The 57,671-nt window shown below is 46.3% G+C and carries 50 protein-coding genes and 1 pseudogene (1 of these 51 running past the window's edge); 20 read left to right on the top strand and 31 right to left on the bottom strand.

What is annotated here, in order from left to right; all coding sequences use genetic code 11:
• Positions 1–2,093, bottom strand: partial view of a GH92 family glycosyl hydrolase gene (locus ACO0K1_RS10855; protein ID WP_423025548.1) — the 5' portion only. It extends 154 nt beyond the left edge of the window; 2,093 of the gene's 2,247 nt are visible here — the first part of the coding sequence; the start codon lies at positions 2,091–2,093; the stop codon falls past the left edge of the window.
• A 408-nt stretch (positions 2,094–2,501) separates the two neighbouring features.
• On the opposite strand from ACO0K1_RS10855, the gene ACO0K1_RS10850 reads away from it, so the two are divergent.
• Positions 2,502–3,836: an alpha-amylase family glycosyl hydrolase gene (locus ACO0K1_RS10850; protein WP_423025546.1), complete on the top strand. Its 1,335-nt coding sequence runs from the start codon at positions 2,502–2,504 to the stop codon at positions 3,834–3,836.
• A 44-nt stretch (positions 3,837–3,880) separates the two neighbouring features.
• The gene (locus tag ACO0K1_RS10845; RefSeq protein WP_423025544.1) at positions 3,881–4,354 is read left to right on the top strand and encodes a hypothetical protein; all 474 of its coding nucleotides are present in this window, start codon (positions 3,881–3,883) and stop codon (positions 4,352–4,354) included.
• Positions 4,355–4,520: 166 nt separating this feature from the next.
• Here ACO0K1_RS10845 and ACO0K1_RS10840 read toward each other — a convergent pair whose 3' ends face one another.
• Both ACO0K1_RS10840 and ACO0K1_RS10835 read right to left on the bottom strand, forming a co-directional pair.
• The gene (locus ACO0K1_RS10840) at positions 4,521–6,053 is read right to left on the bottom strand and encodes a tryptophan halogenase family protein (RefSeq protein ID WP_423025542.1); all 1,533 of its coding nucleotides are present in this window, start codon (positions 6,051–6,053) and stop codon (positions 4,521–4,523) included.
• A 118-nt stretch (positions 6,054–6,171) separates the two neighbouring features.
• Complete coding sequence (locus ACO0K1_RS10835) at positions 6,172–9,012, bottom strand: TonB-dependent receptor (RefSeq protein WP_423025540.1); 2,841 nt, start codon at positions 9,010–9,012, stop codon at positions 6,172–6,174.
• A gap of 882 nt (positions 9,013–9,894) precedes the next feature.
• On the opposite strand from ACO0K1_RS10835, the gene ACO0K1_RS10830 reads away from it, so the two are divergent.
• The 4 genes from ACO0K1_RS10830 (at position 9,895) to ACO0K1_RS10815 (ending at position 13,114) form a co-directional block, all read left to right on the top strand.
• Positions 9,895–11,739, top strand: a complete 1,845-nt coding sequence (locus ACO0K1_RS10830) for a glycoside hydrolase family 13 protein (RefSeq protein WP_423025538.1) — start codon at positions 9,895–9,897, stop codon at positions 11,737–11,739.
• A gap of 158 nt (positions 11,740–11,897) precedes the next feature.
• Positions 11,898–12,269, top strand: coding sequence for a hypothetical protein (locus tag ACO0K1_RS10825; protein ID WP_423025536.1), 372 nt, complete (start codon positions 11,898–11,900; stop codon positions 12,267–12,269).
• Between the two features lie 344 nt (positions 12,270–12,613).
• On the top strand, positions 12,614–12,808 hold the full coding sequence (locus ACO0K1_RS10820) for a hypothetical protein (RefSeq protein ID WP_423025534.1): 195 nt from the start codon (positions 12,614–12,616) through the stop codon (positions 12,806–12,808).
• A gap of 108 nt (positions 12,809–12,916) precedes the next feature.
• Positions 12,917–13,114: a hypothetical protein gene (locus ACO0K1_RS10815; RefSeq protein WP_423025532.1), complete on the top strand. Its 198-nt coding sequence runs from the start codon at positions 12,917–12,919 to the stop codon at positions 13,112–13,114.
• Positions 13,115–13,171: 57 nt separating this feature from the next.
• Here the strand turns inward: ACO0K1_RS10815 and lnt are convergent, their stop codons facing one another.
• From lnt to ACO0K1_RS10780, 7 genes are all read right to left on the bottom strand, one after another.
• Positions 13,172–14,788: an apolipoprotein N-acyltransferase gene (lnt, locus tag ACO0K1_RS10810; RefSeq protein WP_423025530.1), complete on the bottom strand. Its 1,617-nt coding sequence runs from the start codon at positions 14,786–14,788 to the stop codon at positions 13,172–13,174.
• Positions 14,775–15,659: an HlyC/CorC family transporter gene (locus tag ACO0K1_RS10805; RefSeq protein WP_423025528.1), complete on the bottom strand. Its 885-nt coding sequence runs from the start codon at positions 15,657–15,659 to the stop codon at positions 14,775–14,777. The genes lnt and ACO0K1_RS10805 overlap by 14 nt, the downstream gene beginning before the upstream one ends.
• A gap of 154 nt (positions 15,660–15,813) precedes the next feature.
• On the bottom strand, positions 15,814–16,692 hold the full coding sequence (locus ACO0K1_RS10800; protein WP_423025526.1) for an ion channel: 879 nt from the start codon (positions 16,690–16,692) through the stop codon (positions 15,814–15,816).
• A 15-nt stretch (positions 16,693–16,707) separates the two neighbouring features.
• Positions 16,708–17,172, bottom strand: coding sequence for an rRNA maturation RNase YbeY (gene ybeY / locus ACO0K1_RS10795; RefSeq protein ID WP_423025524.1), 465 nt, complete (start codon positions 17,170–17,172; stop codon positions 16,708–16,710).
• The gene (locus ACO0K1_RS10790) at positions 17,156–18,274 is read right to left on the bottom strand and encodes a PhoH family protein (RefSeq protein ID WP_423025522.1); all 1,119 of its coding nucleotides are present in this window, start codon (positions 18,272–18,274) and stop codon (positions 17,156–17,158) included. The genes ybeY and ACO0K1_RS10790 overlap by 17 nt, the downstream gene beginning before the upstream one ends.
• The gene (miaB, locus tag ACO0K1_RS10785) at positions 18,274–19,614 is read right to left on the bottom strand and encodes a tRNA (N6-isopentenyl adenosine(37)-C2)-methylthiotransferase MiaB (protein WP_423025584.1); all 1,341 of its coding nucleotides are present in this window, start codon (positions 19,612–19,614) and stop codon (positions 18,274–18,276) included. The genes ACO0K1_RS10790 and miaB overlap by 1 nt, the downstream gene beginning before the upstream one ends.
• Before the next feature lie 154 nt (positions 19,615–19,768).
• On the bottom strand, positions 19,769–20,146 hold the full coding sequence (locus ACO0K1_RS10780; protein WP_423025520.1) for a hypothetical protein: 378 nt from the start codon (positions 20,144–20,146) through the stop codon (positions 19,769–19,771).
• Positions 20,147–20,328: 182 nt separating this feature from the next.
• Here ACO0K1_RS10780 and ACO0K1_RS10775 point away from each other — a divergent pair, with 182 nt between their 5' ends.
• Together ACO0K1_RS10775 and ACO0K1_RS10770 are read left to right on the top strand one after the other, a co-directional pair.
• A complete protein-coding gene (locus tag ACO0K1_RS10775; RefSeq protein WP_423025583.1) occupies positions 20,329–20,838 on the top strand; it encodes a flavin reductase family protein in 510 nt (169 codons plus the stop codon).
• Positions 20,839–20,844: 6 nt separating this feature from the next.
• Complete coding sequence (locus tag ACO0K1_RS10770; protein ID WP_423025518.1) at positions 20,845–21,099, top strand: SemiSWEET transporter; 255 nt, start codon at positions 20,845–20,847, stop codon at positions 21,097–21,099.
• A 591-nt stretch (positions 21,100–21,690) separates the two neighbouring features.
• Here ACO0K1_RS10770 and ACO0K1_RS10765 read toward each other — a convergent pair.
• From ACO0K1_RS10765 to ACO0K1_RS10725, 9 genes are all read right to left on the bottom strand, one after another.
• Positions 21,691–22,734 (bottom strand): L-threonylcarbamoyladenylate synthase, encoded by a 1,044-nt coding sequence (locus ACO0K1_RS10765; protein WP_423025516.1) that lies wholly within the window; start codon positions 22,732–22,734, stop codon positions 21,691–21,693.
• Positions 22,734–23,954: a 5-(carboxyamino)imidazole ribonucleotide synthase gene (locus ACO0K1_RS10760; protein WP_423025514.1), complete on the bottom strand. Its 1,221-nt coding sequence runs from the start codon at positions 23,952–23,954 to the stop codon at positions 22,734–22,736. Before ACO0K1_RS10760 ends, ACO0K1_RS10765 begins: the two co-directional genes overlap by 1 nt.
• A gap of 202 nt (positions 23,955–24,156) precedes the next feature.
• Positions 24,157–24,654: a 5-(carboxyamino)imidazole ribonucleotide mutase gene (gene purE, locus ACO0K1_RS10755; protein WP_423025512.1), complete on the bottom strand. Its 498-nt coding sequence runs from the start codon at positions 24,652–24,654 to the stop codon at positions 24,157–24,159.
• Positions 24,651–25,553 (bottom strand): phosphoribosylaminoimidazolesuccinocarboxamide synthase, encoded by a 903-nt coding sequence (locus ACO0K1_RS10750; RefSeq protein WP_423025510.1) that lies wholly within the window; start codon positions 25,551–25,553, stop codon positions 24,651–24,653. The genes purE and ACO0K1_RS10750 overlap by 4 nt, the downstream gene beginning before the upstream one ends.
• Positions 25,554–25,722: 169 nt before the next feature.
• Positions 25,723–26,787, bottom strand: a complete 1,065-nt coding sequence (gene fba, locus ACO0K1_RS10745) for a class II fructose-bisphosphate aldolase (RefSeq protein ID WP_423025508.1) — start codon at positions 26,785–26,787, stop codon at positions 25,723–25,725.
• A gap of 182 nt (positions 26,788–26,969) precedes the next feature.
• A complete protein-coding gene (gene pyk / locus ACO0K1_RS10740; protein ID WP_423025506.1) occupies positions 26,970–28,409 on the bottom strand; it encodes a pyruvate kinase in 1,440 nt (479 codons plus the stop codon).
• A gap of 133 nt (positions 28,410–28,542) precedes the next feature.
• Positions 28,543–29,736, bottom strand: a complete 1,194-nt coding sequence (locus ACO0K1_RS10735) for a phosphoglycerate kinase (protein ID WP_423025582.1) — start codon at positions 29,734–29,736, stop codon at positions 28,543–28,545.
• A gap of 443 nt (positions 29,737–30,179) precedes the next feature.
• Positions 30,180–30,509, bottom strand: a complete 330-nt coding sequence (locus tag ACO0K1_RS10730) for an AzlD domain-containing protein (protein WP_423025504.1) — start codon at positions 30,507–30,509, stop codon at positions 30,180–30,182.
• Positions 30,502–31,227: an AzlC family ABC transporter permease gene (locus tag ACO0K1_RS10725; RefSeq protein WP_423025580.1), complete on the bottom strand. Its 726-nt coding sequence runs from the start codon at positions 31,225–31,227 to the stop codon at positions 30,502–30,504. The genes ACO0K1_RS10730 and ACO0K1_RS10725 overlap by 8 nt, the downstream gene beginning before the upstream one ends.
• 333 nt (positions 31,228–31,560) lie before the next feature.
• Between ACO0K1_RS10725 and ACO0K1_RS10720 the strand changes: the two genes are divergently transcribed.
• From ACO0K1_RS10720 to ACO0K1_RS10705, 4 genes are all read left to right on the top strand, one after another.
• Positions 31,561–31,770 carry a zinc-finger domain-containing protein gene (locus tag ACO0K1_RS10720; RefSeq protein WP_423025502.1) on the top strand — a complete coding sequence of 70 codons (210 nt, stop codon included), beginning with the start codon at positions 31,561–31,563 and terminating at the stop codon, positions 31,768–31,770.
• Between the two features lie 34 nt (positions 31,771–31,804).
• Positions 31,805–32,236: a YybH family protein gene (locus ACO0K1_RS10715; protein WP_423025500.1), complete on the top strand. Its 432-nt coding sequence runs from the start codon at positions 31,805–31,807 to the stop codon at positions 32,234–32,236.
• 71 nt (positions 32,237–32,307) lie between these two features.
• Positions 32,308–33,291, top strand: coding sequence for a YheT family hydrolase (locus tag ACO0K1_RS10710; protein WP_423025498.1), 984 nt, complete (start codon positions 32,308–32,310; stop codon positions 33,289–33,291).
• A gap of 12 nt (positions 33,292–33,303) precedes the next feature.
• On the top strand, positions 33,304–33,903 hold the full coding sequence (locus ACO0K1_RS10705; protein ID WP_423025496.1) for a DUF2946 family protein: 600 nt from the start codon (positions 33,304–33,306) through the stop codon (positions 33,901–33,903).
• A 32-nt stretch (positions 33,904–33,935) separates the two neighbouring features.
• Here ACO0K1_RS10705 and ACO0K1_RS10700 read toward each other — a convergent pair whose 3' ends face one another.
• Positions 33,936–35,474: a M48 family metalloprotease gene (locus tag ACO0K1_RS10700; RefSeq protein WP_423025494.1), complete on the bottom strand. Its 1,539-nt coding sequence runs from the start codon at positions 35,472–35,474 to the stop codon at positions 33,936–33,938.
• Between the two features lie 361 nt (positions 35,475–35,835).
• Between ACO0K1_RS10700 and moaC the strand changes: the two genes are divergently transcribed.
• Complete coding sequence (gene moaC, locus ACO0K1_RS10695) at positions 35,836–36,351, top strand: cyclic pyranopterin monophosphate synthase MoaC (protein ID WP_423025492.1); 516 nt, start codon at positions 35,836–35,838, stop codon at positions 36,349–36,351.
• Between the two features lie 65 nt (positions 36,352–36,416).
• Here the strand turns inward: moaC and ACO0K1_RS10690 are convergent, their stop codons facing one another.
• On the bottom strand, positions 36,417–38,165 hold the full coding sequence (locus ACO0K1_RS10690; protein WP_423025490.1) for a Wzy polymerase domain-containing protein: 1,749 nt from the start codon (positions 38,163–38,165) through the stop codon (positions 36,417–36,419).
• Positions 38,166–38,348: 183 nt separating this feature from the next.
• Positions 38,349–39,119: a TfpX/TfpZ family type IV pilin accessory protein gene (gene tfpZ / locus ACO0K1_RS10685; RefSeq protein ID WP_423025488.1), complete on the bottom strand. Its 771-nt coding sequence runs from the start codon at positions 39,117–39,119 to the stop codon at positions 38,349–38,351.
• Positions 39,120–40,160: 1,041 nt separating this feature from the next.
• Here tfpZ and ACO0K1_RS10680 point away from each other — a divergent pair.
• Both ACO0K1_RS10680 and ACO0K1_RS10675 read left to right on the top strand, forming a co-directional pair.
• Entirely contained in the window at positions 40,161–40,592 is a 432-nt protein-coding gene (locus tag ACO0K1_RS10680; RefSeq protein WP_423025486.1) for a pilin, read from the top strand.
• A 210-nt stretch (positions 40,593–40,802) separates the two neighbouring features.
• The gene (locus tag ACO0K1_RS10675) at positions 40,803–44,534 is read left to right on the top strand and encodes a fused MFS/spermidine synthase (protein ID WP_423025484.1); all 3,732 of its coding nucleotides are present in this window, start codon (positions 40,803–40,805) and stop codon (positions 44,532–44,534) included.
• 199 nt (positions 44,535–44,733) lie between these two features.
• Here ACO0K1_RS10675 and ACO0K1_RS10670 read toward each other — a convergent pair whose 3' ends face one another.
• Positions 44,734–45,336 (bottom strand): FHA domain-containing protein, encoded by a 603-nt coding sequence (locus ACO0K1_RS10670; RefSeq protein ID WP_423025482.1) that lies wholly within the window; start codon positions 45,334–45,336, stop codon positions 44,734–44,736.
• Positions 45,337–45,366: 30 nt separating this feature from the next.
• Positions 45,367–46,173 carry a Stp1/IreP family PP2C-type Ser/Thr phosphatase gene (locus ACO0K1_RS10665; RefSeq protein WP_423025480.1) on the bottom strand — a complete coding sequence of 269 codons (807 nt, stop codon included), beginning with the start codon at positions 46,171–46,173 and terminating at the stop codon, positions 45,367–45,369.
• A gap of 21 nt (positions 46,174–46,194) precedes the next feature.
• Here ACO0K1_RS10665 and ACO0K1_RS10660 point away from each other — a divergent pair, with 21 nt between their 5' ends.
• Positions 46,195–46,371 carry a hypothetical protein gene (locus tag ACO0K1_RS10660; RefSeq protein ID WP_423025478.1) on the top strand — a complete coding sequence of 59 codons (177 nt, stop codon included), beginning with the start codon at positions 46,195–46,197 and terminating at the stop codon, positions 46,369–46,371.
• Between the two features lie 267 nt (positions 46,372–46,638).
• Here the strand turns inward: ACO0K1_RS10660 and sucD are convergent, their stop codons facing one another.
• From sucD to recA, 5 genes are all read right to left on the bottom strand, one after another.
• On the bottom strand, positions 46,639–47,520 hold the full coding sequence (gene sucD, locus ACO0K1_RS10655; RefSeq protein WP_423025476.1) for a succinate--CoA ligase subunit alpha: 882 nt from the start codon (positions 47,518–47,520) through the stop codon (positions 46,639–46,641).
• A gap of 18 nt (positions 47,521–47,538) precedes the next feature.
• Entirely contained in the window at positions 47,539–48,723 is a 1,185-nt protein-coding gene (gene sucC, locus ACO0K1_RS10650) for an ADP-forming succinate--CoA ligase subunit beta (RefSeq protein ID WP_423001364.1), read from the bottom strand.
• Between the two features lie 31 nt (positions 48,724–48,754).
• Positions 48,755–49,351 (bottom strand): DUF2889 domain-containing protein, encoded by a 597-nt coding sequence (locus tag ACO0K1_RS10645; protein ID WP_423025474.1) that lies wholly within the window; start codon positions 49,349–49,351, stop codon positions 48,755–48,757.
• A 643-nt stretch (positions 49,352–49,994) separates the two neighbouring features.
• The gene (gene recX, locus ACO0K1_RS10640; protein ID WP_423025472.1) at positions 49,995–50,450 is read right to left on the bottom strand and encodes a recombination regulator RecX; all 456 of its coding nucleotides are present in this window, start codon (positions 50,448–50,450) and stop codon (positions 49,995–49,997) included.
• A 222-nt stretch (positions 50,451–50,672) separates the two neighbouring features.
• Positions 50,673–51,719 (bottom strand): recombinase RecA, encoded by a 1,047-nt coding sequence (gene recA, locus ACO0K1_RS10635; protein ID WP_423025470.1) that lies wholly within the window; start codon positions 51,717–51,719, stop codon positions 50,673–50,675.
• A 281-nt stretch (positions 51,720–52,000) separates the two neighbouring features.
• Here recA and ACO0K1_RS10630 point away from each other — a divergent pair.
• The 4 genes and pseudogenes from ACO0K1_RS10630 to ACO0K1_RS10615 all read left to right on the top strand — a co-directional run.
• Positions 52,001–52,555 (top strand): annotated as a pseudogene (locus tag ACO0K1_RS10630) (IS6 family transposase); the annotation flags it as partial.
• Between the two features lie 52 nt (positions 52,556–52,607).
• Positions 52,608–53,123, top strand: a complete 516-nt coding sequence (locus ACO0K1_RS10625) for a hypothetical protein (RefSeq protein ID WP_423025468.1) — start codon at positions 52,608–52,610, stop codon at positions 53,121–53,123.
• Between the two features lie 149 nt (positions 53,124–53,272).
• The gene (locus ACO0K1_RS10620; protein ID WP_423025466.1) at positions 53,273–53,971 is read left to right on the top strand and encodes an IS6 family transposase; all 699 of its coding nucleotides are present in this window, start codon (positions 53,273–53,275) and stop codon (positions 53,969–53,971) included.
• Between the two features lie 441 nt (positions 53,972–54,412).
• A complete protein-coding gene (locus ACO0K1_RS10615; RefSeq protein WP_423025464.1) occupies positions 54,413–55,189 on the top strand; it encodes a hypothetical protein in 777 nt (258 codons plus the stop codon).
• Between the two features lie 29 nt (positions 55,190–55,218).
• On the opposite strand, the gene ACO0K1_RS10610 is transcribed toward ACO0K1_RS10615, so the two are convergent.
• The gene (locus tag ACO0K1_RS10610; protein ID WP_423025462.1) at positions 55,219–56,385 is read right to left on the bottom strand and encodes a HoxN/HupN/NixA family nickel/cobalt transporter; all 1,167 of its coding nucleotides are present in this window, start codon (positions 56,383–56,385) and stop codon (positions 55,219–55,221) included.
• A 151-nt stretch (positions 56,386–56,536) separates the two neighbouring features.
• Positions 56,537–56,806 carry a hypothetical protein gene (locus ACO0K1_RS10605; RefSeq protein ID WP_423025460.1) on the bottom strand — a complete coding sequence of 90 codons (270 nt, stop codon included), beginning with the start codon at positions 56,804–56,806 and terminating at the stop codon, positions 56,537–56,539.
• Between the last annotated feature and the right edge of the window lie 865 nt (positions 56,807–57,671).

The raw sequence follows: 57,671 nt of genomic DNA, 5'->3' as shown, positions 1-57,671 counted from the left end.
CGTTCACCATGTGCCAGATGCAGTACAGCATCGCGTACTTGCGGCGCCCCCAGTACAAAGTTCCCACTTGCCGGCACGACTGGATAAAACCCTAACGTAGAAAAGACGTACCACGCGCTCATTTGACCCGCATCGTCGTTGCCAATAATGCCATTTGGCTTATCGCTATAAAAACTCGTGATAATTTGCTGTATCCTGGCGTGACCTTGCCACGGACGATCTGTCCATGCATACAAATAAGGAACATGATGTCCGGGTTCATTGCCATGCGCATCTTGGCCTATCATCCCTTCCTGTCCAAGGTACTTATCCGTGTCTACACTACCGATCGTAAAAAAACGATCTAACCACCGCCCGGCACCCGCGGCACCACCCAATAAAGTCACTAAACCTTCTGGATCATAGAGGCCGGCGGCGACAGAGTATTGCCACGCATTGGCTTCGGTATAATCCCCCGGATTATTGAGTGGCGACGTCGCCTTCAGCGGATCAAAGGGAGTACGCCAGCGGCCAGCGCTATCGCGACCACGCATCATCTGGGTTTCCGGATCAAACAAGGCGCGATAGCCTTGCGCACGGCGGATAAAGTTCTGTGCGACATCCGTTTTACCGAGCATGGTCGCTACTCTGGCAACCGCATCATCGCCCCAGGCGTATTCCAAGGTTTTAGAAACGGCTTCGCTCGGGACAAGATCGAACGGTAAATACCCATGTTGCAGATACGTGGTCCAGTCACGCTGCGCCCATTCTGGCGCATTTGGTCTTGGTTCGGTCGATGTCGCTACCATCGCGGCGAGCGCCTGTTGTTGGTCAAACCCATCGAATCCAGCCTGTATGGCGTGCGCAATAAACGGCAATGCCGGATTACCAATCATGCACCAGGTTTCTCTGCCCCAGACCGTCCAGATCGGCAAATATCCGACCGCCTTTTGATGCGTCAGCAGCGTATTCACCAGACCATCAATGCGCTCTGGCACTACCAGTCCTAATAAGGGGTAAGTGGCACGCACCGTATCCCATAACGACAGGGTCGAATAATAGTGTCCTTGAGCCGCATCAATCACTTCGCCATTTGCCCCGCGAACGCGACCGTCGACATCCGCAATATCACTAGGATGAAGCAGTGTGTGATAGAGCGCTGTATAAAAAATCTTTTGTTGATGAATCGGTGCCTGAATCTCTATCCGGCGCAATAAGTCATTCCAGACCCTTGTCGCATCGCTTCGCACATCGTCAAATTTTTTGTCATTCAATGCATCCAAATTACGTTGTGCGCCATCTGCATCAATCGTCGAAAAAGCAATCCGCGCCTGTAACTCATGCTTTTGATGAAGGTCAAATTCCAGCACGTAACGTGGTGCATTATCTCCGGCGCGTGGCGGCAAAGTGATAACGGAAGAAATCGGTTGATCGAAGCGCACGACAAAGCCTTGTTCACGCGTCGACCAGTTGGTCAATTGCCGGTCGCCACGTATTTCACCACGCGCAGCATTAACATTGACATGACTTGATGTAACGGGGGATCGATCGCCAAAACGCAAAATATGCTGAAAATCAACCAACACCTGAACCCGTCCAGACTGCGAAAAGGTATAGCGTTGCAAGGCTACACGTTGCGATGCCGTCAGATCAACCCGAACACCAAGGTCACTAAGACGCACAGAGTAAAAACCAGGACGGGCGAACTCGCTACGTTTATCGTAGGTACTTGAAAAATCTTTTGTCTGACTGCTCCAGAGTGGTCCAGAAGCGGGTTGCAACAATACATCACCTAATTCCGGAATACCGGCACCACTAATATGCGTATTAGAAAAGCCGATGATTTTAGGTGCCTTGTACTGGTAACCAGACGTGTAATCCCAGCCACTGGCAGCATTATCCGGGCTCGGCGCAACCATGCCAAACGGCACAGATGCACCCGGGAAAGTATGTCCTGTGCCTTGCGTCCCGATCAAAGGATCAACCAAATCGGCGGGTGAAATTTGATGATGTGCCGCATACGTCGGCTCAAGTGTTGACATCATCCATAAACCGAACAACAAATCGAGCAACAAAGCGCATCGATATGAACTTCGGATGTTACTTATTTGCATCACGTCTCCTAGGATGTCAGGATTAACTTTTTTCTATTTCCGTTTTACATCGGACTATTTTTTCACAACTAAGTATATTGAGAATACGCACTGACGCAAACGGAGCAAAGGAAACAGAGTATGAAAACAATCGGGACGGGTAATTTATTTCATATTCGTCTGATCACCTTCATATTTTGCTACCAAACAAATTTGGCAAGCGGCACCCACCATTCAAAATCACAAAACAATAAAAATAAAACACATCAAAATGTAGTTTTAATACACAGAATTAATTACCCTATTTTGACGAATATGGCACAATAGAGCAATTAATTCAGTCATAAAATGATTCTTTAATCCATTTTTTATAATAGTTATGAATTATTACTACATAAATTGTCACATCCTTATTCGACTGGAGTGTCCATGAAAAAAACATTGTTAGCTCTTTTGTGTGCATTTATTACAAGTGCTGCATCAGCGCAAAGCGTGAGTACCGTAGTGCATCCTGAGTGGAGTAAAAATGCGGCGATTTATGAAGCGAATATCCGCCAGTATTCACCGGAAGGTTCGTTCAAAAAATTCGAAGAATACTTGCCAGAATTAAAAAAAATGGGTGTTGGCGTGATCTGGATTATGCCGATTAATCCGATTGGCAAAGTGAACCGCAAGGGCACACTTGGCAGCTATTATGCTGTTGCGGATTACACCGCAGTGAATCCAGAATTTGGTACCCCGGAAGACTTTCACCACCTCGTGAATGCAATTCATGCGCAAGGCATGAAAGTGATTATCGACTGGGTTGCCAACCACACCGCGTGGGATCATCCTTGGGCTAAAACTCACCCTGAATATTACATCCATGATGCAAAAGGTAACTTCGTCCCTCCCGTACCGGACTGGGCTGACGTCATCAAATTGGACTACGGCAATGCGCAATTGCGCAGCGAAATGATCAACGCACTCAAATATTGGATAAGCAATTACGACCTTGACGGTTTTCGCTGCGATGTGGCGGCGATGGTGCCAACTGATTTCTGGAATGACGCTCGTACACAACTAGACCAGATCAAACCGGTGTTCATGCTGGCAGAGGCAACCGAACGCGACTTACAGGAACATGCATTTGATATGACCTACGGCTGGCAATTCAAGGATGTCTGGGGCGATATTGCCAAAGGGAAGAAAAATGCCGCTGATCTGGTTGCCTACTTGCATGGTGAAGAAGCCGGCTATAACCCCAATTCCTACCGCATGCTACACACGTCCAACCATGATCTGAACTCATGGGAAGGCACAGAGTTCGACCGACTCGGCGACGCGGTCGAAACCTTCCTGGTGTTATCGAACACCCTCAAAGGGATGCCTTTACTCTATCAAGGCCAGGAAGCAGGAAACACCAAGGCGCTAGATTTTTTTGAACGCGATCCAATTATCTGGAAAGATCATCCATACCGAGCCCTGTACACAAAGCTGTTCCATTTAAAACAAACCAACCATGCTTTATGGAATGGACTTGCCGGTGGCCAGCCGCAGTTGATTAAGACGGCCGACGACGACCATATTTTTGCATTTTCACGCAGCAAAGATAACGATCAGATCATTGGCATCTTTAATCTATCCGATAAAGCGCGCAAATTCAGCTCAAATGATCCTATACTGCAAGGTAGTTTTACCGATCCGCTAACTGGCCAATCCGGCCAATCAGCCAGTGCGCCAATTGAGCTCAAAGCGTGGGAATACCGGTTATTAGTAAAATAAAAAAACATAACAAAGTACGCTAAGAAATTTTTAAGGAAAATCAAATGAAAAAACATATCGCCCTATTTTCAGGCCTCACCCTGACCATCTTACTATCTGGTTGCGCTACCGATTCACGCAACACAGGCATGCTCACTTTTGAAAGTAAGCCGGAGGGCGCCACTATTTACGAAGGCACTACCGTATTGGGCGTAGCGCCAGTCACGCATACGTATATCTTCCCGGAAAACACGACTACCTTAGAAACACCGGTGGTAACAGCTGTCTGGCCAAGCGGCGCAAAGTCGACGTATTGGACTTACCTGCCAGCACATGCTGACCTAGCTGCTACCATCAATCGTCCTGCTAATGCACCTGGTCTGGAAAAAGATCTGGAGAATGCCAAGGCAGTAATTGAAGCTACCGCCAAAAATGCGCAACGTAAAAAAGAAAGCGACGCCCATGATCTGGCACGCGGTTCAGCACGCTGTGCTACTGAAACTCGTACTGGCGCGACTAGCACCGTCGATTGCTTTTAATAAACGGATGCTTGCCATCTAAAGCCATCGCGTTTTTTGGTTTTTTGGTTTTTTTAATTTTTTAGTTTTATTTTTTGTTCTGATTTTTTTGTTCTGGTTTTTTCAACCGTTTTCTCCCTTTGTATCTCCCTTGTCATCAACTCCCATTGACAAGGGAGATAGCGTTTTACGCAGGGGGATTCGCCGGACAGTAGCCCGCAATGAAGGCAGCATGGGTCGGCATTGCATTGACACATTTTCGAATCAATTCTTCCACGTCGCTTAAATATTGCTGCGTTTCTTGCTCACTGATCAGGTCAACCAAAGGGTTATATGATTGCGGTCGCATACGCTGACCATACATCACTTGCAACCAACTTGGTTTGGCAAATAGCTCATTACCTTCACGGTAAGTTCTGCCATTACTGAGAAATAAATCCATTTTTTGTTGCAATGATTCCGGTATTTCCATCTGACGGCAATAGTCCCAGAACGGCGAATCTGAACGCTCAGTCGCTTTATAGTGAAGAATAATAAAATCACGTGCCCACTGATATTCATTACTCATTACTTCGTTGTAATGCTGCTGATCCGCAGCATCAAAACCGGCTGATGGAAAGTGACTGATCAGATGAATGATTGACTGTTGAATCAGGTGAATACTGGTTGATTCCAAAGGCTCGATAAAACCACACGACAAGCCAACTGCGACGCAATTCTTGTTCCAGGCTTTTTTGCGACGACCTGTTTGGAACTTAACTGGACGCGGCTCAGCCAGAGCCTGACCATCCAAATTATTCAGCAATATAGACGTTGCCTCATCCGTGCTCATATATTTACTGCAAAAAACATGACCGTTACCGATGCGGTGTTGCAATGGAATTCGCCATTGCCATCCAGCAGCATGGGCAGTTGAACGGGTGTATGGCGTCAATTCGGGCGCCGATGCACAGGGGACGGCAATCGCTGTATCACACGGCAACCAGTGCGACCAATCTTCATAGCCAGTGTGCAGCGCTTCTTCGATCAACAAAGCACGGAAACCCGAACAATCGATAAATAAATCGCCTTCGATTTCTTGCCCGTTTTCCAAAACTATCGCATTAATATGACCGTCTTGCGGACGTACTCCAACATGTTTAATCTTACCTTCCACTCTCACCACACCCAGCGCTTCGCTAAATTGACGCAAAAATTTGGCGTACAGGCCAGCATCGAAATGATAAGCATGCGCAATCTGGCCCAGTGGTGAATTGGGCATATCGGTTTGTGCCGTAATAAATTTGTTCTGCAAACAAGCGGCAGTATTGATCGAAAAATGGTCGAGACCCGAGACCTTGCCGGCTTGATGATGCTTAAGCCAATACTGGTAAAAATCGACGGTGAAGGTCTCCTGTCCTATAGAGCCAAAACCATGAATATAGCGGTCACCTATTTGCCCCCAATTGACGAATTCTATCCCTAACTTAAACGTGCCTTGGGTTGCACGCATAAAATCAGACTCGTCGATCCCAAGAATATTATTAAAATGGCGAATCATCGGTATGGTTGCTTCACCAACGCCGATCGTTCCAATTTGATCCGATTCTACGAGGGTAATGCGGTATTTCCCCTTGAGGGTTTTCGCCAATGCCGCGGCGCTCATCCAACCGGCGGTACCGCCGCCGACAATCACGATGTTGTTACATTTGTTTGCTGCAGGTAATATTTGCTGTTCCATAACGGCTCATCGTTAAGTAAAAGTATCTGTATCTGTTCTGTATCGTACTCTATTGAAAAAACCCCTGCCACACATCGTTGACAGGGGTTTTGTAGATACAAGGCTTCTGATTACTAAATTACATTTTGTAATTCAGGCTCAGGAAGTAAGTTGCACCAGTTTGAGTTTTGGTATTCACTGAGCCATCACCATTGTTCAACTGATAGTATGGATGATTCAGGTTATTACCTTCAAAGCGCACTGACAAACCTTTCATTGCACCAGTCTGGATCTCGTAACCAACCTGAGCAGAGATCCAACGTTGAGGCTGGATGTACAACAGAGAAGGATAACCACCAACAGTTGCATTGCCTACGCTACCAACATATTTGGAACGCATGTTCTCAGCAACAAAGGCACTGAAACCATTCTTCTCGTAGTACACCATCAATTTATCATTGATTTTTGACAAACCTGGCAACGAAATGCTACCTGCATTAGGTGCCTGATCAGGGTTCAAACCGATGCTGTTTGGCAGTTGTACGCTACTGTTAGTATAAGAATAACTTGCAGTCACGCCGAAACCATCGAGGTATTTAGATACCATTTCCAACGGTAAAGAAGCAGTTAATTCAGTACCGTACAGATTGCCACCAGAACCATTTACAGTCGATGTGTAAATACCTTTATTGCCACCAGCAAGAGGCGTCTGGCCGAAAGCCGTTAAATAAGGTGTGTAATCAAATGAAGTGTTTGTATATGGCACGATATAAGTATCGAGCTTTTTATAGAACACAGCAGCGCTTACATAACCCTTTTTAGCAAAGTACTTTTCTAACGAGAGATCAAACGCATCAGCCAGGAAAGGCTTCAGGTAAGGATTACCAGAAGAACCTTCAAAACGTGGTACCACAGGTTGACCAGCAACTGTCGTTGGGTTGTTATTAACAGCAAATGAGAACGAACCACGCATATCCGTCATGTTTGGACGTGCAACTTGACGCGACAAGCCGAGACGCAATGCAACATCGTGGCCAAGATCACCATTCAAATTCACCGATGGCAAGAAATCAGTGTATGACGTTTCTTCCGTCGTCATACCGCCACCAACTGCAGGATTATTCAGTACTGGCGTTGAACCAACACTTGCCTGGAAGCCGGAACCAGATTGTGTTGTACGCACAACCTGCAGACCAACGTTACCACGTACAGGAATACTTGCAATCGCGGATTCAAGATTCAACTTTCCGTACAAGGTCGTTACTTTTTCTTCGACGCCCCATGTTTTAGAGAGAATGTCGTTATTATATTTACGTTGCAGCATCGTGCCAGGAACCAGATCTACGCCAGGATTAAATCCGAGCATATTGATACCTGTACCACCAACGTTACTCACAACGGCTGCGCCTGCTGGGAATGGAACACGTGCGTAACCATTATTTGCAGTGGAAATAATCAAACCTTCATCGGTAGTACGGTCTTTCGTACGATCAGTGTAGTTCAGGCCGAATTTAACATCCGTAAACATGCCTTCGCTGAAGTCTCTCTTCAAGTCAAAACGGATCGCTTTGACTTTATCCATAATCGTCGGGCCTTTTGCGTAACCAGCCTGAGAAACGGAACTGCATGAAGGATCCTTAGGCACCAATGGACTTGTAATACCACTCCATCCGCATTGGTTACGAATCGCAACTGTCGATGGGTCCGTCAAGCTAGCACCATACGCCAGTTGTGGCACGTTGCTACCCAGGCCACTCATGGTCAGTGTCTGAGGCGTTACCAGACCAGCATAATATTCATCATCACGCTGCACGCTTTGCGCAGAGTTGTAACTCAAATCTAAGACAGCAGTCCAATTATCGTTGATCTTCAGTGTATTTTTCCAGCCCAAAGATTTGATCGTGTCATTTTCCAAAAGACCTTCATTTCGGTCAATCAGGCTAACACCGTTCATCGTTGTGCTTGTGGCTACGCCACCTGCAATTGTGGTGTTCGTGAAATTACCGCTACCTGGAATTTGCAATTGACTGATCTTTGTGTAATCTTCAATTTTTGAGTAGAACACATCCAATTGGCTGTTGAAATTTTTGTTTGGTTTGTACTGCAAAATAGCAGCCACACCCGTGCGCTTGTCGCTCACAGTTTGGGTGTCAATATTGTAGCCATTACCACCTGGAACAGTCACATTAGCAACCGTGGCGCCTGTCGTGTCCTGAACATTGCCTTTGTAGTCACCCCAAGTACTATAGTCATTATGACCAGAATCACTACTCTGATGCACGATACCGAGCGCTACACCGATAGTACGGTCAGCAAACTGGTCGATATAAGTGAATGTTTCACGTTGACCAGTACCTTGCACTTGCAAGCTAACACCGTTTTTGGTTTTTTGTACACCAACGCTGACAGTACGTTTTGGGAACGCCAACGGATCAATTAATTTTTGGTCGATCGTACCAGACAAGCCCTGACCAACTACTTCTGCGTCGTTGGTTTTGTAAACAGTCGCACCACTGATCAATTCAGCTGGGTAGACACTCAGATCGACAGCGCGGCTGTCAGCGGTACTTGTTTGTTCACGACCGTTCAGCAAGTAACCCGCGAAATCTGGGCTCAAACCACGAATACTGATGGTTGTCGCGTTACCATTTTTATCACGCTGCGTGGTCAAACCTGGCAGACGTGCCAGCGATTCAGCGATGGTGGTGTCTGGCAATTTACCGATATCTTCCGAGGAAATCGCTTCAACAATGGAAGAATTATCTTTCTTCACAGAGATCGCGTCTTCAATACCTTTACGAATACCGACCACTTCAACCACATTCGTTGGCGCCAATGGTTTAGCGGTAGTATCGGCTTGTTGTGCGTACGCACTTTGTGTCGAAAGCGACAACATCACGATACATGCAGCTGCGATTGGCGTTACTTTAAATTGGTAACTCAATGCCGCATCGTCTCGTTTTTTTTCTTTTTTACTCATTACCCGTCTCCTTGGTTTTTTTTGCATAACTACAGCGTGGCAACATAACTTCAAATTTGACGTGGCAAACGCCCCCCAAAAGCAAATGCTGCATGTTTAGTTTGTACTAAACACAAATGCAAAGTCAATGTATTTGAGTTACATTTTGGTGTAAAACTACAAGTCTCCTCGGAGACCACTCACACAAGATGTTGCTTTTACCCGACACATCAACATTTTTTGTGTAGTCAGACTACACAAAAAACAAGCGCCAACTACAGACCTGGCAAGAATATCCTCGTACTCCTCAACGTCCACAGCAGGAATGGATCTCGCTTTATAGACAAAACATCATGAACAACATCACGACGATGACATTTTAGGCGACAAAAAATTTACTTCAAGAAAGTAATTTTTACGCCCACTGAAAACAAGGAAAGAAAGAAGAGGTAAGCAACCTACTCAGGTTTAACCCCAAACCATCCTATTAACCCACTCATCTACAACAAATGAACAAGTAGCAATATTTCAAAAAAATAGTTGTTAAATAACTGTAGTTTCGCTACATTTCATGACTAGTTCTTCTCCGAAAAGCACTTCAGCATGATGGTAAAGGGACGTATTAGCTGCACCGAAGAGGCATCCACAGCAGATCGGTCACCAAACCATCGTCCGCAGATTGACCCCGTGCAATGCGTAAAATAATCAGATCTTTTACATGCAAATTATTTACATTAAAACAATCTTGATCACCTGTAGAACTTCGCAAATTTGCCCCGACAAGACGAGGCGTCAGAGACAGTAAAAGAAAGATGGCTTGGCACTAGAAGGCTACTGTAGGATTTTGCGTAACTCCTACGCTGTCAGAACCTAAAATACGAATACACATCAAGGATTGAGCACATGTTGAAACGAATGATTGTGACGATGGCAACCCTGGCGGTAACGCAATTAGCAGCCGCAACAGACATTGAGCGGATTGAACCAGGAAACTGGTGGGTTGGCATGAAATCCGGGCATCTTCAGCTCATGGTGCATGGCACTGACATCGCCGACACAGTCCCTGAAATCGATTACCCAGAGGTACAAATTGAAACTGTGACGCGCGTCGCTAACCGAAATTATCTTTTCATTGACTTGCGTATTTCCCCTAACGCGCAAGCCGGCACCGTGATGCTGCACTTCCGCCACGGCAGCAAAGACTTACAGTACACCTATTCTTTATTGCAACGCAGTCCAGACTCCGCAACACGACGCGGCTTTGGCAACGAAGACGTGATACTAAATTTGATGCCAGATCGTTTTGCAAATGGTGACCCCACCAACGACAACCAACCAGGCTATTTTGATCAAGCGAACCGCAGTAGCAACGCAGCAGGTCGGCATGGCGGCGATATCAAGGGCATAAGCGATCATCTGGATTACATCTCCGGCCTCGGCTACACAATGATCTGGCCTACGCCACTCGTCGAGAACAACCAGAAGGCCTACTCTTACCACGGCTATGCCGCGACCGACACCTACAAAATTGATCCTCGCTATGGCAGCAATGAGGACTTCAAAAATATGGTAACTCTCGCCAGACAAAAGGGCATAGGCGTGATTCAGGATATTGTCTTAAATCACATTGGTTCCGAGCATTGGTGGATGAAAGATATGCCAATGAACGACTGGATCAGTTTTAATGGGCAATTTGTTCCAACCAAGCATGCCCATAGTGTCATCGGCGACCCCTATGCTTCCGAGGAAGATCGAAAGAATTTTACGCAAGGATGGTTTAGCGACAATATGCCAGATATGAATCAGAAAAATCCTCTGGTAGCTACGTATCAAATTCAGAACTCAATCTGGTGGGTCGAATATGCAGGTTTGTCCGGACTTCGGATTGATACCTACGGTTATTCAGACACAGCATTTTTGTCAGAATGGTCGCGGCGCCTGACAGAAGAATATCCGAATATGAATATGGTCGGCGAAGAATGGAGCCTGAATCCTGCCACGGTCGCTTACTGGCAAAAGGGAAAGATCCATAGCAACGGTTATGTTTCTTATTTGCCGAGTTTAATGGATTTTCCGCTACAAGATGCAATGCGTACCGCAATGGGCGAAGCCGAAAGCGATTTTACGGGACTGGTCAAACTGTACCAGGCACTTGGCAACGATAATCAATATCCAGATCCAGACAATCTGGTTTTATTTGAAGGAAATCATGATCTGAGCCGCCTGTATACCGTACTTCACAATGATGCGGAACTGGTCCGGCTTGCCATCACATATGTGGCCACAGCACCGCGTATTCCACAATTTTATTATGGTACTGAAGTACTCATGACGAGTGAGAAAGAGAGAAACGATGGGGAAACACGCAAGGATTTCCCGGGTGGCTGGCCACATGATGCAGTCAACGCTTTCACAGGAAAGGGATTGAACAAGGAGCAGATCGACACGCAAAACTACATGAGAAAATTACTGCAGTGGCGCAAAAATCAGCCCGTCATACATCACGGAAAAATGCTGCATTACCTACCTGAAAATGGAACCTATGCTTTTTTCAGATACGATCAAAAACACATCATCATGGTCGTTTTAAATAAAAATAAAACCGAAACTGTGCTAAAAACCAAGCGCTTCCATGAAATTTTAACAGGCCATCATTCAGCATTTGACGTCATGCGCAACAAAGATGTTGACATTACAGAGTCGCTTACCGTGCCCGCCAGATCGGCTTTAGTTCTGGAAATCAAATGACATTACTGAAGCAAAACCTGGAATAAATTTGACGGTTTGCACCCACCCTAAACATAGGGTTGATGTTGATGTTGATGTTGATGTTGATGTGGACATTGATGTAGACCCTACCCGCTTTAGACAAAGCAATTTGTGCCTCACGGAAAACGGATCAGAAAGTGTCGTTGTCTGAGCGCAGCGAGTTTCGACACTTTCCCGTTTTACGTGACGCGCAAATTGTGCCGACACGCAGTGACGGCACCCGCAGGGCACAGTCTCAGCGTCGCCTTTCTTTTGCTTACTTTACTTTGGCGAAACAAAGAAAAGTAAGTGGCCGCCGGGCCACACCCGGCCTGGTCGCTCGAAGTACAACACTAAAAATCAAAAAGAAACGAAGGCTTAAGGCTCAACCTGCATCCTCAGCGCTAAAGGTGGAGATAGATGTCGATGTCGATGTTGATGTTGAAGTGGACGTTGATGTAGCCCTTACCCGCTTTAGACAAAGCAATTTGTGCCTCACGGAAAACGGATCAGAAAGTGTCGTTGTCTGAGCGCAGCGAGTTTCGACACTTTCCCGTTTTACGTGACGCACAAATTGTGCCGACACGCAGTGACGGCACCCGCAGGGCAAAGTCTCAGCGTCGCCTTTCTTTTGCTTACTTTACTTTGGCGTAGCAAAGAAAAGTAAGTGGCCGCCGGGCCACTCCCGGCTTGGTCGCCCGAAGTACAACACTATAAATCAACAAGAAACGAAGACTTGAGCGGCAGCCTCCACGCTAAGCACTAAAGGTGGACGCAGAAGTAGACGTTGATGTTAATGTCGATGTAGATGTAGACCCTACCCGCTTTAGACAAAGCAATTTGTGCTTCACGGAAAACGGACCAGAAAGTGTCGTTGTCTGAGCGCAGCGAGTTTCGACACTTTCCCGTTTTACGTGACGCACAAATTGTGCCGACACGCAGTGACGGCACCCGCAGGGCAAAGTCTCAGCGTCGCCTTTCTTTTGCTTACTTTACTTTGGCGAAGCAAAGAAAAGTAAGTGGCCGCCGGGCCACTCCCGGCTTGGTCGCCCGAAGTACAACACTATAAATCAACAAGAAACGAAGGCTTAAGCGGTAGCCCCACGCTAAGCACTAAAGGTGGACGCAGAAGTAGACGTCGATGTTGACGTTGATGTTGACGTTGAAGTAGACGTTGATGCAGACCTTACCCGCTTTAGACAAAGCAATTTGTGCCTCACGGAAAACGGATCAGAAAGTGTCGTTGTCTGAGCGCAGCGAGTTTCGACACTTTCCCGTTTTACGTGACGCGCAAATTGTGCCGACACGCAGTGACGGCACCCGCAGGGCAAAGTCTCAGCGTCGCCTTTCTTTTGCTTACTTTACTTTGGCGTAGCAAAGAAAAGTAAGTGGCCGCCGGGCCACACCCGGCCTGGTCGCCCGAAGTACAACACTACAAATCAACAACAAACGAAGACTTTGCAACAGCACGCCGGGACATCCAGCAAGTCACCAGCAAGATAGCGAATACCAACAACAAAATGCCCCGATTACCCCAAAAAATATAGGGCGTCATGCCACTATAACCTTGCACCGTTGATTGCAAAGTTGCCTGCGTCAATACAGGCAATTGCGCCTTGATCTGGCCATGGGCATCAACCACGACTGTCGCCCCTGTATTCGTTGCACTCAACCATGGTCGCCCCGTTTCCAGGACGCGCATCGTCGCAAACTGTAAATGCTGCGGCATCGCGATGGAGTCACCGTACCAGGCGAGATTCGATGCATTCAACATAATCGTAGCGACGGGCCGCTTCGACGAAATCTGATCGGCAAGCTGGCTGGCAATTTCTTCGCCAAACAAACTTTCGTAGCAAATATCCGGCATCACAAACTGATCGCGAACGGCCATCGGTGGCTGCAAAATACCTGCCGTCGATAAATCGCCCAAGGGAATATTCATCATACGAACAAACCAACGGAATCCAAATGGAATGAATTCACCAAAAGGTACTAAATGGTGTTTATCGTAACGATAGGCACGATCAGCATAAAGCGGCGCAAAACCAAGAAGACTATTGGTATACCTGTCTGCACCATCCTGCACCACGATACCCAACAGGAGCGCGCTCTGGGTTTGCTGAGCGTACGCATTTAAGCGCGGTAAAAAATCCGCTGGCAACTGTGATGTCAGTATGGGAAAAGCCGTCTCTGGTGTCACAATCAAATCAGCTGGTGCTGCGGTCAACATATCTCGGTAAAGCTGCACTGACTCTTTCAGATGTTCCGGATCAAATTTCAAGTCCTGAGCCACATTCCCCTGCAGTAATCTCACGCTGAGTGGCTGGCCGACTGGACGCGTCCATTGCACGGTTTGTAGCAGCGCACCTAGTCCAAAAATAAAACTGCCTGCCAGTATATAAGCAAAGACGTGGAACTTTTTTAATCTGGAAATACACAACCATGCCAGCATTCCAGAAAGCAGTGCCGATATAAAGCTGATGCCATAAACGCCAAAAACAGGCGCGAACCCAGCTAATATGGAATGTGTGTAGGCATACCCTGAGATCGACCACGGAAAGCCAGTCACGACCCAACCACGCAACCACTCATTCAACATCCACAAGGCAGGGAAAATGAGAGTAAGCAAACTACTGTCAGACAAGCTCAAGCGACGTTGCAACCACAAGCCTAACCAGATAGAAAGCGCGGCGTACGCCGCCAATGCGCCACTCAGTAAGGCAAGCGCAGCAACTGCCAATGTGGCAGGTAAGTCACCGTAGCGGGTCATGGCCACTAGCAACCAACTAGTACAACAAAAAATCCAGGAAAAACTATAGGCCCAGGCAAACCAGGCCGCGCGCTTTGGATTTGCTTTTATTTGGGGCTGTATCACCAGCGAAAATAAGAGCGCTATACCGATGATCTGCACTGGCCAGTATCCAAATGGTGCGAATGAAAAAACGTTCAACGCACCAAGAATAAGCATCAGGCTAATGATCGGCCAATGAGATAGCCGCAACCAGAAGCCTGCTATGAGGCCAATCGGAAGGTCACTACGTTTGTTCATCAATGCTGGCCCATGGCCTTTGCTCTACTTGCAAAATCTGCACCTGACGCGCATCGGCGCGCAGGACTTCAAAATGCAAAGGACCAATATCAAATTCGTCACCTTTATGGGGTACCTGCCCCAAATGGCCAGAGACGAAATCGCCAATCGATTCGGTTTCTGCACCGGGCAAATTAACGCCAAGGACGTCATTGAATTGCTCCAGATCAGTCAATCCCTTCACACGCCAACGCTTACCGTTACCTTTATTTTCGAGGGCGAAAATATTGTCTTCTTCTTCGTCAAAATCGTACTCATCATCAATGTCACCAACGATTTGTTCTAACACGTCTTCGATGGTGATCAAGCCAGCAATGCCACCGTATTCATCGACTACCATAGCGATGTGATTACGGTTCGCACGGAAATCGCGCAACAGCACATTCAAGCGCTTGGATTCCGGAATATAGATCACCGGACGCAACATCTCTCTGACTTCAAAAGCTTCTTCAGCGTAATAGCGCAACAAATCTTTCGCCAACAAAATTCCAACGACCCTGTCCTGATCGCCATCAATCGCCGGAAAACGTGAATGCGCCGTCGCTAAAACTTGCGGCATCCATTCTTCAATGGGCGTAGAAATATCGACGACGTCCATTTGCGAACGTGGGATCATGATGTCACGCGCAGCTAAATCGGACACCTGGAACACGCCCTCGATCATTGCTAAAGCATCAGCATCGATCAGGTTACGCTCTTGGGCATCCGTCAAAACTTCTAAAAGTTCTGCACGATTTTCAGGTTCAGGAGAAATGAAGGCGGTCAGTCGTTCAAACAAAGACCTGTGGGGTTTAAGGTCAGTCGATCTGACCTTACTAGAGTGCTCTTGCATAGGAGGCATGGCGCCGTTGTTTCAATCCTACAGAATACAACAAATCAGGGACTTTCCCAAATTTTCGGAAATTGCGGCTGTTGCGTCTGCGTCAACAGCATGAAATATGTCATACGGTCGTCATATTCGCGCACAGCGGGCATTAAAACTAGCCCTACAGCAACTCTTCCGAATCATGAAACTTATTGTAGTGCAGATGCGGTACCGATCCCTGTTGGCTCATGATATCCACATAACGGTGATTCCAGCGAATTTTTTCCGAAGGGTAATGTTTTATGCCACGCTGATTTTGATTGGTCGTGTCATCAACCCCTTCAACGGTTACGATCAACGAGGTGTTACCAGCCATTTGCTCGGGTGTCAGTCCGTAGAGAGGGCTGGTTTCATCAATCACATGAATCAATGTCCATCCCAAAATAAATAAGGGATGATGGTCGCGCTCCAGTTTCAAATCATAGATCTTGCGGAACTGCCCCATGGTCGACGTCGTTTCCTGACGCATCACATGCAATTTAGCTGACGCCTCGCTAATCAAATTCAAACGTTCATTGGCCATCCTTACCATTAACAAACGGCGACCATCCGCCACGTGACTCACAGGGTGATCAGCAAATACGATACTTGAACGTGGTCGCGAAAAACGGGCGAATACCATTCCCGTTGTCACCGCAACACTGCCCATACCAACAAAAATTTCTATACTTGCGATGGTATGCGCATAGGCCGTCAAGGGATGCATATCACCATAACCAACGGTCGCCAGCGTTTCAACGCTAAAGAAATAGGCGCCCAAAAAATTATTTGGTTGCATATTTGCAATTGACCCCGGAAACAACATGTACAACGCGGCAAATATAAAATTGAAAAATATAAACGTAACGCCGATGGCTGCAAAGAACTGCGGCCAGGTAAAAGTCATGGCGTAATAATAAATATCTTGCCAAAAATGACTGTGGAGTCCGAGCGCAACAACCTCGCGATCGCCCATTGCAATCCGGCGCGCATGTTTGCGGTGTTTGGAGAATAGTTTCATCGCAGAATCAATCTCTTATTGATAAGGGTTTTCCAGACCTAATCCAGCTAAAATTTCTATTTCCAGTGCTTCCATTTCATCCGCTTCATCATCGGTCTCGTGATCATAACCTTGCGCATGCAAAACACCATGAACAATTAAATGCTGTGCATGTTCGACCACTGATTTTTTTTGTTCATCCGCTTCTCGTTGCACTACATCGGTACACAAAATAATGTCGGCCTGCGTCACCTCAGCATCTTCGTCGTCGGTATAAGCAAACGTCAGCACATTCGTTGCGTAATCTTTACCGCGATAATCACGATTTAATTCCTGTCCCTCGGCAGCGTCGACAAAACGTAGCGTCAATTCCGCAGGGAAATATAATGCCGCTCGCACGGTTTTCCGTATCAAAGGCCGTGGTAACAGTTCTTGCAAACGCGGATCAGCGTATTGCACGGATAAAGACAATTGCTGCTTGGGATTACTTTTTGCGACCATGATGAGATGAGCTAAGTGAAGTGGCATTTTTTAACAGACCAATCGCCGCGCTATTGGCGTGCGCATTGGCATTGGCGGATTCATAAGCATCTACGATCCGGCCGACCAATGGATGACGGACGACGTCGACGCTGGTGAATTGGGTGAATGCAATGCCCCTGACATCATGCAAGACCTGGCACGCATCAATCAGGCCACTTTTTTGTCCGCGCTGCAAATCAACCTGCGTTACGTCACCTGTAATCACCGCTTTGCTACCAAAACCAATCCGTGTCAGGAACATTTTCATTTGCTCTGGCGTGGTATTTTGCGCTTCATCCAAAATCACAAATGCATGATTCAAAGTGCGACCGCGCATATAGGCCAGCGGCGCGATTTCGATAACCTGTTTTTCAAACATTTTCTGCGTACGATCAAAGCCCAGCAAATCATACAATGCGTCGTACAGCGGGCGTAGATACGGGTCGACTTTTTGTGCCAGATCACCGGGCAAAAATCCTAATCGCTCGCCTGCCTCGACAGCTGGACGAGTCAGGATAATGCGCTTCACAGCATCTCGCTCCAGTGCATCGACAGCACAGGCGACCGCCAGGTAGGTTTTGCCCGTACCAGCAGGACCGATACCAAACGTAATATCGTGCTCAACAATCGCATTGAGATAATGGTTTTGATGCGGTGTACGACCACGTAAATCGCTACGACGTGTCTTGAGTACGGGGCTTTCCAGTGATGATATTTCAGGCGCTATTTCATCGGCCGTTATGGCCTCAGAAGCATTCTCCCTGGCATGCGGAATTCGTGCTGTGTCGAGCGTAGGATTTTTGAAACTATGTTTGGCTTTTTGTTCTACCAAGGCCAATTGCACTTCATCGATCGATACTGTTTTTTTGGCGAGTGGATAAAAATGCGCCAACAATTCTAAAGCTTGCTCTGCGTTATGTCCGCTGATGATAAATTTTTCACCGCGCCGAAATATCGTCACGTCGAGTGCAGCAGAAATTTGACGTAAATTCTCATCCAACGGTCCACACAAATTGGCCAGGCGCGTGTTGTCTGGCGGCTCAGGAATAAAGTAGGAAACGGGCACAGGAGTTTTAGCCATTATGCAATCACATTTTCGTCAACTAATTCGCCGCGCAATGAGTAGTTATAGGACTCTGTAATCACCGTATTCACCAACGTACCGATCAACTCTTTACCACCCGGGAAATTAACCACACGGTTATTTTCCGTACGACCTTGCAGTTCATCAGGGTTCTTCACCGATGGGCCGTCGACCAGAATGCGCTGGACGGTACCTATCATCGCGTTACTGTATTTCTTGGTATTCGCATCGATTACCGCTTGCAAGGTTTGCAAGCGTCGCAGCTTTAATTCGGCTGACGTATCGTCTTCCAGATTGGCGGCAGGCGTACCCGGACGCGGACTAAAAATAAAACTAAAGCTATTATCAAATCCAACGTCATCGATCAACTTCATCAACGCGTCAAAATCCTCGTCAGTCTCGCCTGGAAAACCGACAATAAAGTCAGAAGACACCGAGATATTTGGTCGCACTTTTTTCAAACGGCGCAACACTGATTTGTACTCAATGGCGGTATAACCACGCTTCATCGCTGACAAGATCCGGTCGGAGCCATGTTGGGCTGGTAAATACAAATGATTCACTAATTTTGGCACCTTGGCGTAGCAATCGATGAGCCGTTGGGTGAATTCTTTTGGATGACTCGTCACAAAACGAATGCGTTCGATTTGTGGAAATTCTGCGACGTATTCAATCAGCAACGCGAAGTCAGCAATTTCGCCATCTTCCATCAGACCGCGATAGGCATTGACGTTTTGTCCTAGCAAAGAAATCTCTTTAACACCCTGCGCGGCGAGTCCGGCAACTTCTGCCAGGACATCTTCAAAACGACGCGACACTTCTTCACCACGGGTATACGGTACGACGCAATAACTGCAATATTTGCTACAACCTTCCATGATAGAAACGTAAGCCGTTGCGCCATCAACTTTCGCAGGCGGCATGTGATCGAATTTTTCTATTTCCGGAAAGCTGATATCGACTTGCGAGCGACCAGAAACCCGGCGTGCATCAAGCAATTGCGGCAAACGATGCAGAGTTTGCGGTCCAAACACCACATCCACATACGGCGCACGTTTGATGATGGCATCACCTTCTTGCGAGGCAACGCAACCACCAACGCCAATCAACATATCAGGACGCTTACGCTTCAATTCACGCAAACGGCCAAGATCAGAAAATACTTTTTCAGAGGCTTTTTCGCGCACGCTGCAGGTATTGAGCAGAACAATATCTGCGTCTTCCGGCGTATCGGTTTTAATCAATCCTTCGGACGCGTTCAGAACGTCCGCCATTTTGTCTGAGTCGTACTCATTCATCTGGCAGCCAAAGGTTTTAATAAAGACTTTTTTTTGCATCATTTTTTCTAAAGTGACAGCACTGGGTGCCTTAACAACATTAATTACATTAATTACACTAATTACATTAATTACATTAATTACATTAATTACATTACCAACGTTAATAACCTTAAGAAGCCACAACTAACGACGATGGTGTTCAACTCGGATTTTAATTTGCCAGCGGTGGCATTACTTGCGAGGTCGAGTTTGGTGGCCCTTTTGCTTTTTCTGACTGCGTGAGTATCCAAACCTTATCAATGTCTTTAAACTGATTTTCTGTGTAATTCACCACAAAACTACTTCCCAATAAAGTTGCAGGTGTCACAATCAAATTCGTCACTGAATAAATGCGTGACGACGGCGATAAGCGTCGCTCATAGCCATTCATTTTAATGGTCGGATAAGTTGACATATCCAACACGCCTTGCTTGGTATTGGGTGGAAATTGCCGATCAGCAGTAACCTGGGCAAAAACTGCTCCTGCCCCCATGACCATGCACAGCGCCAGCAACAGGCCTAATCGACCAACAATTTTCGCTATGGACATTTTTTCCCTCTGCAATTCGCAGTATAAAAAAACCAAAGAAATCAATCACTTAAAGTCTGCAAACAGAAACCATCAAGGGCGCAAGTTTAACACAGACCGCTAGTGCGTTCATCAAACTCCGTGCTTACCCGACGAAACCTGGGAAATCTGGGATAATGATGAAAAAATTGGATGGAACATTGATGCATACCCGCTCTCCACGCGCCGAAAAGCGCGATTTTGACACCCGCCACTTCCGCAACGCCCTGTCGCAATTTGCGACCGGCGTAACGGTCATTACCACACGGCTGGCTGATGGCCAGTTTCTTGGTTTAACAGCAAGTTCGTTTAATTCGGTTTCATTGGAACCGCCGCTTGTGCTCTGGAGTCTGGGCAATGCCGCCAGCAGCATGCCAGTTTTTACAGGCAATTCGCATTATGTTGTCAATGTACTTTCCGCCGAGCAAGCCTGGTTGGCAGAGCAGTTTGCCAGTCGCAAGAAAGATCGTTTTGAAGGCGTAGAATATACACTTTCGCGCACCGGCCACCCCATCATTAAGGGTGCTTCTGCTTGGTTTGAATGCCATAACCGCAGCCGCTATCCCGAAGGCGATCATGTAATTTTTGTTGGTGAAGTCGAGCATTGTGAATTTACAGCGCAGCCACCTCTGGTCTATCATGGCGGGCAATTCCTTGCCACTACGACAAAATAATTTTTCATGCTCACTTCTGATTTGGTCGGCTATTGTGCCGCCAGCCTTACTACTGCTGCCTTCGTCCCTCAAGCCCTGATGACCTGGCGCGTAAAACGCGCCGAGGGTGTTTCGCTGAGTATGTACATCATTTTTATCGCTGGTATTCTGATGTGGATGACCTACGGCATCTTACTAGAAGCATGGCCGGTGATTATTGCCAATATAGTTACATTACTATTGGCCTCATTCATTCTGGCGATGAAGCTGATTTATAAGTAACTCGAAGTTTGGGATAAAGCCCTGAAGATCGACTGGCGGCGCCCGCCAGATTCAATTGCCGCGAGGTTGTTACCTGCCGTACATATTGGACAGTTAATTATATTTTCTGTTATCCAGGGTCATCCTGATGGCAGCCTAATTGCTTCGTTTTTGCATTATTTTTGCATCGCTTATGCGTCGTTTTAAATATACAAAACGATTGTTCTTCATGGAGCCAAGCCGAAGGGGTCAGGCAGCCACTTACTTTTCTTTGCTTCTCCTAAGCAAAGAAAAGTAAGCAAAAATAAGCAAAATAAAGATAAGGCTGAGACTTTGCCCTTCGGGTGACGTCACTTTGTGTCGGCACAATGTGAGCATGCAGTAAAACGGGAAAGGATCTCAAGTCGATAGGCTCAACTCGATACGTTCAGACAGAGACAATTTCTAATCCGTTTTCCGTAAAGCACCAATTGCTCAGAGTTGCTTTGTCTAAAGCGGTGAAAGTCAAAATCGATATTGACGTGGATACTCATACTCGATCGTAGAGCGGATGCAGCCGGCCAAATTCGGCGAAACGCGGAGGGCGCCCGTCTTACCTGTGTTCAAGGGTCTTTATGAGTTCAACATTTTTTGCAACACATCACGCGAATCGAACGCGGCGCGGCGGAGGCGGTCGTTCACGCCTTGCCAGTCTTTTTCTTGCGGCAAAGCTTCCACCAGAATCACATCGGCATGTGCATGGTCCAGATCACGCAAACCCGCATATAAATCGTGTGCATAACCAATCGGGTCATTGGGCAAGTGTCGCCATGCATCGGCCTGAATCGCCGGATGTGCGAGATAGCTCATTAATGCCAGCTTCTTGCCATTTTTTTGCAATTGATGGACGACATCGTCCAACTCACTGACGGCCACCTGCACCACCGGTGTGTGCGGGGCGTAGTGGGCGTCGAGCGTACCAGAAGCACGTGGCGCAGCCGCATCAGCGCTTGCTGGCATGACACCCAAGACTGTCGCCAATTGATCTGCACTGATGTGTCCGGGTCTCAACAAGACTGGACCATGCGTGTGCAAACGGCTTAAATCGAGAATGGTGGATTCAATCCCTACTTCACTCTGCCCGCCATCGAGTACCTGTGCAATCAGACCACCAGGTTGTATTTCTTGTCCAAACTCTTCAATCACATGGGCAGCCATGGTAGGGCTCACGTGTCCGAATTTATTCGCTGAAGGCGCAGCAACGCCCCCTTTGCCGCCTTTAAAGGCACTGAGTAAGGCCATTGCAACCGGATGCGACGGGCAACGAATACCAACGGTATCCTGGCCACCAGAGACGGCATCAGGAATGTGATCAGCGCGCTTTAAAATCAAGGTGAGAGGTCCAGGCCAGAATGCAGAAATTAATTTTTCTGCCTCAAATGGAATCTCTTTTGCCCAATATGCAATATCAGCACCTGGCGCAATATGCACGATCACAGGATGATTTGAAGGACGCCCTTTCGCAGCATAGATGTTGGCTACTGCCAGCGGATTTTCAGCATCGGCGCCGAGACCATAGACGGTCTCGGTTGGAAAAGCGACCAGCTTGCCTTCTTCCAGATTCTGCGCCGCTTGCGAGATGGACAAAGCGTTGTCCAGTGAATTCAACACCAACATTACACGTTCTCCGGCGCTGCGATGCCGAGGATAGTGCAAGCCTTAGCTAAAGCGGACTGCGCTTCTTGCATGCTGCTTGCAACAAAAGTGATGTGTCCCATTTTACGTGCACGCCGTGCCTCGGCTTTACCATATAAATGCAAATGTGCACCCGGAATTGCCATGATTTGATCCCAGGCTGGTTCACGCACCTGGTCTGAAGTTTCATTTTCAAACCAGACATCACCCAAAATATTGAGCATTGCGGCAGGTGAATGTTGACGCACATCGCCTAAAGGTAATTGTGCTAATGCCCTTACCTGCTGCTCAAATTGGCTGGTGATACACGCATCAATGGTGTAATGGCCGCTGTTATGTGGACGCGGTGCCATTTCATTAACTGCCAAGGTACCATCTTCAAGGATAAAAAATTCTATGCACAAAACGCCGACATACCCCAGTTCGGCAATGATATCCAACGCGGCAGCTTGGGCTTTTTCCGTAATTTCTGGAGAAATATTAGGACTAGGCACCAGAGTCGTAAATAAAATACCGTCACGATGCACGTTTTCTGCAATCGGATACACCACCGCTTCGCCGTCAACACCACGCGCGACGAGCACAGACACTTCATACGCCAACGGCAACATTTTTTCTAAGATGCAATGCTGACCATTCATGCCAGCAAATGCCAGTTCCAACTCCGCACGATTGCGCACGCGAACCTGACCTTTGCCGTCATAGCCCATACGTACTGTCTTCAAGATACCAGGCAATAAATCTTCAGGGGCGCTCACCACATCATCATGAATCGCAATACCCCAGTGTGGTGCTGGATAGACACCATTTTTCAGGGCACAGCGAGTGAAAAAATGCTTCTCCGCCAAACGATCCTGGGCAATCGACACACAAGCACCAGACGGCGCAACAAAACCATCGCAGGTAAAATAATTCAAACTATCAGCGGGAACATTTTCAAACTCGGTAGTCACACGCGTAGCCAGGGTGTGCAGGACACTTAAGCCGGCAACATCGTCATATTGCGCCTGCACATGATGTTCTGCAACCTGAGCAGCTGGACAGCCTGCCTCTGGCTCTAATACGGCAACTTTATAGCCAATTGCCTGAGCCGCATGTGCAAACATGCGACCTAACTGACCACCGCCTAAAATGCCAAGGCAGCTATGCGCCGTGTTCGGCAATAAGGGACGGCGTGGGTATACTTGCTTGTCGATAGTCATGGTGTCAAATTCAGTGTGAGGCAAAAAAGCCTGCGATTACATGAAGGAGTCGGATACTCCCCCCTCATTTTAGAAAAATATGGCAAAGACGATTGTAAAATCAATGACGTTTTAGAATACTCATCGGGAGTATCTTATTTTTCAATTACATGAGCGGAGAAAACTGATGTCTTCTCCGCTTCAACTTCAATTACGCAAGCAATCAAACTGGCAACACCATATCGCGTGCCACTTGCGTTTGTTTCAGGCGGAAATCGAGTAGTTTTTGTGCCAATGCGTCGTCCGTTGTTGCCAGCATCGCAATCGCTGCCAACGCCGCATTCGCGGCACCTGCCTCACCAATCGCGAATGTTGCCACCGGAATCCCTTTTGGCATCTGTACAATCGATAACAGTGAATCTTCACCACGCAGATATTTCGATGGCACAGGTACCCCAAATACGGGCACGATTGTTTTCGCAGCGATCATACCTGGCAGATGGGCAGCGCCACCAGCGCCAGCGATAATCGCTCGGATGCCGCGTTCACGGGCGGTTTCTGCAAACGCAAACATTTCATCCGGCATGCGATGTGCTGATACCACCTTCGCTTCAAAACCGATACCGAACTCTTTCAACATCGACACCGCATGCTGCATCACGTCCCAATCAGATGACGAGCCCATGACCACGCCAACGACAATTTTTTGCTCTTGCGTCATGATGAAGCCTTCAGTTTTTCGCCAGTCAGACGCTCCAGCGCTTCTTGATATTTAGCAGACGTTTTCTGGATCACGTCTTCTGGCAAAGTCGGCGCAGGTGCTGTTTTATTCCAGCTGGTAATGGTTTCCAAGTAGTCGCGCACAAATTGCTTATCGAACGATGGTGGAGATATACCTGTCGCATAGGAGTCAGCAGGCCAGAAACGGGAAGAATCAGCGGTCAACACTTCGTCCATCAAATGCAGTACGCCATTATCATCCAGACCGAACTCAAACTTGGTGTCAGCGATAATGATGCCGCGTGTGGCTGCGTATTCTGACGCTTCAGTGTAGAGCTGAATGCTGATATCGCGCATCTTCGCTGCGAGTTCGGCACCAATACGTTGCTCCATGTCGGCGAAACTGATGTTTTCGTCGTGTTCGCCCATTTCGGCTTTTGCTGCAGGGGTAAAAATAGGTTCCGCTAACTTAGCGGCCTGTGGCAAACCGGCAGGCAAAGTAATGCCACAAATAGCACCAGTCGCTTGATAATCTTTCCAGCCAGACCCGATGATATAACCACGTACAACCGCTTCAACCATAATAGGTTTAAGGCGCTTCGCAACCACTGCACGACCACGTACTTGCTCCGCTTCATTGGCAGCAACCACACTCTCAGGGGCAATACCAGTGAGATGGTTCGGCACAATGTGACCTAATTTTTCGAACCAGAAATTAGCCATTTGATTCAGAACACGGCCTTTTTCAGGAATTGGTTCGGACATGATGACGTCGAACGCGGATAGGCGATCGCTGGTCACGATAAGCAATTTGTCATCGCCAACCGCATAGTTGTCGCGTACTTTGCCACGGCCTAACAAAGGCAAAGAATGAAGTGTGGAGTTAATTTGGGTAGTCATGATTTTTCAATACTCTTTAGTACTGCACATTAATACTGCTCAGTTGGTGCTGCTTCGGTTGTACAACTTATTGATGGCTGCTTCATTGATGCTGCAATTTTGATATGGAATGTTGATCCTGCAAAAATGCTCAGGGCGCATTCTCTGCGCCCTGATGTGTCACAACAGCTTAGTTGACGATCTGCGACAAGGCGCCTTTTTTGTATTGCTCGGCGACTTTTTCCAGTGGCAGTGGTTTGATTTTTGCCGCCTGACCTTCGCAACCGAAGGACAGATAACGCGCCTTGCAGACCAGTTTCGCTGCTTCACGCGCTGGCTTTAAGTAATCACGTGGATCAAATTTGCCTGGATTTTCAAACATGTAACGACGAATCGCTGCCGTCATTGCCAGACGAATGTCGGTATCGATATTGATTTTACGCACACCGTTCTGAATACCGATGACGATTTCTTCTACTGGCACGCCGTAGGTTTCTTTCATATCGCCACCGAATTGACGAATTTCTTCGAGCAATTCTTGTGGTACGGAAGAGGAACCATGCATCACCAAATGCGTGTTCGGAATACGTGTATGAATTTCTTTAATACGGTCAATCGCCAGAATATCGCCGGTAGGCTTACGGGAGAACTTGTAAGCACCGTGGGATGTACCGATGGCAATCGCTAACGCATCACATTGCGTTTGTTTCACGAAGTCAGCGGCTTGCTGCACGTCGGTCAACAACTGTTCGCGCGTCATTTTACCATCTGCACCATGGCCATCTTCTTTGTCGCCCATCATGGTTTCCAAAGAACCCAGCACGCCAAGTTCGGCTTCGACAGTCACACCAATAGAGTGCGAGAATTTAACCACTTCGCGCGACACTTCAACGTTGTATTCGTAGCTGGCAACACTTTTACCATCTTCCATCAAAGAGCCGTCCATCATCACCGACGTGAAGCCAGATTTAATCGCAGCCATACAAACCGCAGGCGATTGGCCATGATCCTGATGCATAACCACAGGAATATGTGGATACGCTTCAACGGCGGCTTCGATCAAATGACGCAAGAATGCTTCGCCAGCATACTTACGGGCACCAGCAGAGGCTTGCATAATCACAGGCGCGCCAACTTCATTGGCAGCTTCCATGATCGCAGTCACTTGTTCCAGATTATTGACATTAAACGCTGGCAAACCATAGCCGTTTTCAGCAGCATGGTCCAGCAATTGACGCATCGATACGAGAGGCATATTAAACTCCAGAAGTACTATTAAAAATCTTTACATTCGATCTGATCAGATATTGAAGCACTGCTTCAGATTCAACAAATCTCATTTCGATCAGGAGATAAAAATCGCACCTCGGCGACGCACATTAATCTGCACTGATACGAAATAAAGACTGAAATTCAGGACTAAATTCAGGGCTAAATTCAGGACTGAAATTCACCAACTTTAACGATCTTCATCGCATTGGTACCACCAACTTGCCCCATAGGTTCACCCCATGTAACGACGATCATGTCACCGTTGGTCACGACACCGTTTTCAACCAGGACTGTTTCTGCAGATTTCAGTACGGCATCGCGATCTGCAGCATACGGCAAAGTGAAGGTGCGGACATTACGATACAGCGCTGCTTTACGTTGCGTGGCCACGCTAGGCGTCAAGGCAAACAAAGGCACATCAATACTATGGCGGCTCATCCACAAGGCCGTTGAGCCAGATTCTGTCAGCGCGACAATCGCTTTCACACCTAAATGATGCGCAGTAAACAAGGCGCCATACGCAATTGACTGATCGATACGTGTAAAGGTCAGATTTAAGAAGTCCGCATCCAGCTTATATTCCTGGAATTTCTCTGCTTCCAGACAAATGGCGGACATCGCTTCAACAGTCTCAATCGGGTATTTACCTGATGCTGTTTCCGCTGATGCCATTACCGCATCGGTACCGTCGAGCACCGCGTTCGCAACGTCAGAAACCTCTGCCCGGGTTGGAACCGCATTGACAATCATCGACTCCATCATTTGGGTGGCGGTAATCGCCAACTTGTTGGAAGCACGCGCCATCTTGATCATACGTTTTTGCAGTGCCGGAACCGCCGCATTGCCAACTTCGACCGCCAAATCACCACGGGCCACCATAATGCCGTCCGACGCATCAAGAATTTCTTGCAACAGCGGAATCGCTTCTGCACGTTCGATCTTGGCAATCATCATTGGCTTATGGTTGTATGCTTCACCAGCAATGTTGGCCAACTGACGCGCCATTTCCATGTCGGTCGCATTTTTTGGAAATGATACGGCGACGTAATCTGCCTGGAAGGACATCGCTGTTTTGATGTCTTCCATATCCTTGGCCGTCAAAGCAGGTGCAGTCAAACCACCACCTTGACGATTAATACCTTTATTGTTCGACAATTCACCACCGATTTTGACAACAGTATGAATCTCATTGCCAACAATCCGTTCAACAATCAATACAATCAAGCCGTCATTCAGTAACAATACGTCACCGACCTTGACATCGCGTGGCAAGGCTTTGTAATCGAGGCCAACACGTTCCTGATTGCCCATCGTGCAATCCGCATCGAGAATAAATTTATCGCCATTTTCAATCTGAATGCGCGTATTTTCAAACTTACCAATCCGGATTTTTGGGCCTTGCAGATCCGCCATAATTGCCACTTCACGGCCACACGCAGATGCTGCCTGACGTACCATGTTGGCGCGATCAATATGGTCTTGCGCTTTTCCATGTGAAAAATTCAGACGTACCACGTTAACGCCCGCAGTAATCATCCGTTTGAGTGTTTCAACATCATTGGAAGCGGGGCCTATAGTGGCGACAATCTTTGTGGCACGTAACATCTGATCTCCTGAATTATTTTTAATGGGTTGATGCACTGACGAATGAGTATTTACAAACTTTATGAGCAAACTTTATTAGCGAACTGAGTTTTCGAATGGTCAAAAACTCAGTTGATCAACACTGTTTTACAACTTATTTTGCTGCACGTTGCAATAAAATTTCAACCGCTGGCAAAGTTTTGCCTTCGAGGAATTCCAGGAAAGCACCGCCACCTGTGGAAATGTAGCCAACGCGATCGGCAATGTGATATTTTGCAATTGCTGCCAATGTATCGCCACCACCGGCAATCGAGAAACCAGCCGAATCCGCAATTGCTTGCGCCAACACTTTCGTACCATTGCCAAATTGATCGAATTCAAAGACGCCAACGGGACCATTCCAGACGATCGTACCGGCGGTTTTAATTTGTTCAGCCAATAATGCGGAAGTCACTGGGCCAATATCCAAGATCATGTCGTCATCTGCAACATCGGCGACCGCTTTTACCGTTGCTACCGCAGTCGGAGAAAATTCTTTAGCGCAGACAACATCCGTTGGAATTGGCACTGACGCGCCGCGCTTTGCCATGATGTCGATAATCGCTTTGGCTTCATCCACCAGATCTGCTTCTGCCAGGGATTTACCAATTTTTAAGCCTGCTGCGAGCATAAAGGTATTCGCAATGCCACCACCAACGATCAGATTGTCGACTTTGTCTGCCAGAGATTTCAAAATGGTCAGTTTGCTTGATACTTTGGAGCCAGCAACGATCGCAACTAAAGGACGTGCTGGTTGCCCCAGGGCTTTGCCGAGTGCATCCAACTCAGCGGACAGCAAAGGACCCGCAGCCACGACAGGGGCAAATTTAGCGATACCATGAGTGGTAGCTTCAGCGCGATGTGCCGTGCCAAAAGCGTCGTTCACATACACATCACAAAGCGCTGCCATCTTTTGCGCCAATGCGTCATCATTCTTTTTCTCGCCTTTGTTGACACGGCAATTTTCCAGCAATACCACTTGGCCCGGCGCGATCTCAACACCGTCAACCCAATTTTGTTTCAGAGTGACTGGCACGCCCAATAATTCGGACAACCTTACAGCCACTGGTGCCAGACTATCTTCAGACTTAAACTCACCTTCGGTTGGACGACCCAAATGCGACGTCACCATGACCGCTGCGCCCGCTTGCAATGCTTGCTCAATCGCCGGTACGGAAGCGCGAATGCGCGTATCTTCAGTAATATTGCCTTGATCGTCCTGCGGGACATTAAGATCGGCACGAATAAAAACACGTTTGCCTTGAAGCTGATTGCCTGCGATCAGGTCGCTGAGTCGGTTAAATTGCATCGTGATGTAGTGTGAGAGTTTGTTGGATTGAAGGAATAACAGCCATCCTACCCCGAGCTTCAATAATATTATTCAAAAGCAATATTATTTTCGACTTGATTCAGCCTGACTCTTGATGAGGATAAACGCGCTAAAACCGCTATTTTACCAAAGCCCTCAGCTGATACCACAGAGTTTTATCGGGGATTTGATACTGAAACGCAGGAAATCCCTGCATGCCAGTTAAAAAGTATCGATATAGCAACAATTTGATATGGGACCGTTGCCCGTTACTGGCAAGTATCCTGCGAACGGACGATCTTTCAGACGTCTTGCCTGGCGAAAATTATCGTTCAACCAGTGCTCAGCCGATCCCCTTGCACGGCCGTTGAAACCCGCGCCGTACCTTACGCAGCTTAGACTGACGGGTTGCATCCACCCTACAAAAACTCAAACATCACCGACTAAAGCAAACGCAATGCCGTAAACACCACCATCCCAAAAATAATGGTTTGCAACATATTCTTGCGCAATTGAAAAAACACGGTGGCCGCAATCCCAGCCATTAATTTAGGATTATGCCAACTAAAATCCCAATGATTTGCCAGATTTGGGTTCATCAGAAAATCAGGGACAATGATTGCCGCTAACGCACACGCTGGTGCGTAGCGTAGGGCTTCTTGCACTCGCTGCGGCAAATTGATGCGATTACCAGCCAGCCAAAAACCGCTACGAGCAATGAAAGTTGCCAACCATATAGACAAAATAACAATCCAAATTTCTATATCAGTCATGATCTTGAACTTTCATGCGTCGCCGTTTAAATATCGCCTCTTCAAGCAACATTGCAGTAAGAATGCCCACCATCACTGCCAACAGCAAGCCGAGTTTATAAGGCAATTGAAAACACAACAGCGCCACCATACCTGACACCACAACGCCGATGAAAGCTGCGCTATTGATAATCAAAGGCAACATCACGCATAAAATGGCCAATGTACCAGCAACGCCAAGTCCCCAACTGGTCGGCACCTGACTTCCGAGAAAAATGCCGATAACGGAACCAACTTGCCATGCGGTCCAATTGGGATAAATTAAGCCTTTCAAAAAAGCTAATTTTCCTTTCATGTCTTGCAGATCAGGGTAACGCTGAATGAACAGCCCCACCGCCACATCCCCCGTCATAAAGCCAAACCAGGCACGTTTGTACCAGGGCAAATGTGAGAAATGCGGCGCCAGAATTGCAGAAAAAATAACGAAACGCAAATTCACCGCCAACGCACTGGCAAAAATAACCCATACCGGGGCATGCGCAGCAATCAAGGGTAAAGAAGCTAATTGCGCCGAACCGCCGAAAACAATAAAAGTCATTCCTAAGGCTTGCGGCAGACTTAACCCGGCTTTGATCATTGCCACGCCCACCACCATTCCCCAGGCGCCAATACCAAACCACGTCGGAGCGCCAAGGCGTATCGCCTCTCTGGTCGCTGCTTGATCAGATTCAAAAGACATGAAATTTTTCAGGACCGTCGCCAAACCATCAAAACCACCGCTAACACTGGTCAGTACCAAGACCAACGCCAGATTCAGGCGCAAAAAGTATGCAAGGGTGAAGCGCTTACGCGGTCTTCATTTTTGTAAGATAGCCTTCTATTTTAGCCCTGATTAGAAAAGCTCGCCAATCACTGACAGTAAATTGCTGGAATCCGTTAAAATCACAGTTTATATTTTTCAATTGATGCGAATAAGCATCCTGAGTGGCGCGACAGTGCACGGTCAACAACGATCAACAGTCTCAGGTTCCTCTCTTGCATCTACCCAGCATTTACATTTTTCGGAGTCAGTATGTCCACTAATCAAAGCACACCATCCGCTAATAACGTTGTCGAAATACAAGGGAAAGATTTACCGGCATACTGCCCTAACCCTGCAATGCCGCTCTGGTCATCGCATCCACGCGTTTTTCTGGACTTGTCACATGGCGGATCTGAAACCTGCGCTTACTGTGGCACACATTACAAACTAGCGCCGGGAACAGTGATCAAGGGTCACTAATATAACGTTCGTTGATTAACCAGGTCACACTAACATGCCCGCAAAAAAGCAATTTAATGGGAGTGCCGACGACGTTGAATCGGCATTTTACGATGCCATCAGTCGTGCTGATCTTGAGGCCCTCATGAAATTGTGGGCGGATGATGAAGAGATTGTCTGTATCCACCCCGGCTCGACGCGTCAAATCGGTCACGCTGCGATTCGCGCTTCGTGGGAAGCCATCTTCGAGCGTGGTAGCGTCCATATTCAGGCGAGCCAGCTACATGCGACGCATAATTTGCTGACCGCCGTGCACAGCGTCATAGAACAAGTTCACAGACCCAATGAAAATATGCCAGATGTGCATATTCTGGCCACTAATGTTTACCTGAAAACACCGCAAGGCTGGCGCATCACCATGCATCATGCCTCGGTGGCAGCGGGAAAAGCGCCATTGGATTTATTCAAAGCCAGCGTTTTGCATTAAAAACTGCGTCGATTTCAATTGAGGTTGACGCAGCGAAGAAAGCATTTATCACACTTATTCACGAAGCAAGCATGAAATATCAGTCTCCACGCTGGCTGCCCGGTGGTCATCTGCAAACCATTTATCCCGCTTTATGGATACCCAAGCCTGACGTCAATTTTCGGCGCGAACGGTGGACAACGCCTGACGATGATTTTATCGATATTGATTTTGTCGATGGACAAGCAGGTAAACCAATGGTGGTACTGTTCCATGGTTTAGAAGGTTCGAGTGGCAGTCATTACGCGCGTGCGTTGATGGCTGCCATACAGGCACGCGGATGGTCGGGAGCAATTCCGCATTTTCGCGGCTGCTCAGGAGAACTCAATCAGGCACCGCGTTTTTATCACTCGGGCGATTCCCATGAAATTAACTGGATACTTCGTCGTCTAAAAACACAGCAAAATCAACAAAATCAGCAAAATCAACAAAATCAACAACATGCTGAACCTGCTTTTTTTGCGGCAGGCGTTTCTCTTGGTGGTAATGCATTATTGCGTTGGTTAGGCGAATCACAACATCAGGCAGAAATCGTCAATGCTGCCTGCGCCATTTCAGCGCCACTCGATCTGGCACAAGGCGGCGCCTCGCTATCCAGCGGCTTCAATATGCTCTACACCCGCATGTTTTTAAAAACCTTGAAACCAAAATGCTTGCAAAAGCTTGATCAATTTCCTGGCTTGTTTGACAGGAATCGCTTGCTGGAAGCAAAAAATCTCTATGATTTCGATAATGTCGTGACGGCTCCCTTGCATGGTTATCTCGATACAGATGACTATTGGTACCGTGCTAGTGCTCGCCACGTACTTCAAGATATTACGTTACCGACCTTAGTGCTGAATGCTAAAAACGATCCATTCTTACCGGGTCAATATTTACCGCAAACGGCCGCTTCCTGTGTGACACTCGAGTACCCGCAACACGGTGGCCATGTGGGATTCGCCTCCGGCCACGCACCTGGTAGCCTGACGTGGTTGCCAGAAAAAATTCTGCACTTTTTTGATCAGGCCTTGTGATGGAGAAGCATTATGGATGAAATCGTCAAAGCGGCCATGGCAAAATGGCCGAATGTCCCACATTGTTACGGCTGGCTTGCCCTTGATCCGCGTGGGCAGTGGCGTATGCGTGACGAGCGTTGTCAGAAGTTAAACCTGCCCGGCGATATCATCCGGCACCCTACTCTGATCGACTTTATCAATCGCAATTATCAATGTGATGGCAGAGGTTGCTGGTATTTTCAAAATGGCCCACAACGAGTTTATGTCGATCTGGCGGCGACACCCTATATCGTCCATACCACGACGAATGGTCTGCAATTACATACCAATCAAGCCATGCCCAAAGTGACGGCTGTCTATTTTGACGCCAGCGGAAACATGATGCTTGCTGGCGAAAAAGTTTTGGCGCTGGTGGACGATAGAGATTTGCCGACAATGTTGAATCATCTAAATATAAATGGTCGCCAAGCGACTGATGAAGAACTTTTGGTCTGGCTAGAAACTTCAGACCATCGTCCTGCATTAGAACTCAATTTTAAACAAACACCAGACGATCAAATCATAGTACAGAAACATAGCTTAGCTGAACTCATGACGGCGTATGGCTATAGTACAAAACCTTTACCATAAACGATGTAAAAAACCACCAAAGATCTCAAGAGTTAACGTCGTTTCCGCTCTTCAGCAAGCTCTTCCTTATGACTTTCTTTCCAATCCCTTTCGTTCGCATCGATAACCGATAATTCATAATAACCAGCATCTTTTTCACGCCGGGCAATATCCAACTGCTGCAATGCGGCGCCCCACTTATTCTGAATTGCTAAAGCGTCAGCCAACGCAATATGTTGCAAAGACTGCTTTCCTTGCACCTCATAGACTTTAGCAAGCAATTTCTGTAATTTGGCGTCTTGCCGATACATGATAATTTGGTCTCGCAAAAAAATACCAGCGACTTCTTCATTTTTCGCGTAGAGCAAAGCATCGACATATTGATACACGAGTCCACGCGACAGCGGCAAACGCTGTATCGCTTTTTGTGCCTCATTGCTGGCCAGGTCAAATTGCTTGCTGCCTATCAGAATGTCGATGTCCAGACTATCAAAGGCACTCGTGAATTCAAGAACATGCCGTTGCGCCGCCGACGCGGCAACTTGCGCTTTCACTTGCGTCAATAATTCACGTGCTTTGACAAAATCAAGCTGCTTGCATGCAACAAAGGCCAAGCCATACTTTGCAGCGATCTGATCCTCCTCTCGCTCAGACTTAACTTGGATTTCAAAGAGTTGTTTTGCATCCATTAACCCTTGTACGCTCGAGTCTTGTAGTACGCGGACACGGGACTTCATTAAAAAAAATTCTAAGCCATCAGCCCGCTGCTTGTAGCGCAATCCCTGCGTCCGTACTTGCATGTCGGCAATGCGTTCACTGGTCAAAGGATGGCTACGCAAAAATTCGGGTGCATTATCAGTGTAATTGCGGGTTGATGCTTGCAAACGTCCAAAAAAAGTCACCATGCCTGTCGTATCAAAACCAGCTTCCTGCAAAATTTGGAATCCGACACGATCAGCCTCGCGCTCTGCATCACGACTAAAATTGAGTTGCTTTTGAATGGCAATTCCTTGCCCACCAGCCGCTACCGCAATCGCTGCATCCGGGCTGGAACGCGCAGCCAACATTGCTAGCGCTAAGGCAACCATGGGAATATACGAATCAAATTTTTGACTCGTCAGCATGCGCGCAATATGTCGCTGCGCGACGTGTCCAATTTCATGCCCAATAACTGATGCCAATTCTGATTCTGTTTGCGCCGTCAAGAGTAGCGCTGTATGCAAACCAATGAAACCGCCCGGGAAAGCAAACGCATTAAGAACCGGATCACGAACCGCGAAAAATTCGAAATTATAAGCAGCCTCGCCTCGCGCGTCTGGATGTGCATCCAATAACTGGTTACCCAATCGATTCAGGTACTCTGAGACCGGGCCATCATCGATGTAATCCGGATCAGCGCGCACGATCGTCATTATCTGCTCACCAAGCTTACGTTCAGCTAGTGGCGATAAATCTTCCCGTGATGTATCTCCAAGACTTGGCAAATTCTGGGTCGCAGGCGACGATTGCGACGATGCTTCAGGAGCGTAACTGGTGGCCAGCAATAGGATTGCCATCACCACAGATTTCAATTTTTGTCTCGATTTCAGCATCAATTCATATCTTTCTGGCCGACGGGAAAACAACAGAAAAAGTTGTAGGACTTGGGAAAATCTATCCATTGATATTGTCGTTCCAGACCGGACTTGTCGTAAAGTCGTAAGGTTTTAACGTCGCAAGGTCTTAACGTCGTAAGGTCCTAACGTCGTAAACCGCAGTTTCTTAGTGCCTTTGTCGCTACGCTCGCTGCTGAAGAACCTAACAATGCCACGAGTGTATTTCCAGGAGGCTCGAGTTTGTTTAGCCAAACCTAAGCAAGTTTACTTAAGTCCTCGTTTTTTTGTGACGGTGCTATGATGTCTGCTGACAACGTTCGTTCCAACATTCTCCAACTTTCCTTCTGATGTTACATTCATGACAAAAGATTCATCACCAACTCAACTAACCCATTTTGACCAACAAGGTCAGGCGCACATGGTTGACGTCGCCGCCAAACAAGATACCCACAGAACAGCGATCGCCTGTGGGGTGATCCGTATGAAGGCAGAAACGCTGGCGATCATTACTGAGGGTACCGCAAAAAAAGGGGACGTGTTAGGTATTGCCCGAATTGCGGCCATTATGGCAGCCAAACGCACAAGCGATCTGATCCCACTTTGCCATCCACTCGCACTCACCAGAGTCCATGTTGATTTTAGCATCACCACCGAAACCAACACCATACAATGTCAGGCACAAGTGGAAACGGTCGGCAAAACCGGCGTCGAAATGGAAGCGCTCACCGCCGTGCAAGTCGGCTTACTGACCATCTACGATATGTGCAAAGCCGTTGACAGAGGGATGGTGATGAGCGATATCCGCGTTCTGGAAAAGCATGGTGGTAAATCAGGCGATTGGGTGAGTTTAATTGATCAGCAAGATCACAACTAAATCAATAAAGCATGCGAAAAAGAACACCGCGTCACCGCTATTGAGGCGACGCGAAAACCGCTCGATCAGGGGGCATTACGTTGAGGAATGTGCGCAAAAACTGCGTTATATCGTGGATCTAAGGCGCCCTTAGCGTGCCAGTAATCATAGTATTCTGGATAAACTTCGGTGTGTAATTTCTGCAAGGTGGTCATCTCTCGAGCAGCTTTTTTCGGTTCACCGTTAAGTACATTAATTTCAGCAAGCTTATTCAAGATATGAACAAAGCCAAAACGAGGAGTCCATTTTTCCATATAGCCAATCTCTTCGATGGACATCCCTTCGCGCGGCTCGATTTGCATTAATTCAAAGTAATCAAAAAATTGCGGGTAAAGCGTAAAAGCCGGTTTTTGCAATTTCTTCAACCCAGCTGCAGACGGCGTTGGCTCCCATCGCAAGACATTAAATCCGCTGACCACACGCTGATAATCCCAAGTCATCAATGCCATTGTCGCAAAGGCAACCGCAACCATAGACAGCACGAACAATGGGCGCACATCAATCGTATTGGTCTGCCAGCGCATTTGGTGTTGCATGCCCATTAGCATCGCGACAGGTAATAAGATATACGCATACCACAGAGGGAATTCGACCATACTATGAACTAAGGCAGCCAATAAACACATGGTAGAAAATTGCAGCGCCAAATTTTTTCTTGCCACCATGAAGGTCTGCCAAAACCACCATAAAAAAGCACCTGAAAAAATCAGTGTCAGCGGCCAACCAGTTTCCGCTGCGAAATTGAGAATTAAATTATGCGCATGTTCAGCATAGGTCGACGATGGCAGATCTGCCGCGATGTTGACCTGTTCAGCACCGAAACCAAACCAACCGACGCCGCGCCACGGATGCGATTGCGCGATAGACCAAGCCTGCAACCACAAACCTTTACGCTCCGAGCGACCACCAACATGTTCCGCCACACTACCACCCGCCATTCCCACCGATGCAGTAATCAACGGCAATAAAAAAACGATAGAAAAATACAACGCAAGTAATACAACAATCGCGCCTTTATCGTTTCTGGATGATTCTTTGCCCTGCGTAATCAACATGAATGTGAACAATGGAATGATGATCCAGCCAATTCTGGATTGCGTCAGAGCAATGCCGATGAGAATGCAGAATGCCAACACAAATGCTTGCGGACCGGACAAATTATTTTTTTGTCGAAGTAAGCAGATTGCCGCCAACGAAAAACAAAATAACAATGCTAATTGATTTGGTTGTGCAAGATTGGCATAGGGTCGACCTAACGTATGTGTAAATGGTACATACATCACAATCGGCGATGCATCGAGCCCGGCAACCTGTATTAGCTGCATTACAAACGACACTAGGCCGGCAAGCATAAATACGCTGGCAATTGACAAACAAAAGTCTTCGCGTCCTTGTTCTGTGACCGTGAGCGTCGCCCCTAAAATAAAGGCCGCACCCATCAATATAAAATATTGCGCAGGGATCAACGCATCAAACCATGCTGTTCGATGCGGTGAACAAACATCCAGCAACAGCACCAATAACATCACGCCAGGAAATACGATCAACGCTGGCATCTGTATTTTCATTTTTTCACGAAAAGACAAGCAAGCAAGCGCAGCGAATGCCAATAACAATCCTGTTATTGAACTCAACTCGTGATAAAGACTTCTTAAAGGATGCACATGCCACGGCAATAAATAGGACAACAACATACCTGCGCCAAGCAGCGCATACACCACATCAGTCCCTCGACGAGTTCCCTTTGATATGACATCCCACTTCCATGAACCCATCGTCATTCACCGCAATCAATATAAATCGAACCTTAAAAACAATGTGCCTCACCTCTGCAAATAAGATAGGCCACACTCAAAACTCAAAACTCAAAACTCACCAAGCACCAAGCATCAAGTACCCAGCATCAAGTACCTTATGATTAAGCTGCGCAGATGAAAAAGGGGCATCCGTAATTGGCATCAGAAATAGCCTTCCAAAGGCAAGAAACCGATAATTTTTCCAGTTTCACCGTTCACCAACACAGTCCACACCAGGCGTCTGGAGACCAACGGCATAAACCGGGTCGTTTCCCGTGTCAGCCCAGCTTGACTGATCATGTCGTCAATCAGCTTGGTCGACGTCGGATATTGCTTCAACAAGCGATCCAAAGGCTTAGCAGCTTTCAGTACTTCTTTTTCTTGCCCCTCAAATGGCACCCAAAAACTCGGACGCGTCCCGACATCGGCACCACTGAGCGCTCCCATGATGGCATTGTATCTTTCTGCTTCGGTAGGCTGGCGCGTGCTCATTAGCACAGGACCGGTCATCGACAAGTCTCTAAACTGAGGTAGGGCGTTGGGTAACTCGTCAACCTGAACTTCAATATTAGTAACAACCCGAAACCTTTGTCCGCCCTCAAAAACAAGCGCGACTGGCCGCGCAATGTAGACGGTATGAGCGCCGTAAGTTAATGCGGCCAATTGAACAAACCCAATGACAAATAAATCACGTGCCAACACCGCTCTCTTTTTTGAAGTGTCAAAGACCACGAAAGTCAGCAATGGACCCAAAACGATATCGACAGAACAAACCAGGACCAATAAGTTCAAACCGCCACAGATCTTGTCGTAGGGTACGGGATACCATACAAAAAAAACAACTGCAGCTACGATCGCTGCAATCGCAGCAGAAAGAGTCAAATGGATCGCGCCTGCTTTTAAACGAGATTGAAGATTGAATTTGCCTGACATGATATTTAAAAAAATAAATTTGTTTGCGCCCCGTTGTCATTCGTACGGTTTCGGAGAAGTCTAATAATTTAATCTGCAAAAAAACTGGCAAGCTTATCAATGAGATACCACTGCCAGTCAAATTATAAAGCCGAGACATTATCGCCATAGGCAACGAAACGTCAATCCTTGTAGATAATAATCACCAAATTTATGACGAAGTAGCGATGTAGAGCTCCTGTATACAAGGACCTGTTTATACGGGCCGATTATACGAGCCTATCTATACGGGCCTATCTATACGAGCCTATTTCTACGAGCCTGAATATAGGGACCTATTTATACTTACCTATTTATACTTACCTATTTATACGCAATGATCTATCAGCACCACTTTCAACGATATAGATCCCACTTAGTATCGTTGGGTGTCTGTGATGTTGTCGCGACAACATCGGTTACGGTCAAAACTTGATTGCAATGAAATTATCAAAAAACAAACCGTGCTGCAGATTGTAATTTAACCCAAATCAAACATGGCTTGCTGCACGATTTATTTTGCGCGCAAATTAAAAAACCAACGTTTCCTATGCGGCTCGTGTCATCTTTGTTGACAACTACCGATCGTTACGTCCCTAATCTTAGCGATATCCAATGGTAATAGATCAAATTACGATTAAAGCGCATATTTCTTCTGGCGCTTGAGAGTTCGTGGCTTTGGAGTAAATTTGCATAAGTCTTAAAAAAGTCCTCCCGTATTTTAGCGGCAGAATATGGCATTTCTTGCTTTCCAGTGCTGCCAAATTTTGTCACCTCAAAAATATTGACGTTTTTTGTCAGTCAAATTTTGGCGATTTGAGATAATTTCGCCGATAGTGAGCTGTGTCTGATATAAAATTATCATCAATATATTCAGGTACAGGAGTGAAACAAGGTTTTTTGCAGGCTGAATTAGCTTTTTTGTCGATTTAATTGGTTATTCCTGGTTTCTAATTTCGTTTCTGGCACGCTTAATGCTTAAGAACGTTTGTAGTTCATTCCCTATCATTCAAGGAGTTTTAAATGAAAATCACTAAAAGCATCTCAACTCAAGTACAAAAAGGTTTCACACTGATCGAATTGATGATCGTTGTTGCGATTATCGGTATTTTGGCAGCTGTTGCATTGCCAGCATACAAAGACTACACAGTACGCGCTAAAGTTTCTGAGGTGATTTTGGCTGCTTCTGCTGGTAAAGATGCTGTTGCTGAGTTCTTCGGCGTAAACAATGCATTGCCAGCTACAACATCCTTGACCCTGGCATCCCAAACAACTAAGTATGTTCAAAGTGTTGCTTGGAATGGTACAGCGATCGTTGCAACAGCATCTACTTCTGAAGCTGCAATGTCTGCCGGTACTATTGTTTTGACACCATCTTCCTCTGGTGTTGGCCAATTGAATTGGACATGCACAGGTACAATCGCTACTAATTATTTGCCAGCAAGCTGCAAATAATTTTTGCCTGTTGTGCAAAAAAGCTCCGAATTTCGGAGCTTTTTTTATTTCTAGTCGATTTGCTGTTCTGCAACGATCATCCAAGGCGTATTTCGTACGCGACTGTCGAATTTAGTATCATGTTATTTCAATCATTAGTTTCAATCATTAATTTCGACAAATTTTAATCAGCTGACTACAATCCACATTACAATCCACATTACAAACCACATGAATCAATCAGGTGTAAAAGCGTATCTCGATGCAAAAAATATAGCCTTGTTTGGCTTTTTTTTATTAATTCTTGGAGCGATGTTAGACCTGAACACGCTTCCATTTAAACAATTTCTTAGCGCTGCGATACCGCTTTTTCATGGGCATTTGTTTGATGTTTTTAAATCGTATTCGGGTATTTTTTTCATCCTATTTTTTTTCACTCGACCTGCAAAAAAATATGTCTTGTTTGTAATCGTAACAGGCGTCATAAGCTCAGTATTGGTCAGCATTTTCTGGGCGGAGACAGCATTCTTTCAATGGCAAACGTCCAGTATTGGCGAAAATTTCTCTTCTTTTATTGCATTCACATCAGTACCAGCTCTTCTGACATTATTACTAAGAATCACTTCACGAATAAAAACGACTGAGAGTGTTAATTACGAGAGAAATTTACGTCAGTTGTTTATCCTGATTTTACTGCTCATTGCCATTCCGCCCTGTGCATTAGAATTGGAGACGAGTTTTCATCCAGTCGTCATGGATTTTTTTGCCATGCGATGGGACGCGGCAGCACATCTGAACATCACTTCTTGGATTTTTCACACAGTCAATCTCATCCCGGGACTTTCTCAATTAGTCCAGTTAGCTTATAGCTACACCCATCTCGGTTTCCTTTGTGTTGCCATTTCTCAGCTCAATGGTTTTCCCAAACAAACCGCATCGGGCGCTAAAACATGGGTCATCATTTCAGCATGTGCATTGCTTGCCTATAATTTCTTTCCGATTACCGGGCCACGCTATATTTTTGGATCGGAACACTACGTCGATTTGCTTAATAGTTTAACCAACTATCCTCATAGTACCGTGGCAGGTAGCACCGCACCTCGAAATGGCATGCCCTCAATGCATTTTGGCTGGATGCTTGCCTCGACAATTCTTTGGTGGCGTACCGGAAGTGCTTGGTGGACAAGATTTTTATTCATTTTGGCAACCACGCTGACAGCGATTGCAACGATTTATCTTGGTGAGCATTACGTTGTTGATTTAATCGTTGCCGTCCCTTTTACCTTAGCTGCAATCGCACTTTGTACTCATACCGTTAGTTGGTCGCACATAGAAAGAAAATGGACTGTCATTACTGGCTTTTTAACCTGGTTCGTCTGGGTAATAGTACTACGCGAATTCGTGCCATTTGCTGAACAGCATCCGTGGTTTTGTTGGCTCATGAATGGATCAACCGCCATCGTAGTTATTTTCCAGAGTATTGCCATCAATCGCTTCAAGCATCTCGCCGAATTACGACTAAGCGATGAATCGATCAACATGCCGACCACGTCTACTTTTTTCGGCACATTGAAAAGTAAAGTAAGCGCAATGTTTTTTGCCTCTGGGGCAGCAGCATTAATCTATCAAGTGTTATTTGCCAAAACTCTGGCACTTGCGTTTGGTAGCACGTCGACCGCCACGTTAACGGTTCTGGGAACGTTTTTGGGTGGAATGGCAATCGGTTCCTTTTTTGGTGGCAAGTTTGCCAGTCAAACGAAGCGACCACTTTTTGCCTATTCCATCATCGAAGGCTTGATTGCCATTTACTGCATCGCCACGCCGACGCTATTCCATTTGACCCAGACAATTTATGTAAGCCTGGCAACCGGGATAGCCCCTGAAGCACCCTTCCTATTGCTATTGCGAGTGTGCCTTGGCGGTCTGGTCTTAATCATCCCCACCGTGTTAATGGGGGCAACGTTGCCATTACTGGCACAAGTGCTTCAAGTTGAAACCCAAAGAATCGGAGCAAAAATCGCCTTACTTTACCTGGTCAACACCGCAGGAGCGACGTTTGGCGCCCTTCTTTGTGGTTATCTGCTGATTCCAGCATTTGGCATCATTAACACAACATTGTTTGCGGCATTGCTCAATTTCTTAGTGGCATTAGGTGGCTTAGATCTCAATAAGAAAATCTCTTCCTCTCCGGTACTGAATAAGATCTTTGATGAGAAATCAATCACATGGCCCACTGGCGTCGTCGCACGGTTGGTGCTCACCAGCTTATGTGTTGGTGGAATACTGTCTTTGGGGCTCGAGGTCGTCTATGTACATATGCTCTCTATCATTGCTGGTAATAGGGTTTATGCATTCAGTTTAATGCTGGCGACGTTTCTGGCCGGGCTTTCGATAGGTGGTTTCATCATAAAAAATCAACTTGAACGAAAAGAAGCAGAATCCCTGGCCTGGCTCGCCTACTGTTTTATGGGTCTGGCGCTCAGCACTGCAGGAAGTATCTATTTTTGGAATACGATGCCCGCCTACTTTGCCAGTTTTGCGGGTTTTTCGCCGGTCCATAGCTTCACGGCACGCGAAGCTATACGTGGGATGGTTTGTGCCTTGATCATGTTGCCGCCGACGATGTTTATCGGCGCCGCCTACGTGCTTGGCATGGATATTATTACGCATCTCGCCCCCGATGGTCAGATCCGCGTATTAGGATTGGCCACCGCATTAAATACCGTCGGCAATATCGTTGGCGTTCTGCTGTTCGGGTTCTTTTTGCTACCTTTAATGGGTGGTCTCAGATCGATTCATTTAATCGCCTTCATCTCATTAGTACTTTCCGCGTTGATTCTTAGTTTCAGCAAATTGGTCACAAAAAAGCAGCCTGGTTTATTACTCGGTGCCTCTGCAATTGTCATCGTGCTTAGCATTCAGATGCCACTGAATTACCAGGCACTTAGTTCGGGCAGTAACGTTTATTTTGCACCGCAAGTAATTGGTAACGTCATTGATCACGCTGAAAGCATCGATGGAGGTTTAACCTCAGTGACGCAAGCAAGCGATTCCGGTACAACAACTTTGCTAACTAACGGAAAATTTCAGGGTAACAATGCTTGGGATGGAGAAATGAAGGCGCAAATTGGTTTCGCTTTTGTGCCGCTTATGCATCAAGAACAACGGCGCCGTGCTTTGGTGATCGGTTATGGAACAGGTGCGACGAGCCGCGTATTCCATGACGCCGGTTTTAAAGAGCTTGATATTGCCGAATTGAGTAATGATGTCGTGACGATGGCGAACAAACATTTTAGCGACGTCAATCAAGGCGTTTCTAATTTACCTCATGTTCATCTCCATGTAACCGATGGACGCAATCTGCTTCTACTTGCTCCACGTGAGCTGCAATACGATGTTGTTAGCCTTGAAATTTCGTCCATCTGGTTTGCAGGAGCCGCATCCTTATATAACCAGGAATTTTATCAACTGGTAAAAGCTCACTTACAGCCAGGCGGCATACTGCAGCAGTGGGTGCAACTTCACCATTTGGATCCAACCGACATACTGAGTATTATCAGCACGGTCCGGTCTGAGTTTACGTTCGTAAGTTTGTACCAAATAGGTGGCCAGGGAATTTTGATTGCATCGAATGATCCGCGTCACAAAGAGGCGAATGCAACAGCGCTTTATCGTATGCAGCAAAGCCTTCCGCTGACAAATCTTTTGCAACGTGCAAGACTATCGATGGATCAAATAAAAGAAAGTAGGGAGTTAACGAGTGAAGATATTGATCACTACCTCGCTAAAGTCGGCATTGATCCAGCCTTATGGATTTCTAACGATAATAACGTCCGACTCGAATATTCAACGCCAAAACGAAATGGCAACAACTCAATCACTAGCTTTACAAAAAATATGGAAATACTGCGACAATTTCGCGCTGAGCCTGTGCAGTTAACAAAACCCGTTGCTAAGCCATGACTTGCTGCTGGCATGTCAGGTAATCTGTCAGGTAATCTGTCAGGTGATCTGTAAGGATTCAGCAGAACAGATTGGGGATCCTGCTGCTTTTGCGAAGGTCTCGTGAGGATGTATCGTCGAACACCATATCGAACAAGGCGCAACAAATGCATCCCTGCGGATTACCACCCAAGGATGCAGCGCCTGATCGACCTCATTATCATTTATTTCCTGCCAAAAATTGCATCTTAGTCGACATCAAATCGATAACATCCCCATGCGCCAGAATCGTTTTAGCAAGAATCTCATTATCATTAATTTTCGGCTTGCTCGTGCCTTCGACATGAGAAATGGAGTAATGATCGGCGTGTTTGGCGATGGCAATGACTTGTACCCCGGGGCTACCGATGGTGGTAATGGGTTTGGTCAGCAATAATTCTTTGCCTGCATTATTACCATTCATTACCTTGATTTTTGCTGGGCCCGAGAGTGCATTATCACCATCAGGATTTGCAATGGACTTGACCTGTGCACTTTTTTCGACTTGGAAACGCAGTTTGTATTTACCAATATCAATCACGTCGTCATGCTGCAACAAATGTTTTTTTACCGGCTGACTGTTCACCATGGTGCCATTGGTGCTCCCCAGATCCAAAATAAAAGACCCGTTGGGAGTTGTATCGATGGCGGCATGCTGCCCGCTCACCGTAAGGTGATCGATGACAATATCATTTCCCGGACGCCGACCTATGGTCATCCGCGATTTGGTAATACTCACTTCTTGTTGTATCAAACCATTAAAGGTGACGATGATTTTCGCCATAAATCTCTCATAAATTCAATGTAAGCAAAACTACCGAACCATTAGACGTTGCAGCCAGGAAAGATTGCGGATCGCATGGACTTTAAATAAAACAACCGACGTGTTATCAACACCACCGGCCGCATTTGCATTGGCTACCAATGCCTTAGAACATAAAGATAAATCATCTGAACTATGTTGCAAGATAAGCTGAATTTCATCATGGCTAAGCATATCGGTCAATCCATCTGAGCATAGCATGTACAAATCTTGCTCTTTTAAGTCGTGGGTATGCAATTCGACGCTCACGGATTCCTGCGTGCCCACAGCTCTTGTGATTAAATTCTTAATCGATGAAAATCTGGCTTGCTCTTCTGTGACCAATCCCGCATCAAGCTGTTCCTGCAAAACAGAGTGATCATGGGTTAAACATGTCAGTTTATTATCGCGAAAACGATACGCTCTGGAGTCACCCACATGCGCCAACAATAATTTATCCTGCGAACAACATGCCAACACCACGGTGGTTCCCATGCCATAACATTCAGCATTGGTTTGCGAAGAATACAAGACATGGCGGTTCGCCAGTTCTATCGCATCGACCATCCAACGTGATAACTTCAGCCGCGGTAAGCCCAACTTTGTCAACCACGCTGTATCGAGTTTTGAGCACAGATAATCGGCAATTACCTGGGTAGTCATCGCGCTGGCAACCTCGCCAGCTCTGTAGCCGCCCATGCCATCAGCCAGAATCGCACAACCATAATCAGCGCAAACCACGATTGCGTCTTCATTATGTTCCCTGACACACCCGGTGTCCGAGAGTGCTGCAAATTCTAGTACGTGCTCGTTAGACATCGATAATTGTTCAAAGCGCCAATGAGATTTGTTGATGGGAATAAAAATAGTGGCTCACCGGACGCGTATGTGTCTGGACTTTTCCCGAACAGCAAACGACTGCCGCATGTGGATACCGGATCAAACTACCTGATGCATGCGACTGTAGCGCAAACCATCGATTTATTATTTATGGGACGCCAGCAACCTAAGTCTTAAATAAAATGCATAAAAAGTAGACCGCATTCAATATCGTCGCAGGGTGTTCAGCATCGCCCTGGGTGATTCAACGTCTTTCTACTTAAAGCACATCGAACAACCGCTATTCTTGATTGACATCTTAAATTTGACTCAAGCTTAACATTAAGAAAATCAGTTTGCACAGATATCCAACGAAGCAAACAATACAGCAATAAAAAAGCCGCGTTTTCCGCGGCTTTTTACTGGTTTTTTGTTACTTATTAGCAACTTAACATAGAAGCCAGATTACAGCATCGCTTTCAACAAACGCGCCATTTCGGACGGGTTTTTCGTTGCTTTGATACCGCACTCTTCCATGATATCCAGTTTTGCTTGTGCAGTATCTGCACCACCAGAGATCAGAGCACCTGCGTGGCCCATGCGTTTGCCCGGAGGCGCTGTAACACCAGCGATGAAACCAACAACAGGTTTCTTCATGTTGTCACGTACCCAGTAGGAAGCATTCGCTTCGTCTGGACCACCAATTTCACCGATCATGATTACAGCGTCTGTATCTGGATCATCATTGAACATCTTCATGATGTCGATGTGTTTCAGACCATTGATCGGATCGCCACCGATACCAACCGCGGAAGATTGACCCAGACCCAGCGCAGTCAATTGACCCACTGCTTCATAAGTCAATGTACCAGAACGGGAAACCACGCCGATACGACCCTTACGGTGGATATGGCCAGGCATAATACCGATTTTGATTTCGTCTGGTGTGATCAGACCTGGGCAGTTAGGGCCGAGCAATTTTGTTTTGCTGCCAGCTTTCGCCATGCGGTCTTTTAACATCATCATGTCACGAACAGGAATACCTTCTGTAATACAGATAGCCAGATCGAGTTCTGCTTCAACCGCTTCCCAGATCGCTGCGGCTGCGCCTGCTGGTGGAACGTAGATCACGGAAACTGTCGCGCCTGTCGCTGCTTTAGCTTCAGAAACGTTAGCAAAAATTGGAATGCCTTCGAAATCTTCGCCAGCTTTCTTTGGATTCACGCCAGCAACGAAACATTCTTTGCCGTTCGCGTAATCGCGGCACATACGTGTATGGAACTGGCCAGTTTTGCCAGTGATACCTTGGGTAATGACTTTAGTGTCTTTATTAATCAGGATGGACATATTGATTCCTTGCGATAATTAAGCGTGAGCTGCGGCAGCGGCAACAACTTTCTGCGCTGCTTCTTCCATCGTGTCAGCAGAGATGATTGGCAGACCAGAGTCAGCCAACATTTTCTTGCCGATGTCTTCGTTAGTACCCTTCATACGTACAACCAGAGGCACTTTCAAAGAAACTGCTTTAGATGCAGTAATCACGCCTTCAGCAATCACGTCACAACGCATGATGCCGCCGAAAATGTTCACCAGGATGGCTTTCAAGCCTGGGTTTTTCAACATGATCTTGAACGCTTCAGTCACTTTTTCTGCTGTTGCACCGCCGCCAACGTCCAGGAAGTTCGCTGGTTCGCCACCGAACAATTTGATCGTATCCATCGTTGCCATCGCCAAGCCAGCACCATTCACCAGGCAACCGATGTTACCGTCGAGAGAGATGTAAGCGAGGTCAAATTTAGACGCTTCGATTTCTGCTGGATCTTCTTCATCCAGATCGCGGTAAGCAACGATTTCTGGTTGACGGAACAAGGCGTTCGCGTCGAAGTTGAATTTCGCATCCAGAGCGATGACTTTGCCGGAGCCAGTCAAGATCAATGGGTTGATTTCAGCTAAAGAGCAATCTGTTTCCATGAAGGCTTTGAACAAACCTTGCAATTGAACGCGCGCATCAGCGATAGAGCCTTCTGGCACACCAATTTTACGAGAAATATCGTCGGCTTCCGCATCTTGCAGACCAGCGCTTGGATCGATAGCGATGGAATGAATCAGTTCTGGATGTTTTTCCGCGACTTCTTCGATGTCCATACCGCCTTCAGACGATGCCATCAATACAACGCGTTGGCTGATACGATCAGTTACCATACTCACGTACAGTTCTTTAGCGATATCAGCACCTTCTTCGATCAACAAGCGACGAACTTTTTGACCTTCTGGGCTAGTTTGGTGTGTGACCAATTGCATACCCATGATCGCATCAGCGTATTCACGCACTTGCTCCAAAGATTTTGCAACTTTAACGCCACCACCTTTACCGCGACCGCCGGCATGAATCTGCGCTTTGACGACCCAGACTGGTCCGCCCAAGGTTTCAGCCGCTTTCACTGCTTCTTCAACGGACAAGCATGGGATACCGCGTGGTACGGTCACTCCGAATTTACGGAGGATTTCTTTACCCTGATACTCATGGATTTTCATACGACTTCCCTTCAGACACTGAGGTATAAATAATTAAACAAACAAACTAGCTGGGTGATTTTGCGTCAGGCGAAGGTTTCGCCCAACGCGGGTAATACTGAACAACGGCTGGCCCGTCAACACGCAAGGCGTGGCAACGGTCAAGCTGGAAAGGTTGTTGAGTCTGGGTTGCATTGCCAGCGTGATCGCTGGCGCTATCGCGGGTATCAATGACATCGCCGGCAAAGGCCTGGATCGCCGCGGTTGGCAAAATTTGTGCAAGTTCGGTCAGATGCGTACAGCCATGAATACCTGCAAGTCGTTCTTTAACGCCCTGGCGGAACTGCTTAAGCAGGTTTAAACCAATTAATTTTTTGTAATCCGGTGCGATTGATTCGCAGTATCCTGGATATGGGACAGCATCGGAACTAGCTTCAACATCGACAACCTGCAGTTGTAGATTGACCGTCACACGAATATGTAAATCGTGCAAAGCTTGCCCCTGAGGACGGACACCTGACGCGAGTTTAATATCGCGCGTCTTATGATCGGTGATATGGGCGTCAAAATCCCACAGGCCGTCATCACGAGCAAACGCGGCTATGCTGATAGCACGCGTGTGTTTCAACGTGCGGGAAATTGTCGGTGGTGATAAGGGCATCATGCCTTGCTGGCGGCTAATTCAGTATAAAAGAGCCACAATTGCGCGTCGTTACCGCAGCTTCTACGATAACAGCCGCTCCTGCGGCGCTGCAAAAAACCTTCGAATTCTAGCACAGCTAAAACATGAACTCACCAAAAGCGGTCATTTTTTGCATTTCTATAGAACAAACTCAGGCATTAAAGGGCAAAAAAATGCATTTTCATTGCCACTTTGACTCTAAATTTGGTGGAATTGGAATGAAATAGCGTAACCTGAGAATTTGGGTTTGGATTGTTTTTTGGTTTGTATCTTATGCGCTTTTGACAAAACAATTTGAGTGACGCAGAGATAGAATCAGAAAGTATCTTTGTTTGAGCGCTGGGAGTTCAGATCCTCTCCCAATTTTTTGGATCGCACAAATAGTGCCGAAAGGCAGTGACAGCGCCCGAAGGGCACGATGTCAGCATTGTCATTTTTGCTTAATTTCTGAATTTGATTAAGCGACGTAAAGTAAGGTAGATAGCCACCGGGCCAAGCCCCACGTGGTCGCACGAGGGGCAATCCCACAAATAACAAAAAAATTGGCGGATTGCGCGACCCTACAGCTCTTTTAAACAACTTAGCTGGCGGCATGCCCTCGCCCTACGCAATCGGCTATATATTACTACTTAGCGTCCTCCCGAGGCATCTTCATCGCCTGCTGAATCGCCTTCCCAGAAAATCCCCTTTGCTGCAAAAATCGACTTTGTTTCATTCTCTCTTCATGATCTGCTGGCGCTTGCGGAAACTTACGATGTAGCACAGCCACCGCCCTCTCCAACTCAGTTTCAGATAGCTGCTCTTTTACCCGCTGAATCTCGACACTATCCAACTGATGCGTTTGCAACTCCGCCAGAATGCGCTGATTACCAAAGCGGGCAGAACGACGATTCACCAGCGAATCAGAAAATCGTTCTGCGGACATAAAGTTAGATGACTCCAGCCAATTCAGCACCGCCTCAACTTCCTCGGGCTCGTCAGCATAAGGTGATAACTTTCTGGTCAGCTCAACCCGACTGTGTTCACGCATCGACAAATACCGCAACGCACGCCCTTTGAGACTTAATTTTTGTTTAATCATAGCAATTATGTCAACGGATACAGAACAAACTTGGCATTCGCATTATTTAAACACCCTCTGTAAAATAGGGTCCCTTAGCAAAGTAAGTTCGTATGGGGTGCTTCTTGTATTGAAATACAAAAACAAAAGCCGACAATTTCAGCTTGTTGTATAGCTGTAAATTATCGGCTTTTACGTAAGTCGACGAGAATCAAAAAACGTTCACCGTCGATCACAATTTAACTACGCTGCAGCATCGGCACTCAATGCTGGTAACAAAGGGACGCCAAGATGTTCGCGTACTTTATTCTCTATTTCATGCGCCAACTGTGGTCGTTCTTTCAGGAAATTACGTGCGTTGTCTTTACCCTGACCGATACGTTCGCCATTGTAACTATACCAGGCACCCGCTTTTTCAATGATCTTGGCATCGGCACCCAAATCAAGGATTTCACCTTCACGGGAAGTGCCTTCTCCATAAAGAATATCAAAGTGAGCTTCTTTAAACGGTGGCGCTACTTTATTCTTAACGACTTTGACTTTCGTTTCATTACCCACAACTTCGTCGCCAGACTTAATAGAGCCTGTACGGCGAATATCCAGACGAACGGACGCATAGAACTTCAATGCGTTACCGCCAGTTGTCGTTTCCGGGCTACCGAACATCACGCCAATTTTCATACGAATCTGGTTAATGAAGATCACCAGCGTATTCGTACGCTTAATACTGCCCGTCAATTTACGCAATGCTTGCGACATCAGACGCGCTTGCAAACCAGGTAAAGAATCACCCATATCGCCTTCAATTTCAGCACGCGGTGTCAACGCTGCAACCGAGTCAATAACGACAAGATCGACACTACCAGAGCGCACTAAAGCGTCAGTAATCTCTAAGGCTTGTTCGCCAGTATCTGGTTGAGAAATCAACAATTCATTTAAATTAACGCCAAGCTTTTGTGCGTAACCAACGTCCAACGCATGTTCCGCATCAATAAATGCACAAGTACCACCAATTTTTTGCATTTCAGCAATAGCTTGCAAAGTCAGCGTGGTTTTACCTGATGATTCCGGGCCGTAAATCTCAACAACACGCCCACGTGGCAAACCACCGACACCTAATGCAATATCGAGACCTAAAGAACCTGTGGAAACAACTTGCACTTCTTCCACGACGGCACCATCGGCCATCCGCATGACCGATCCTTTACCAAATTGCTTTTCGATTTGTGCTAGCGCCGCAGCAAGCGCCTTGCTCTTTTCTGAGCTGTTGTCAGATTTCTTATCGTCCATACATTCTTTCATTCAATAAGCAGCCGGTGGAAAACAAACGCAGGGGTTAAATCCACGTTTTGCAGTACTGTATAAAAAAACAGTGATTTATGCAAGCGACTTTTTCAAAGTTATTGAAAATAAGACGAAGATTAGTGTCGAAATGTCGAAATTCACTTAACTCTGAATTTTGTTCAGCTAACTCTGAATTTTTTTGGATAATTCGATATGGTTCCGTCGCATTAGCTTTTTAAAAGCGAAATCGATTATGCTCAGCACCTTTTTAAAATTGATGCTCAGCCATGCTTGATACGAAACGAATGCGATTTCCATTAGAAATGATAGCCGTCTGTATTCGTTGGTATGCAGCTTACTCACTCAGCTACCGCCATCTCGAAGAAATGATGCAAGAACGAGGCGCCTTTGTTGACCATTCCTCCATCAACCGCTGGGCAATCCGGTTTCTGCCTCTGATCGAAAAAACATTCAGAAAATATAAACGCCCTGTTGGTAGCAGCTGGAAAATGGATGAAACCTCTATCAAGATCAATGGACAATGGAAATACTTGTATCGTGCCGTTGACCGTGAAGGACAAACCATCGATTTTCTGCTCACTGCTAAACGCGATAAAACTGCTGCCATGCGCTTCTTCGACAAAGCTATGCTTCTCAATGGCTTACCAGGAAAGATCGCCATGGATAAGAGCAGTGCAAATTAAGCAGCGATGGATCAGATCATCGAAGACAAGGGACTGAGCGCTATTGTAGGGCAGGTCAAATATCTCAATAATATGGTTGAGCAAGATCATCGTGTGATCAAGCGTATGACACGTCCGATGCTTGGGTTCAAGTCCTTTCTTCCATTATTAAGCGAAAAGAAATATGGTCTGAGCAAAAGGATTAAATAAAATGATAGCTTTTCTTGTGGCGGCAATTGTTTCGGGGACATCATACTGGAACGATCAGCTTGAATTTGGTGTTGATGTTCCGGTCAATGCTACTGTTTGCACTGGCTTGAGTGATGCCCCAGATCGGGGTGTCTACGTATTTCTCGATAATAAAGATAAATGCCCAGATTTGACAAAAACGAGTTTGTACGAGTACGTGGAAAAAGAAAGAATTTCTTCTATTTCAGTTGTTGCTTGGTCCAACTCGACAGAACAGTTTTCATCGACTCGTGATTTGGCCAAAGCATATTGCGGAAAATCGGATGGGAATTTATTTAAGAAAAATATTAAAGGTAAAATCGGCTGGTTTTGTGTTCCGAAAAGCAGAAAGGGCGCGATTTCTGGATTCTTCTTGCTGAATAAGGGGAGTGAAGAAGGAAGTGGCGTTAATCTTCAAATTGGCTTGAATGACGGTAGTAAAATTTCAAATAAGGAATATTGGAATTTAGTCAATAGTCTTACTACGTCAAAAAAATGATGATTGGTTTTGATATGCTTGTATGTGGCTTTGATGACTCTAATGGAATGGACGCCCTCTTTCAAACGGCATCGATGGGTTCCGTCGCATTAACTTTTTAAAAGCGAAATCGGTTATGCTCAGCACCTTTTTAAAATTGATGCTCAGCCATGCTTGATACAAAACGAATGCGATTTCCGTTGGAAATTATAGCCGTCTGTATTCGTTGGTATGCGGCTTACCCATTAAGCTATCGTCATCTCGAAGAAATGATGCAAGAACGTGGCGCCTTTGTCGACCATTCTTCTATTAACCGCTGGGCCATCCGGTTTCTGCCTCTGATCGAAAAAACATTTAGAAAGTATAAGCGCCCTGTCGGTCGCAGCTGGCGGATGGATGAGATCTATATCAAGATCAACGGGCAATGGAAATACTTCTATCGCGCCGTCGACAAAGAAGGACAAACCGTCGATTTCCTGCTGAGCGCCAAGCGTGACAAGGCAGCGGCCATGCGCTTCTTCGACAAAGCCGTACATAAAAACGGTCTACCAGATAAAATCGCCATGGATAAGAGCGGTGCAAATAAATCAGCGATTGATCAGATCATCGAAGACAAGAGATTGCACATTATTGTACGGCAGGTCAAATATCTCAATAATATGGTTGAGCAAGATCATCGTGGGATCAAGCGTATGACACTTCCTATGCTTGGGTTCAAGTCTTTTCGTGCTGCCAGAAATATTCTGGCCGGCATTGAACTTATGCACATGCTACGCAAAGGACAACTGAAGCTGGTCGGATGTGAGAACATGTCATTTGCAGACCAGTTCTATGCGTTGGCAGGCGTAGTCCGTCCAGCGATCACGTAAAAAGCGGTAAAGGCATCAACTCGCCTTTTTAAAAGTTAATGCGACGGACCCCCGCCAACCACCACAACACAAGTCTGCGACTTACGATACGCCTTCCTACAAGTAGAAATTACTTTGCTTAATTATTGATTTGACATATCAATCTACTCATTTAACGCAAATATACTATCATCCAAAAAATTCAGCGTTGTCCTAAGGTCGACAACAGAATACCTAAGCGCCACCCACGTAGGTATTTCCATCATTAAAGCAAAGTTGAATTACAAGACTATTGTGATAAAGTAAGTTTGAATCAATGAAGATGTTCGTAGCGTCTTGAAGTTGCTTGATGGACATCGGCCACAAATTTTTATGCAGCTTTAGCGTTTTATTTACCTTAAAAACGAACGTGTTTTTTAAGCTAGAAAGATGGCCTGATCGCACCATGAAGGAGTAACGGCAATGATTAAAAATCTAATGTGCGCTTTTTCGATTTCAATGTGCCTGGCGTCACAAATTGTATTGGGATGCGATGTGAACGCGCCACCTGATACGTCTCCTCTCAATACCGACCCTAATTTGCATGGTGTCGCCGTATTTTTACCGCTCATACTGGAACAGGCTGATCAAGGCCCCTTTGCTGATTTAATCAAGGTAATCAACAAGTATTATCCCGAAGGAAAAATTAGTATCACCATTAAACCCGTGAAAAGAATTTATTGGGATATTATCAATCGACGCGCGGATTTTGGTATGCCGACCATGAAGTTAAACGAATTACAAGAAGCAACTTTACCGACCCAGTTTTCCCATGAAGCATTAGGAAAAGTCACTTTCGTTGTCTATAGCAATAAAAATAACATCATAAAAAAAACCGATCTATTTGATAATCAGAAAGCGACCAATTTAAATATTGAAGCGCCACCAGTTAATTGGGGAGTTCCCGTTCACGCAGTCATCGCCCTTGAACAGTCGATGAAAAAATTAAATGCGGGGCACCTCGACGCAGTGATATGGGCGCAAGAAGAAGCCGATTACGAAATCAACAAATTACATCTCAATAATATTCACCGAGAATATTTTAATGATTATCCTGACATGTTTTTTATGTCTTGCAGTAAGCGCGGTGATTTTGTAAATCAAGCTTTAAGTAAAGCAATCAAAGCGGCCGCACTTAGCGGAGAGCTACAAAAAGCGCATGACAAGGTACATCGGTCATACGTCGACTGGCAACCTTAAAACAGCTGGCAATTCCTATAGCGCCGCCATCAATCGAAATGTTCATGCGAATGGACGATACCGTTTTCATGTATATGCAAATGCGTGTGCGATTTTTCTGGAAGAACTCTGGTATATCGTTGTTCGATTTTGCCAAACTTCCAGATCAATACTGATAGCAGCCACGCACAAAGAAAAATGCCAACAATGATGTAACCCAGCGCGCTAAATTCCAGGGCGCCTATCCAATCAAAAAATCGGCCGCGCAAAGATAAAATATCAATCAGAACCTGCAACAACTCCACGGTTCCAACGACCAATGCCACTGCAATAGATAAACTGGTCGTCGTAATGTTATAGAAAATCTTACGCAGCGGATTTACGAATGCCCAGTGATACGCCTTAGACATGAGTATGCCATCCGTGGTGTCCATCAGTGACATCCCAGCAGCGAAGAGAATTGGTAGCGACAGCACCGCAGGAATCGGCAAATTGCCGTTGGAGGCACCGGCAGTCATCGCAAGCAACCCGACTTCGGACGCCGTGTCGAAGCCAAGGCCAAACAACAATCCCAATGGATACATTTGCCAGCTATGAGTGATAATTTTTTGCAAGCGTCCACCCAACAAACGATTCATCAGGCCACGTTGCGCCAATAGATCTTCCAAGTGATGATGGCTATGCTGACCGCTTTTTGCCCCCTTCCATACCTGCAAAATATCTAACAGAACGAACAAATTAAGTACACCGATAACCCACAAAAATAGACCCGACACACTAGTGCCAATTAAGGCACCCATGCTTTTAAGTTGTGGCAACTCTGCTTTGACTGCCGTCGCTGCAAAGGTAATGAAAATGGCTAAAATCAATACAATCGTCGCATGCCCCAGGGAGAAAAAGAAACCAACCCCAAGCGGCTTTTTTCCTTGTTGTAAAAGATAGCGTACGGTGTCATCAATGGCGGCAATATGGTCTGCGTCAAATGCATGACGCAATCCAAACATATATGCAGCCATACCAAGTCCTAACATTGCTGGATATTCAGCGGTGTAATGTAAATACAGCCCCCACCCCAGTCCATGCAAAAATATAATAAAGCCATATAGACCTGCGAGCGAGAGCCATTCTTGCGTGGTGAAACGCACGCCGACGGCTTTTTTTCCGGGCTGAACCAGATGGGATTTTAAATACCCGGATGTACCGTTTCGCGTCAGCATCAACTACTCCATGAAAATCATTTATCTACATCAACACAGCGACACACTCAACCTCATCATCGCTATAGAGTGTTTGCAACATGAGGTACTTAGCAAATAGCGTACCATTATCAATATCAATATCAATATCAATATCAAGCAATCGTCCTATTTAAAAATGATAGTGCAGCGTCAATCTGCACTGCCTTGGCTCAACTGGATGTACAGTAATGCCATTTGGCACAACGAGGCTGTTCGGCATGACCCGATCATCTTGTTCGCAGACGATATCTTTGTCTTGACGACTAAAAACATTCAACACATCTAAGGTCGAGCGCAGCTTCAGCGAAAAAGTTTGTTCGACACGCAAGTTACTGACGATCGTTGAAGGCCCCCTGAGGTTGCCATCTTGAGACATGAGGTAAGAGCCAACGTAACGCATTAGTACCCGCCCCTACCACGCACCCAAATTGTGCATTGAAAGCCATACCAAGGCAAACTTACTCACCGCATTCGGAATACAACACGGTGGCAAATTATCTGCACAACATCATCAAGACGGCGGCGCAGATTATGATGTAGCAAAATTGCATCGTTTTATTGCAAAGTGAGAGTCTGGAAAAAAGATCGGTGATGGGCGTTGGGCGATCTGAGAATGGGGTGAGACTGCGCCAGTCAATTGGAAATTGAATTGGTGTTTGGTACCTTCGTCAGACTAGGCGTGCCAAAAATTCACGAAATTTCTTATGCAGAAAATCCCAACATTCAACTATTTATAAGGTATTTTTGTAAGGCGAAAAATTGATAATAATCGAATCGCTCAGGGGATATTTATGAGTGCTTGGCGCCACATTAAAACATCGTATAAGTTATCGCCGATTTTAATCACGTGATCAGGCGCTATCGACAAAAACAACGTTATTCAGCATATTTAAGTTTCACGTCATTTTTTCTACTTAGAAAGAAAATAGTTTACGCAGAAAAACAAAAAACATTTAACATAAAATATCGGTGAAATCTGAGTGTTAATTAATCAACTGATGAGACTGCTTGTTATTGAAAAACTTAACATCAGAATAAGAAATACATCAGTGAATGTGCATCAAATGGTCCGAATTAACGAATGTTGCATTAATGAATAGAATTAGCTATCTACTGCAATTTTTCTGTTCTCAACATGGGCGAATTCTAGGATGAAGTGCAATTTATGAACGGTACCGGTTAATGAGGGCAAGATGCGATAGCATTTGTGCCTTTTTGACCGGCCAGTCGAAATTGCATAATGAACTACACACATCTCACCCAAA

It is taken from the genome of Undibacterium sp. SXout20W (genome assembly GCF_049340285.1).
In the GTDB taxonomy this organism is placed as follows: domain Bacteria; phylum Pseudomonadota; class Gammaproteobacteria; order Burkholderiales; family Burkholderiaceae_D; genus Undibacterium.
The sequence above is the reverse complement of the archived record's forward strand: the minus strand, read 5'-3'. Positions and strand labels throughout refer to the sequence as shown.

What these genes read in the sequence shown, in the direction of transcription:
- ACO0K1_RS10700 (WP_423025494.1), bottom strand. Translation starts at nt 35,474, where the DNA reads ATGCTGAAATCGAGACAAAAATTGAAATCTGTGGTGATGGCAATCCTA.
- ybeY (WP_423025524.1), bottom strand. Translation starts at nt 17,172, where the DNA reads ATGGTCGCAAAAAGTAATCCCAAGCAGCAATTGTCTTTATCCGTGCAA.
- ACO0K1_RS10665 (WP_423025480.1), bottom strand. Translation starts at nt 46,173, where the DNA reads ATGTCTAACGAGCACGTACTAGAATTTGCAGCACTCTCGGACACCGGG.
- ACO0K1_RS10765 (WP_423025516.1), bottom strand. Translation starts at nt 22,734, where the DNA reads ATGTTGGTGTTGAATTCACTGGACAACGCTTTGTCCATCTCGCAAGCG.
- ACO0K1_RS10790 (WP_423025522.1), bottom strand. Translation starts at nt 18,274, where the DNA reads ATGGCTAAAACTCCTGTGCCCGTTTCCTACTTTATTCCTGAGCCGCCA.
- tfpZ (WP_423025488.1), bottom strand. Translation starts at nt 39,119, where the DNA reads ATGTCAGGCAAATTCAATCTTCAATCTCGTTTAAAAGCAGGCGCGATC.
- ACO0K1_RS10850 (WP_423025546.1), top strand. Translation starts at nt 2,502, where the DNA reads ATGAAAAAAACATTGTTAGCTCTTTTGTGTGCATTTATTACAAGTGCT.
- ACO0K1_RS10770 (WP_423025518.1), top strand. Translation starts at nt 20,845, where the DNA reads ATGCTCACTTCTGATTTGGTCGGCTATTGTGCCGCCAGCCTTACTACT.
- ACO0K1_RS10620 (WP_423025466.1), top strand. Translation starts at nt 53,273, where the DNA reads ATGCTTGATACAAAACGAATGCGATTTCCGTTGGAAATTATAGCCGTC.
- ACO0K1_RS10840 (WP_423025542.1), bottom strand. Translation starts at nt 6,053, where the DNA reads ATGGAACAGCAAATATTACCTGCAGCAAACAAATGTAACAACATCGTG.
- fba (WP_423025508.1), bottom strand. Translation starts at nt 26,787, where the DNA reads ATGCCTCTCGTATCGATGCGTCAATTGCTGGACCATGCTGCTGAAAAC.
- ACO0K1_RS10760 (WP_423025514.1), bottom strand. Translation starts at nt 23,954, where the DNA reads ATGACTATCGACAAGCAAGTATACCCACGCCGTCCCTTATTGCCGAAC.
- ACO0K1_RS10615 (WP_423025464.1), top strand. Translation starts at nt 54,413, where the DNA reads ATGATTAAAAATCTAATGTGCGCTTTTTCGATTTCAATGTGCCTGGCG.
- recA (WP_423025470.1), bottom strand. Translation starts at nt 51,719, where the DNA reads ATGGACGATAAGAAATCTGACAACAGCTCAGAAAAGAGCAAGGCGCTT.
- moaC (WP_423025492.1), top strand. Translation starts at nt 35,836, where the DNA reads ATGACAAAAGATTCATCACCAACTCAACTAACCCATTTTGACCAACAA.
- ACO0K1_RS10725 (WP_423025580.1), bottom strand. Translation starts at nt 31,227, where the DNA reads ATGTCTTTTGAATCTGATCAAGCAGCGACCAGAGAGGCGATACGCCTT.
- ACO0K1_RS10625 (WP_423025468.1), top strand. Translation starts at nt 52,608, where the DNA reads ATGATAGCTTTTCTTGTGGCGGCAATTGTTTCGGGGACATCATACTGG.
- miaB (WP_423025584.1), bottom strand. Translation starts at nt 19,614, where the DNA reads ATGCAAAAAAAAGTCTTTATTAAAACCTTTGGCTGCCAGATGAATGAG.
- ACO0K1_RS10780 (WP_423025520.1), bottom strand. Translation starts at nt 20,146, where the DNA reads ATGTCCATAGCGAAAATTGTTGGTCGATTAGGCCTGTTGCTGGCGCTG.
- ACO0K1_RS10610 (WP_423025462.1), bottom strand. Translation starts at nt 56,385, where the DNA reads ATGCTGACGCGAAACGGTACATCCGGGTATTTAAAATCCCATCTGGTT.
- ACO0K1_RS10690 (WP_423025490.1), bottom strand. Translation starts at nt 38,165, where the DNA reads ATGGGTTCATGGAAGTGGGATGTCATATCAAAGGGAACTCGTCGAGGG.
- ACO0K1_RS10715 (WP_423025500.1), top strand. Translation starts at nt 31,805, where the DNA reads ATGCCCGCAAAAAAGCAATTTAATGGGAGTGCCGACGACGTTGAATCG.
- ACO0K1_RS10705 (WP_423025496.1), top strand. Translation starts at nt 33,304, where the DNA reads ATGGATGAAATCGTCAAAGCGGCCATGGCAAAATGGCCGAATGTCCCA.
- ACO0K1_RS10675 (WP_423025484.1), top strand. Translation starts at nt 40,803, where the DNA reads ATGAATCAATCAGGTGTAAAAGCGTATCTCGATGCAAAAAATATAGCC.
- ACO0K1_RS10830 (WP_423025538.1), top strand. Translation starts at nt 9,895, where the DNA reads ATGTTGAAACGAATGATTGTGACGATGGCAACCCTGGCGGTAACGCAA.
- ACO0K1_RS10710 (WP_423025498.1), top strand. Translation starts at nt 32,308, where the DNA reads ATGAAATATCAGTCTCCACGCTGGCTGCCCGGTGGTCATCTGCAAACC.
- recX (WP_423025472.1), bottom strand. Translation starts at nt 50,450, where the DNA reads ATGATTAAACAAAAATTAAGTCTCAAAGGGCGTGCGTTGCGGTATTTG.
- purE (WP_423025512.1), bottom strand. Translation starts at nt 24,654, where the DNA reads ATGACGCAAGAGCAAAAAATTGTCGTTGGCGTGGTCATGGGCTCGTCA.
- ACO0K1_RS10845 (WP_423025544.1), top strand. Translation starts at nt 3,881, where the DNA reads ATGAAAAAACATATCGCCCTATTTTCAGGCCTCACCCTGACCATCTTA.
- ACO0K1_RS10670 (WP_423025482.1), bottom strand. Translation starts at nt 45,336, where the DNA reads ATGGCGAAAATCATCGTCACCTTTAATGGTTTGATACAACAAGAAGTG.
- pyk (WP_423025506.1), bottom strand. Translation starts at nt 28,409, where the DNA reads ATGTTACGTGCCACAAAGATTGTCGCCACTATAGGCCCCGCTTCCAAT.
- sucD (WP_423025476.1), bottom strand. Translation starts at nt 47,520, where the DNA reads ATGTCCATCCTGATTAATAAAGACACTAAAGTCATTACCCAAGGTATC.
- ACO0K1_RS10805 (WP_423025528.1), bottom strand. Translation starts at nt 15,659, where the DNA reads ATGCAAGAGCACTCTAGTAAGGTCAGATCGACTGACCTTAAACCCCAC.
- ACO0K1_RS10720 (WP_423025502.1), top strand. Translation starts at nt 31,561, where the DNA reads ATGTCCACTAATCAAAGCACACCATCCGCTAATAACGTTGTCGAAATA.
- ACO0K1_RS10605 (WP_423025460.1), bottom strand. Translation starts at nt 56,806, where the DNA reads ATGCGTTACGTTGGCTCTTACCTCATGTCTCAAGATGGCAACCTCAGG.
- ACO0K1_RS10800 (WP_423025526.1), bottom strand. Translation starts at nt 16,692, where the DNA reads ATGAAACTATTCTCCAAACACCGCAAACATGCGCGCCGGATTGCAATG.
- ACO0K1_RS10835 (WP_423025540.1), bottom strand. Translation starts at nt 9,012, where the DNA reads ATGAGTAAAAAAGAAAAAAAACGAGACGATGCGGCATTGAGTTACCAA.
- ACO0K1_RS10815 (WP_423025532.1), top strand. Translation starts at nt 12,917, where the DNA reads ATGCAGACCTTACCCGCTTTAGACAAAGCAATTTGTGCCTCACGGAAA.
- ACO0K1_RS10775 (WP_423025583.1), top strand. Translation starts at nt 20,329, where the DNA reads ATGCATACCCGCTCTCCACGCGCCGAAAAGCGCGATTTTGACACCCGC.
- ACO0K1_RS10660 (WP_423025478.1), top strand. Translation starts at nt 46,195, where the DNA reads ATGAGATTTGTTGATGGGAATAAAAATAGTGGCTCACCGGACGCGTAT.
- ACO0K1_RS10735 (WP_423025582.1), bottom strand. Translation starts at nt 29,736, where the DNA reads ATGCAATTTAACCGACTCAGCGACCTGATCGCAGGCAATCAGCTTCAA.
- ACO0K1_RS10645 (WP_423025474.1), bottom strand. Translation starts at nt 49,351, where the DNA reads ATGATGCCCTTATCACCACCGACAATTTCCCGCACGTTGAAACACACG.
- ACO0K1_RS10730 (WP_423025504.1), bottom strand. Translation starts at nt 30,509, where the DNA reads ATGACTGATATAGAAATTTGGATTGTTATTTTGTCTATATGGTTGGCA.
- ACO0K1_RS10680 (WP_423025486.1), top strand. Translation starts at nt 40,161, where the DNA reads ATGAAAATCACTAAAAGCATCTCAACTCAAGTACAAAAAGGTTTCACA.
- ACO0K1_RS10750 (WP_423025510.1), bottom strand. Translation starts at nt 25,553, where the DNA reads ATGACTACCCAAATTAACTCCACACTTCATTCTTTGCCTTTGTTAGGC.
- lnt (WP_423025530.1), bottom strand. Translation starts at nt 14,788, where the DNA reads ATGAACAAACGTAGTGACCTTCCGATTGGCCTCATAGCAGGCTTCTGG.